The organism is Aldersonia kunmingensis (assembly GCF_001646865.1).
Lineage (GTDB): Bacteria > Actinomycetota > Actinomycetes > Mycobacteriales > Mycobacteriaceae > Aldersonia > Aldersonia kunmingensis.
The window spans coordinates 1-57,671 of sequence record NZ_LRRB01000179.1 but is presented as its reverse complement, the minus strand read 5'-3'; the positions used below and the strand labels follow the sequence as shown (position 1 = coordinate 57,671).

General features: G+C 67.2%; 50 protein-coding genes and 1 pseudogene (1 of these 51 running past the window's edge). 19 read left to right on the top strand and 32 right to left on the bottom strand.

Annotation, left to right across the window (positions count from 1 at the left end):
- Window positions 1-116, top strand: partial view of an NTF2-like N-terminal transpeptidase domain-containing protein gene (locus A8G08_RS13525; protein WP_187344466.1) — the end only. The gene continues 1,561 nt to the left of window position 1, outside the view; 116 of the gene's 1,677 nt are visible here — the last part of the coding sequence; the start codon falls outside the window, past its left edge; its stop codon occupies window positions 114-116.
- 84 nt (window positions 117-200) lie between these two features.
- Here the strand turns inward: A8G08_RS13525 and A8G08_RS13520 are convergent, their stop codons facing one another.
- The 6 genes from A8G08_RS13520 to A8G08_RS13495 form a co-directional block, all read right to left on the bottom strand.
- Entirely contained in the window at window positions 201-1,673 is a 1,473-nt protein-coding gene (locus tag A8G08_RS13520) for a peptide MFS transporter (protein WP_068274685.1), read from the bottom strand.
- A 25-nt stretch (window positions 1,674-1,698) separates the two neighbouring features.
- Window positions 1,699-2,079, bottom strand: coding sequence for a DUF3054 domain-containing protein (locus A8G08_RS13515; protein ID WP_068274725.1), 381 nt, complete (start codon window positions 2,077-2,079; stop codon window positions 1,699-1,701).
- A gap of 124 nt (window positions 2,080-2,203) precedes the next feature.
- A complete protein-coding gene (locus tag A8G08_RS13510) occupies window positions 2,204-2,755 on the bottom strand; it encodes a YceI family protein (protein WP_068274682.1) in 552 nt (183 codons plus the stop codon).
- A gap of 121 nt (window positions 2,756-2,876) precedes the next feature.
- Entirely contained in the window at window positions 2,877-4,034 is a 1,158-nt protein-coding gene (locus A8G08_RS13505; RefSeq protein ID WP_068274679.1) for a DUF3089 domain-containing protein, read from the bottom strand.
- A gap of 73 nt (window positions 4,035-4,107) precedes the next feature.
- Complete coding sequence (locus tag A8G08_RS13500) at window positions 4,108-5,211, bottom strand: lysylphosphatidylglycerol synthase transmembrane domain-containing protein (RefSeq protein ID WP_068274677.1); 1,104 nt, start codon at window positions 5,209-5,211, stop codon at window positions 4,108-4,110.
- A gap of 28 nt (window positions 5,212-5,239) precedes the next feature.
- Window positions 5,240-6,697, bottom strand: coding sequence for an adenylate/guanylate cyclase domain-containing protein (locus A8G08_RS13495; RefSeq protein WP_068274673.1), 1,458 nt, complete (start codon window positions 6,695-6,697; stop codon window positions 5,240-5,242).
- Window positions 6,698-6,824: 127 nt separating this feature from the next.
- Between A8G08_RS13495 and A8G08_RS13490 the strand changes: the two genes are divergently transcribed.
- The 3 genes from A8G08_RS13490 to A8G08_RS13480 all read left to right on the top strand — a co-directional run bounded on the left by A8G08_RS13490 (window position 6,825) and on the right by A8G08_RS13480 (window position 9,087).
- Window positions 6,825-8,015, top strand: coding sequence for an AI-2E family transporter (locus A8G08_RS13490; protein ID WP_068274722.1), 1,191 nt, complete (start codon window positions 6,825-6,827; stop codon window positions 8,013-8,015).
- Between the two features lie 4 nt (window positions 8,016-8,019).
- Window positions 8,020-8,679: a DUF1707 SHOCT-like domain-containing protein gene (locus A8G08_RS13485; RefSeq protein ID WP_068274670.1), complete on the top strand. Its 660-nt coding sequence runs from the start codon at window positions 8,020-8,022 to the stop codon at window positions 8,677-8,679.
- Window positions 8,680-8,769: 90 nt separating this feature from the next.
- Window positions 8,770-9,087, top strand: coding sequence for a hypothetical protein (locus tag A8G08_RS13480; protein WP_068274719.1), 318 nt, complete (start codon window positions 8,770-8,772; stop codon window positions 9,085-9,087).
- Between the two features lie 8 nt (window positions 9,088-9,095).
- On the opposite strand, the gene A8G08_RS13475 is transcribed toward A8G08_RS13480, so the two are convergent.
- The 4 genes from A8G08_RS13475 to A8G08_RS13460 are packed head-to-tail and all read right to left on the bottom strand — an operon-like array spanning window position 9,096 to window position 14,560.
- On the bottom strand, window positions 9,096-12,089 hold the full coding sequence (locus tag A8G08_RS13475; protein WP_068274667.1) for an MMPL family transporter: 2,994 nt from the start codon (window positions 12,087-12,089) through the stop codon (window positions 9,096-9,098).
- Complete coding sequence (locus tag A8G08_RS13470) at window positions 12,089-12,799, bottom strand: NYN domain-containing protein (RefSeq protein ID WP_068274664.1); 711 nt, start codon at window positions 12,797-12,799, stop codon at window positions 12,089-12,091. Before A8G08_RS13470 ends, A8G08_RS13475 begins: the two co-directional genes overlap by 1 nt.
- The gene (gene trmB, locus A8G08_RS13465; protein ID WP_068274661.1) at window positions 12,796-13,533 is read right to left on the bottom strand and encodes a tRNA (guanosine(46)-N7)-methyltransferase TrmB; all 738 of its coding nucleotides are present in this window, start codon (window positions 13,531-13,533) and stop codon (window positions 12,796-12,798) included. Before trmB ends, A8G08_RS13470 begins: the two co-directional genes overlap by 4 nt.
- 52 nt (window positions 13,534-13,585) lie before the next feature.
- Window positions 13,586-14,560, bottom strand: a complete 975-nt coding sequence (locus A8G08_RS13460) for a zinc-binding dehydrogenase (RefSeq protein ID WP_068274658.1) — start codon at window positions 14,558-14,560, stop codon at window positions 13,586-13,588.
- Window positions 14,561-14,658: 98 nt separating this feature from the next.
- On the opposite strand from A8G08_RS13460, the gene A8G08_RS13455 reads away from it, so the two are divergent.
- From A8G08_RS13455 to A8G08_RS13430, 6 genes are all read left to right on the top strand, one after another.
- Window positions 14,659-15,498, top strand: coding sequence for a hypothetical protein (locus A8G08_RS13455; protein ID WP_068274655.1), 840 nt, complete (start codon window positions 14,659-14,661; stop codon window positions 15,496-15,498).
- Window positions 15,495-17,018 (top strand): hypothetical protein, encoded by a 1,524-nt coding sequence (locus tag A8G08_RS13450; protein ID WP_068274652.1) that lies wholly within the window; start codon window positions 15,495-15,497, stop codon window positions 17,016-17,018. Before A8G08_RS13455 ends, A8G08_RS13450 begins: the two co-directional genes overlap by 4 nt.
- Window positions 17,019-17,106: 88 nt before the next feature.
- On the top strand, window positions 17,107-17,415 hold the full coding sequence (locus A8G08_RS13445) for a DUF6802 family protein (RefSeq protein WP_068274650.1): 309 nt from the start codon (window positions 17,107-17,109) through the stop codon (window positions 17,413-17,415).
- A gap of 248 nt (window positions 17,416-17,663) precedes the next feature.
- Window positions 17,664-19,496: a phosphoenolpyruvate carboxykinase (GTP) gene (locus A8G08_RS13440; RefSeq protein WP_068274647.1), complete on the top strand. Its 1,833-nt coding sequence runs from the start codon at window positions 17,664-17,666 to the stop codon at window positions 19,494-19,496.
- Window positions 19,497-19,706: 210 nt separating this feature from the next.
- On the top strand, window positions 19,707-20,372 hold the full coding sequence (locus tag A8G08_RS13435) for an Rv1352/Rv1906c domain-containing protein (RefSeq protein ID WP_068274644.1): 666 nt from the start codon (window positions 19,707-19,709) through the stop codon (window positions 20,370-20,372).
- A gap of 100 nt (window positions 20,373-20,472) precedes the next feature.
- A complete protein-coding gene (locus tag A8G08_RS13430) occupies window positions 20,473-20,976 on the top strand; it encodes an Rv1352/Rv1906c domain-containing protein (RefSeq protein WP_157108558.1) in 504 nt (167 codons plus the stop codon).
- Window positions 20,977-21,037: 61 nt separating this feature from the next.
- Here the strand turns inward: A8G08_RS13430 and helR are convergent, their stop codons facing one another.
- The 7 genes from helR to A8G08_RS13395 form a co-directional block, all read right to left on the bottom strand.
- Window positions 21,038-23,239, bottom strand: a complete 2,202-nt coding sequence (helR, locus tag A8G08_RS13425; protein ID WP_187344465.1) for an RNA polymerase recycling motor ATPase HelR — start codon at window positions 23,237-23,239, stop codon at window positions 21,038-21,040.
- Between the two features lie 272 nt (window positions 23,240-23,511).
- Window positions 23,512-23,742 carry an FmdB family zinc ribbon protein gene (locus A8G08_RS13420; RefSeq protein WP_068274637.1) on the bottom strand — a complete coding sequence of 77 codons (231 nt, stop codon included), beginning with the start codon at window positions 23,740-23,742 and terminating at the stop codon, window positions 23,512-23,514.
- 71 nt (window positions 23,743-23,813) lie between these two features.
- On the bottom strand, window positions 23,814-24,254 hold the full coding sequence (locus A8G08_RS13415; protein ID WP_222844267.1) for a DUF6325 family protein: 441 nt from the start codon (window positions 24,252-24,254) through the stop codon (window positions 23,814-23,816).
- A gap of 101 nt (window positions 24,255-24,355) precedes the next feature.
- Window positions 24,356-25,282, bottom strand: a complete 927-nt coding sequence (locus A8G08_RS13410; RefSeq protein WP_068274634.1) for a cation diffusion facilitator family transporter — start codon at window positions 25,280-25,282, stop codon at window positions 24,356-24,358.
- 70 nt (window positions 25,283-25,352) lie between these two features.
- Window positions 25,353-26,801: an aldehyde dehydrogenase gene (locus A8G08_RS13405; RefSeq protein ID WP_068274631.1), complete on the bottom strand. Its 1,449-nt coding sequence runs from the start codon at window positions 26,799-26,801 to the stop codon at window positions 25,353-25,355.
- A 134-nt stretch (window positions 26,802-26,935) separates the two neighbouring features.
- Window positions 26,936-27,832, bottom strand: coding sequence for an ROK family protein (locus tag A8G08_RS13400; protein ID WP_068274629.1), 897 nt, complete (start codon window positions 27,830-27,832; stop codon window positions 26,936-26,938).
- Window positions 27,833-27,974: 142 nt separating this feature from the next.
- The gene (locus A8G08_RS13395; RefSeq protein ID WP_068274626.1) at window positions 27,975-28,790 is read right to left on the bottom strand and encodes a class I SAM-dependent methyltransferase; all 816 of its coding nucleotides are present in this window, start codon (window positions 28,788-28,790) and stop codon (window positions 27,975-27,977) included.
- A 113-nt stretch (window positions 28,791-28,903) separates the two neighbouring features.
- On the opposite strand from A8G08_RS13395, the gene A8G08_RS13390 reads away from it, so the two are divergent.
- Window positions 28,904-30,115 (top strand): glycosyltransferase family 4 protein, encoded by a 1,212-nt coding sequence (locus tag A8G08_RS13390; protein ID WP_068274623.1) that lies wholly within the window; start codon window positions 28,904-28,906, stop codon window positions 30,113-30,115.
- On the opposite strand, the gene A8G08_RS13385 is transcribed toward A8G08_RS13390, so the two are convergent.
- Window positions 30,044-31,792: an MmpA family trehalose lipid delivery protein gene (locus A8G08_RS13385; protein ID WP_068274620.1), complete on the bottom strand. Its 1,749-nt coding sequence runs from the start codon at window positions 31,790-31,792 to the stop codon at window positions 30,044-30,046. The genes A8G08_RS13390 and A8G08_RS13385 overlap by 72 nt on opposite strands.
- A gap of 80 nt (window positions 31,793-31,872) precedes the next feature.
- On the opposite strand from A8G08_RS13385, the gene A8G08_RS13380 reads away from it, so the two are divergent.
- Complete coding sequence (locus A8G08_RS13380) at window positions 31,873-33,084, top strand: polysaccharide biosynthesis protein (RefSeq protein WP_068274617.1); 1,212 nt, start codon at window positions 31,873-31,875, stop codon at window positions 33,082-33,084.
- Window positions 33,081-33,434, top strand: coding sequence for a VOC family protein (locus A8G08_RS13375; protein WP_068274614.1), 354 nt, complete (start codon window positions 33,081-33,083; stop codon window positions 33,432-33,434). Before A8G08_RS13380 ends, A8G08_RS13375 begins: the two co-directional genes overlap by 4 nt.
- Before the next feature lie 37 nt (window positions 33,435-33,471).
- Here A8G08_RS13375 and pgfA read toward each other — a convergent pair whose 3' ends face one another.
- On the bottom strand, window positions 33,472-34,611 hold the full coding sequence (pgfA, locus tag A8G08_RS13370; protein WP_068274611.1) for a cell envelope lipid trafficking protein PgfA: 1,140 nt from the start codon (window positions 34,609-34,611) through the stop codon (window positions 33,472-33,474).
- Window positions 34,612-34,787: 176 nt separating this feature from the next.
- Between pgfA and A8G08_RS26695 the strand changes: the two are divergent.
- Window positions 34,788-35,852: pseudogene (locus tag A8G08_RS26695) on the top strand (acyltransferase family protein); the annotation flags it as partial.
- 26 nt (window positions 35,853-35,878) lie between these two features.
- Here the strand turns inward: A8G08_RS26695 and A8G08_RS28355 are convergent.
- Genes A8G08_RS28355 through A8G08_RS13350 form a run of 4 tightly spaced genes read right to left on the bottom strand, consistent with a single transcriptional unit; the run spans window position 35,879 to window position 41,991 of the window.
- On the bottom strand, window positions 35,879-40,135 hold the full coding sequence (locus tag A8G08_RS28355) for an alpha-(1->3)-arabinofuranosyltransferase domain-containing protein (RefSeq protein WP_068274709.1): 4,257 nt from the start codon (window positions 40,133-40,135) through the stop codon (window positions 35,879-35,881).
- Between the two features lie 52 nt (window positions 40,136-40,187).
- A complete protein-coding gene (locus tag A8G08_RS13360; protein ID WP_084436184.1) occupies window positions 40,188-40,358 on the bottom strand; it encodes a DUF2613 domain-containing protein in 171 nt (56 codons plus the stop codon).
- Between the two features lie 34 nt (window positions 40,359-40,392).
- Window positions 40,393-41,484 (bottom strand): isochorismate synthase, encoded by a 1,092-nt coding sequence (locus tag A8G08_RS13355; RefSeq protein WP_068274605.1) that lies wholly within the window; start codon window positions 41,482-41,484, stop codon window positions 40,393-40,395.
- Window positions 41,485-41,502: 18 nt separating this feature from the next.
- Complete coding sequence (locus A8G08_RS13350) at window positions 41,503-41,991, bottom strand: universal stress protein (protein WP_068274602.1); 489 nt, start codon at window positions 41,989-41,991, stop codon at window positions 41,503-41,505.
- A 72-nt stretch (window positions 41,992-42,063) separates the two neighbouring features.
- On the opposite strand from A8G08_RS13350, the gene A8G08_RS13345 reads away from it, so the two are divergent.
- Both A8G08_RS13345 and A8G08_RS13340 read left to right on the top strand, forming a co-directional pair.
- Complete coding sequence (locus tag A8G08_RS13345; protein ID WP_068274599.1) at window positions 42,064-43,230, top strand: glycoside hydrolase family 3 N-terminal domain-containing protein; 1,167 nt, start codon at window positions 42,064-42,066, stop codon at window positions 43,228-43,230.
- A gap of 90 nt (window positions 43,231-43,320) precedes the next feature.
- Window positions 43,321-43,932, top strand: a complete 612-nt coding sequence (locus A8G08_RS13340; RefSeq protein ID WP_068274596.1) for a TetR/AcrR family transcriptional regulator — start codon at window positions 43,321-43,323, stop codon at window positions 43,930-43,932.
- 93 nt (window positions 43,933-44,025) lie between these two features.
- Here A8G08_RS13340 and A8G08_RS13335 read toward each other — a convergent pair whose 3' ends face one another.
- Window positions 44,026-44,892 (bottom strand): MaoC family dehydratase, encoded by an 867-nt coding sequence (locus tag A8G08_RS13335; protein WP_068274593.1) that lies wholly within the window; start codon window positions 44,890-44,892, stop codon window positions 44,026-44,028.
- A complete protein-coding gene (locus A8G08_RS13330; protein WP_068274590.1) occupies window positions 44,892-46,235 on the bottom strand; it encodes a 3-oxoacyl-ACP reductase in 1,344 nt (447 codons plus the stop codon). Before A8G08_RS13330 ends, A8G08_RS13335 begins: the two co-directional genes overlap by 1 nt.
- Before the next feature lie 118 nt (window positions 46,236-46,353).
- Between A8G08_RS13330 and A8G08_RS13325 the strand changes: the two genes are divergently transcribed.
- Window positions 46,354-47,688, top strand: a complete 1,335-nt coding sequence (locus A8G08_RS13325; protein ID WP_068274587.1) for an acetyl-CoA C-acetyltransferase — start codon at window positions 46,354-46,356, stop codon at window positions 47,686-47,688.
- 116 nt (window positions 47,689-47,804) lie between these two features.
- A complete protein-coding gene (locus A8G08_RS13320; protein ID WP_068274585.1) occupies window positions 47,805-48,800 on the top strand; it encodes an aldo/keto reductase in 996 nt (331 codons plus the stop codon).
- Between the two features lie 126 nt (window positions 48,801-48,926).
- On the opposite strand, the gene A8G08_RS13315 is transcribed toward A8G08_RS13320, so the two are convergent.
- Complete coding sequence (locus A8G08_RS13315; RefSeq protein WP_068274582.1) at window positions 48,927-49,373, bottom strand: hypothetical protein; 447 nt, start codon at window positions 49,371-49,373, stop codon at window positions 48,927-48,929.
- A gap of 370 nt (window positions 49,374-49,743) precedes the next feature.
- On the opposite strand from A8G08_RS13315, the gene A8G08_RS13310 reads away from it, so the two are divergent.
- Window positions 49,744-50,262, top strand: a complete 519-nt coding sequence (locus tag A8G08_RS13310) for a hypothetical protein (protein WP_157108557.1) — start codon at window positions 49,744-49,746, stop codon at window positions 50,260-50,262.
- Between the two features lie 114 nt (window positions 50,263-50,376).
- Here A8G08_RS13310 and gnd read toward each other — a convergent pair whose 3' ends face one another.
- The 6 genes from gnd to A8G08_RS13280 form a co-directional block, all read right to left on the bottom strand.
- Complete coding sequence (gene gnd / locus A8G08_RS13305; protein WP_068274575.1) at window positions 50,377-51,399, bottom strand: phosphogluconate dehydrogenase (NAD(+)-dependent, decarboxylating); 1,023 nt, start codon at window positions 51,397-51,399, stop codon at window positions 50,377-50,379.
- A gap of 165 nt (window positions 51,400-51,564) precedes the next feature.
- Window positions 51,565-52,353: a thioesterase family protein gene (locus A8G08_RS13300; RefSeq protein ID WP_068274572.1), complete on the bottom strand. Its 789-nt coding sequence runs from the start codon at window positions 52,351-52,353 to the stop codon at window positions 51,565-51,567.
- A 22-nt stretch (window positions 52,354-52,375) separates the two neighbouring features.
- Window positions 52,376-53,968, bottom strand: coding sequence for a long-chain-fatty-acid--CoA ligase (locus tag A8G08_RS13295; RefSeq protein WP_245672813.1), 1,593 nt, complete (start codon window positions 53,966-53,968; stop codon window positions 52,376-52,378).
- A gap of 35 nt (window positions 53,969-54,003) precedes the next feature.
- A complete protein-coding gene (locus A8G08_RS13290) occupies window positions 54,004-54,684 on the bottom strand; it encodes a TetR/AcrR family transcriptional regulator (RefSeq protein ID WP_068274565.1) in 681 nt (226 codons plus the stop codon).
- On the bottom strand, window positions 54,684-56,960 hold the full coding sequence (locus A8G08_RS13285) for an MMPL family transporter (protein ID WP_068274560.1): 2,277 nt from the start codon (window positions 56,958-56,960) through the stop codon (window positions 54,684-54,686). The genes A8G08_RS13290 and A8G08_RS13285 overlap by 1 nt, the downstream gene beginning before the upstream one ends.
- Before the next feature lie 215 nt (window positions 56,961-57,175).
- Window positions 57,176-57,469 carry a hypothetical protein gene (locus A8G08_RS13280; protein WP_068274558.1) on the bottom strand — a complete coding sequence of 98 codons (294 nt, stop codon included), beginning with the start codon at window positions 57,467-57,469 and terminating at the stop codon, window positions 57,176-57,178.
- Between the last annotated feature and the right edge of the window lie 202 nt (window positions 57,470-57,671).

Sequence of the window (57,671 nt, the reverse complement as noted above, 5' to 3'; positions counted from 1 at the left end):
GGCAGCGCGGCGACATGGCGTTCGCGGTCTATGTCGAGGATGTCGACGGCAGTGACATGGCGGTCAAGGTGGCCGCGCGGATGTTGCGCGCATTCGACCACCCCGCTGCCCAGTAACCCGCCACAAACGCAGTAGCCGTCCGAGTGCGAATCGGCCTCGGACGGCTACGGCTCTGTTGGGCTGCTGATCGTAGGTTCCGGCTAGTGCACGCCCACCATCATCTTCCGGATCCACGGGGTCATCAGCACCATGATGACCGAGGTGGCGATCGAGGCGAGGCCGACCGCGAGGAAGTAGGGCACCTCGTCCTCGGTGTTGTAGTAGCCACCGAGCGTGCCTGCCATCGAGCTGCCGAGCGCCACCGAGAGGAAGAACAGCGCAACCATCTGCGTGTGGAACTTCTCCGGGGCCAGCTTGGTCGCGAGCGAAAGCCCGACCGGGGAGAGGAACAGTTCGGCGAACGTGAACAGCAGCAAGATTCCGGCGAGTGCGATCAGCGGTGTGCTGTTGGGTCCGCCGCCGGAGAACGGGATGAAGCACAGGAACGCCACACCCATGATCCCGGTGCCGCAGGCGAACTTGATCGGCGAACTCGGCTGCCGGTCTCCGAGTTCCTGCCAGATGTAGGCGAACACGCCTGCAAAAATAATGATGAAGACCGGGTTGATCGACTGGACCCACGACGCCGGGAACTCCCAACCGAACAGGTTGCGGTCGAGCTGCTTGTCCGAGTACTCGGCAACGGTGGTGAACTGCTGCTGAAACAGAGACCAGAACACCGCGCTGGCAACGAACATCGGGATGAAGGCAATGACCCGGCTGCGTTCGACGCGGGTGATATTGCGGCTGGTCAGAATGAGCACGAAGTAGCCGACGGCCGCGGCCGCTGTCACGCCGGTGACCCACTCGGACAGGTTTCCTGCTGTGATGATGCCGAGCACGGCGAGTATGACGATGATCGCGACCGTGGCGACGGCGATCCAGATCCAGCGCGACAGCTCGTTGCGTGGCAGCGGGTTCGACGGATGGGCGCCGACATCCTTGAGTTGGCTGCGGAAGATGGTGTACTGCGTGAGGCCGATCCCCATACCGATTGCCGCGAGGGCGAAGCCGGCATGGAAGCCGATGTTGTCCTGTACCAGACCGGTGAGCAGCGGGCCGACGAACGCGCCGATATTGATGCCCATGTAGAACAACGAGAATCCGGCGTCACGGCGCTCGTCGTCTGCGTCGTACAGCTCGCCCACCATCGAGGTCGCGTTGGCTTTCAGGCCACCGCTGCCGAATGCGACCAGGACCAAGCCAACGCCGACTCCGGCAAGCCCGGGCAAGATCGCGAGCGCGATATGCCCGGCCATGATGACGATCGCGCTGTAGAACAGCGTGCGTTCCGAGCCGATTAATCGGTCGGCGATCCACGCCCCGACGATCGTGGAGAGGTAGACCGTTCCGCCGTATGCGCCGACGATGCTCGTCGCGGAGGCCTCGGAGATGCCAAGGCCGCCATCGGCGGCGGAGTAGTAGAGGTAGTAGATGAGGATGCCCTGCATCCCGTAGAACGAGAAGCGTTCCCACATCTCGACGCCGAAAAGATTCGCGAGCGGCAGCGGCTGTCCGAAGAAGCGCGTGTCACGTTCGCGATGCGGCGTCGTCGTATCGGCAGACTCGGCCATACGCCAACTCTGCCACCACCTGTGGCTACGCCGCGCCCTTTCCAGCCATCCGCCGGCGCAAGACCAACGCCGCGATGGCGCGCCAGCCGAGCAGGAAGATCGCGAGCACGATCGAGGCGACGATGATGAAGCTGAAGGCGGTCCCCTGCCCGCCGATCACCCGCAGCACCATCCCGCCGGCCACCGCGCCGAACCAGACGGACACGCCGAAGGGGTACAGGCCGACGGGATCTGCGTGCAGTCGCAGCGCGGCGACCCACCCCGCGATAAGCCCGCCAAGGAACGGCCACGCGGTGCTGGCGAGTCCGGCGATCGCGTTGGCTTCCTCGTGACTGCGCCGGCCGATGGCGCAGAACACCATGACCAGGATGACGTCGACGACCGCAGGAACGACGAACTTCTTCACGTCGACCGACACTACGGTGCCCAGACAAAACGGCACCCGCGCGGTCCGGGTCGCCGGTCCGCTGCGGGTGCCGAATCGGGTGCGGTGGCCGACGTTGTGCCACCGTCCCGGGTCTGTCGGGAGATCAGGCCTGCTGGCCGACCTCGACCTCGAGGGTGAGGGTGATCTTGTCGCCGATCACCGCGCCGCCGCCCTCGAGCGGCATGTCGATGCTGAGGCCGAAGTCCTTGCGGTTGATGACCGTCTTGGCCTCGAAGCCGGCGACCGGGCCGTGGCCCATGCCCGGGTTGGTGCCGAGGTACTCGACCTCGAGCGACACCGGGCGGGTGACGCCGCGAATGGTGAACTCGCCGTCGACGACGAAGTCGCCATTGACGACGCGGAAGCCGGTGGACTTGAAGGTGGCCTTCGGGAAGTCGGCGGCGTGGAAGAAGTCTGCGGTCTTGAGGTGGCCGTCGCGCTGCTCGTTGTCGGTGGTGACCGACTCGACGCTGATCTCGGCCTCGGCGCTCGCGGTGCCGTCCTCGTTGATGACGATCTTGCCGCCGAACTCGGTAAAGCGGCCACGAACCTTGCTGACCATCAGGTGGCGAACGGAGAAGCCAACGCTGGAGTGGCTGGCATCGATGGTCCAGGTGCCTGCGGCGAGGGCGGGGATGGTGGTGGTGCTGGTCATGCGAGCCTCCAAGAATTTAGTTGCAAGTTCAACTAGCTATCGCAACGATCTGCCTGGAGGTGTCATTCCCGTTCGTTGGCGTGACGCCGATCACTGTGCGGAGCGGAGCCTGCGGAGCGCCCTACCTCGCAGCGAGCCAGCTCCTTGTCTGCTGGCCCGCGATGTTCACGAGGCGGTCGTAGCCGAGGTTCACGTCGACCAGATGCGCCCCCATGAGCGGCAGCTCGTTCACCGCGTGCGGTCCGATGATGTGGAACTCGTACATGCGGAAACCGTTCGTATCGACGCAACTGCCAGTGGCCCGCTGGGCGCTGGTGGTCCACGTCGACGCGGATCGCGGCGGGCCCGACGGGAACGAGGTGTAGTCGAGCAGCACGGAGATGATGCCGAAGTTGTATGGCGCGCTCGGCACGGTCAGGCCGACCGGGCGGGGGTCGCCACTGATCATCACCGGGTCGGTGCATGCGATCTGGAACGCCGGGCCCGAGGGCAATCCCATGAGGCGAGAGAGCAGATCGAGTTGAGAGTTGCCGAATACGCCCGGCAGCAGGCCGGTCTGCGTGGTCGAGTACGCCACGACACACCCCGCCTGGCCCGGGCGAGTGCACACCGGGATGTTCGCGAAGTCGCCGCCGACGTCGCTGCCCCTGGCTGTCGCCACGTTGCCCCCCATCAGGAACGCGCCGACCATGCGGCTGCGCACCTCGGGGCTGGGATCGACCTGCTCGCGGATCAGCTTGCGCAGCATCATCGTTCCCTGAGAATGGCCGATGAAGATGACGCCGCGGCCATTGTTGTCGTGCGCGAGGTAGTCGTTCCACGCGGCGAGGACATCGGAATAGGCGGTCGGTGCGACCGCGGGATCGATGATGGCCGCTGCCAGTCCCGGGGTAAGCGTCATCTGCCGATATACCGGCGCGAACACGCGGCATTGGTTGTTGAACCGTGCGGCCTGATAGCTCGCAATGGACTGCACCTCAGGCTGGGCGGTGCGGTCGGCATTCAGCGCGATCTGATCGGTGACCGTCGGATAGACGTAGAAGCAGTCCACCGGCTTGTCCGCCTCGGCGATTGGGGGCGGCGTGGAGACGAGGCCGGTGTTCAGGTCGGTCGTGTCCTGCGGCAGATCGCATGGGTCCGCGGCGATGCCGGGGTGGCACAGCCAAGTCGTCGTCGTCGGCGGCGCCGCGGTCGCTACTGGGGCGGAAAGAATCGCCGCTCCGAGTCCGAATGTGAACGCCGCGGCTGCGATTCGCGCGATAGCGACCCGACTCGGCATGACCCTCCCGGTGTGATTCACCCCACAACGACCGGGATATGTATATCAGAGGGTCACAGATAGCTGCGGGCGTTCAGCTTTCGGACTGCCGGCGCAGCTCGCGCGCCTCGGCTTGTTCCATCTCGAGGTCGTACTCGAGATCCTCGTGCTGCTTGCGGCGGTACAGGATGAGGAACACGATCCAGCCCACGATCGCGACGAGGATGAAGCTCACCCCGCGGTAGACGAATGCCGACGCGATGGCCTGTGGCGCGGTGAGCCCGGCGGTCGAGGTGAGTGTGGCGATCAGCGTTGCGTCGACCAGCACCAGACCGCCCGGGGCGAACGGAATCGTGCCGACCGCCTTGCCCACGGCGTAGGTAATGAGCAGGCCGGAAAGGCGCGGGTCGGCACCGACCGCATAGCAAGCGGCGGCAAGGCAGGCGATATCGCCGAAGCGATGGCCGAACGCCCAGAGCGCCGTCAGCAAGCCGTCCTTCGTGCCTAGATCGACGGACTCGACCTGCGCGATGACCTCGCGCACCTTGTCCATGCCCTCGTTTGCGGCCTTCTTGCGCATCCGGTTGTACCGGGCGACCGCCCATCGGGCCGCTGATTCCAGCGACCGGGGGTTGTTCGACGCGTAGTGACCCGCCCAGACGAGCGCGATGACCGCGCCGACCGAGGCGATCAGCATCGCGGGATTCACCGAGCTGCCGACGAGCAGAGCGCCGCACATGCCGATCAGGGCGAGACCGGCGGCGGCGATCACACCGGAGATGGCCAGTTCCCACGAGGCGACGACCGGGCTGGCACCCCAGCGGCGGAACGCGCGGTAGCTGAAGGCGGTGGAGAACACCTGGCCCGCAGGCAGGGTTACCGACATCGCGGTGCTGGCGTAGATCACCGAGTCGGAGGTGCGCTGGGTGACCTCGACGCCGCCGGCGTGCAGCAGCTGTTTCTGCATCCGGCCGTAGGAGCTCAGTGAGACCGCCTGTGCGAATACGCAAAGCGCGAGCCAGCCCCAGTGGATCTCGGTCAGTGCCCGCCAGGACTCGTGCAGCCGGGGCCAGAGGTAGACGCCCTCACCAGCAAGAAGTGCGAGCAGCGCAAACCCGGCGGCCCACTTGGCCCACCAGAAGCGACTTCGCTGCCGAATACGGACCGTCGGCGACGATTCCGTTTCGCGCTGTCCCACGCTGTCAGACTAACTAACGAAGCTTTTGTCATTCACTACCGGCGACGGGCCACGCGAGTTGCGTGTTGCGTCGACGGCCCCGCAGCTGCACCTCTTCGCCGAGTTCCCACAGGTTTTGCTCGGATTCGTCGGCGAAATAGAGGGCGCTGCTCGACGCGAGGACCCGGCTCGGCCGCAACTTGGCGAGCTCGGTCAGGCGTGATGCCTCGTTCACCGGATCGCCGATGACGGTGTACTCGAGGCGATTGGCGGCACCGATATTGCCTGCGACGACGAGGCCCGCGGAAACGCCGATGCCCATATCCAATTCGGTTACTTGCGCTAGGCGTTCGCGCAGATCGCGAGCGGCGGAAAGCGCGGCGGTCGGTGCGTCCGGGCGGTCCAGTGGCGCACCGAAGATCGCGAGCGCTGCGTCTCCCATGAACTTGTTGATGAACCCGTGGTGCTCGTCGATTACCTCGACCACGACCCGGAAGAACTCGTTGAGCAGGCTGACGACCTCGGCCGGGGGACGTTCGGCGGCGGTAGCGGTAGATCCGACCAGGTCGACGAACAGCACGGCGACGAACCGCGTCTCACCGCCAAGTTCCGTGCCGTACTGCAGCGCGCGCCGGGCGACGTCCTCACCGACATGCCGGCCGAATAGTTCCTGCAGAGCGCGGCGCTCGGACGCCTCCTCCATCATGCGGTTGAAGCCGACCTGCAGCCGGCCGATCTCGGAGCCGTCGAACACCTCGACCTGCACGTCGTCCTCGCCGCCCTGGACCGCCTCGATCGCCGTGGACAGCTGCTGGATCGGGTCCGAGATGCTGGAGGCAGTGAGCATCGACAGCGCGAGCGCCTGCATGACAACAAGGCCGCACAGCAGCAGGATCGCGACCGCCAGCGAGTTCGCCGAGAACTGCAGATCGGTAGAAAGCTGCGTGGCGCACAGCAACACGATGCCGGTGGTCGGTGCGAGCGTGCCCAGGCCCCACGTCAGTGCCATCCGGGTGCCCACGCCAGGGGTGAGGGTGCGGTCGAAGTCACCTGAGGCGAGCGCGTCCGCGGCGACCGGGCGCAGGATGCGTTCGCCGAGCATGTAGGAGAAGCCGAACACAATGGTCGCGGCCATCGCCACTGTGATGACCACGGCCAGGCCGAGTTCCGGCTCGATCGCGATGATCTGCCCGGAGATGATCGCGCCGCCGACCACCCAGAGGATGAGGTGGACGATCGACTGCCGCAGCGGCGCGTGCAGTGCCGCCATCTGTTCCTGCTTGGTCGGTGCACCGCCGCGCAACTGCCAGCGGACGACCGGTTTGAGCATCCAGGCCGAGACAGCGAGGCTGATGAGCCCACCCGCTGCGAGCACCAGGATGAACACGACCATGTTGGTGCCGCGGTATTCGATGTACTCCGACGTGCGCGGAATCGGCAGGCCGTAGCGGATGAAGGCGTAGGAAAGCACCGCGCCGAAGCCGTTCGCCAACAGCATCGAAGCCATATAGATAGGCCAGCGCGTTTGGATGGTCTGTTTGACCGCTTCTAGTGGCGCCGACACGCAGACCAATTTAGCGGTCGGCACAGTCAATCCACGTACGGAGCGTGCGGTTGCGGATACGCTCGCGCGGGTGAGCGTTGACGCGACCGGCAGCGGCGCAGAACGCCGCTCGCCTGCGGATTCGGTACATCCGCTGGTACGAGTCGGGGCCGAGTGGGCCTGGCGATTGCTCGTGATCTTCGCATTGGTGATTTGTCTCGCACTTGCCCTGGAGCGGCTGTCCACCGTCATCATCCCTGTCGCGATCGCGCTGATGATCTCCGCGCTGCTCGTTCCTTCCGTCGATTGGATGAATCGGCGGCGGGTGCCGCGCTCGATCGCGGTGCTCATCGCGATCGTCGTCACGATGGGGATCGTCGCGGGCGTCCTGACCTTCGTCGTCGATCAGTTCATCCGGGGGTTGCCCGAGCTCAGCGAGAAGTTCACCGACAGCATCAGCGAGATTCAGGACTGGCTCACCGGACCGCCGCTGAATCTGTCCGAGGACCAGATCCACCGCGCGGGCGATTCGATCGTGAAGGCGATCAATTCGAATCAGGAGGAGTTGACCAGCGGCGCGCTCACCACGGCCACCGTGATCGGTGAGGTCGCGACCGGCGCTCTGCTCACGCTGTTCACGCTGATCTTCTTCCTCTACGGCGGCGCCCAGATCTGGGAGTTCGTCACGAGGATCGTTCCGATGCAGACCCGGGCCAAGGTTCGGACCGCAGGCGTTCTCGGCTTCGGCACGCTGGTCGGATTCGTGCGGGCGACCGTTGCCGTTGCCGCAGTGGATGCCATCTGTATCGGTGCGGGACTTGCGATCCTCGGTGTTCCGCTCGCGCTACCGCTCGCGTCCCTCATCTTCATCGGTGCGTTCATTCCGATCATCGGTGCCTTCTTAACCGGGTTCATCGCGGTTTTCATTGCGCTGGTCACCAAGGGTTTCGTGACGGCGCTGATCGTGCTGGGCATCATCGTCGGCGTCATGCAGCTGGAAGGGCATGTGCTGCAGCCGCTCATGCTCGGCCGGGCGGTGCGGATTCACCCGCTCGCCGTCGTGCTGTCCATCACCGTCGGTCTCGTGCTGGCCGGCATCCCGGGCGCACTGGTCGCTGTCCCGTTGGTCGCAATGCTCAACACCGCGATTCGCTCGCTGATGGCGCGGGATCCCGACGAGGAACTCGAGGCCGAAAGTGCCGCGGAAGGCTCGTCCGCGGTGAAGCCAGGTGAGCCCGAGGATCGAGGCCGGGCGTCACCACCGGCAGCGCCCCTATCCTGAAGTCATGGACGCGAGGGAATTTCGGGTGTCCGACGCTGAACGCGAGCATGTCGGCCAGTTGCTGCAGCGGGCGGTCGGGCAAGGGATGCTGTCGCTCGGCGAGTTCACCGAACGGATGGACACCGCGCTCGCGGCGAAGACGCGCGGCGAGTTGAACGCCGTGCTGCTCGACCTGCCCGGCCTGCGCTACGCCGGCGACGAGCGCCGTGTCGGTGAGGACGCGCCGGCCGAACCCGCGCAGGCCCGTTATGGATCGCAGCCGCCGCAGACCACCAACTCCGGTGACCTCATTCGGGGGCGCATGTCCACCGTCACCCGCAAGGGGCCGTGGCATGTGGCGCCGCGGCTCCACCTGAGCAGCCGGCTGTCCAGCGTGACCCTCGACTTCACCGAAGCCGTCATGCGGACGCAGGTGGTGGAGATGGTCGTCGACGATTTCTGCAGCAGCGTGACGCTCATCGTTCCGAGTGAGGCAACCGTCGACGTCAACGGCCTCGACCTCGTCGGTGCGAGTGCGACAAACAAGGTACGCACCGGCCCGCCGATCGGTCCGTTGCACATCATCGTGCGCGGCCGGGTGCGGTTCGGCTCGCTCACCGCCAAGCATCCGTTCGGCACCGCGCTGCGCGGAATGATGGGTGGTTGGGGCCGGGCAATGCACTGATCCGCCTACCTGTTAGCCAATTGAAATTAGCTGAATGTTTGCCACCTCGAGAGAAATGATGGTAGAAAACAGTCAAGGGGGGTGGACTGGATGAGCGAAACATCGAGACTGCACATCAAGCAGCGCGCGATTGTCACGAACGAAGACGGCGTGTGGAAGGGCCGGTATACCGGCGAGGACTGGTCGGTGGCTGCCGAGTCGATCGAGGCGGTGATGGCACTGCTCACCGCGAAGCACGCGGAGATGCACCGCGATCCCGAAGTTCAGGCGCGCCTCGTCGGCCTCGCCGAGCGCGCCATTGCCGGTGAGCACATCGAGGACGGCTTCGAGGCCGAGTACCTCAATGAGCGGTCCTACGACGACATGATCATCGAGCGTATGGAGAAGCAGTTCGCCGACGTCGAGTGAGCCTTCGGCTAACGCCCCTTGCGTCGCATTAGATCCGAGACGCTAAGGCTCTTATCCGTCCGCTGATGCCGACCGTGCGGTTCGTCGTCGCTGTCGCCGTTGCGCTTCTCTTCCGGCGCCGGCGCAGCGATCCAGTTTTCGACGTCCTCGTCGGCGGGCTTGATGCCGCGGAAGGCGTATACCCGTTGCTCTGTCGCAGGCGCCTGGGTTAGCGGCTTCTGCTCGGACCGCGGCTGTTCGGCGCGCGACTGCTCGGCTTGTGGTGCTTGGTCTGCGGGCGGCTCAGGCTCGACACGCGGCGCTTGCACAGTTGGCGTGTCGTCCATGGCGGGCTGATGCGGCCGGGTCAGCGGCTCTGGCTTCTCGAACAGCGACTGCTGCCGCTTCGCCGGCTGCTGCTGTTGCTGCACGGGCGGCTGAGGGTCCACGTCCGGCGTTTCTTCGGCGGACGGCCTCTGCTCGGCGCTCGGCGTCGGCTCGGCACCCGGCGTCTGCGGGGTCGGAATGTTTTCCGCAGCGCGGTGCCGTTGCTGCGGCTGCGCAGGGCCCTGCGGTTTCTCGAACAGCGAGAACCGTTTCGGCGCCGGCGATTCCGGCTCGACTGTGGGTTCCGGCTCAATCCGCGCATGTTTCTCGGTGGGAGCGTCGTCCGCATTGTCGGACTGCTGCTCGGCAGGCGGCTGTTCCGCTGCGGGACGTTCCTCGGTGAGCGTCGCGACCGCCGCGAACGCCACTGTCGATGTGTCGTCGGCGGGGATCTCCGGCTCGTTGCGGCGACGGCGGCGGGGCGGCGGCTTCGGCTTTGCGGCAACGGCAGTGCGGGTGAGGTCGACGACATCGTCCGGGAGGTAGCCGGTCACCAGGACCGGCTCCGCGAGCCCGATCCGCGCCTGGATTCGCTTCATCCAGGCGGGTGCCCACCAGCAGTCGTCGCCGAGCAGTTTCATCACCGAGGGCACGAGGAACATGCGGATGAGCGTCGCGTCGATGATCAGGGCCGCGATCATGCCGTACGCGATGTACTGCATCATCACCAGTTCGGAGAAGCCGAACGCGCCGGTCACAACGATCAGGATCACCGCTGCCGCACTGATGATCCGGCCGGTGTGCGCGGTGCCGATCCGAATCGCCTCGGTGGTGCTCGCGCCCATGGTTCTCGCCTCGACCATGCGAGAGAGCAGGAACACCTCGTAGTCGGTGGATAGGCCGTAGATGATCGCGATGATCAACACCAACACCGGTGCCATGATCGGTTCCGGCGTGAAGTTGAGAATCCCCGCGCCATGACCGTCCACAAATATCCACGTCAAAATGCCAAGCGTCGCACCGAGACCCAGTGCGCTCATCAAAGCGGCTTTGATCGGCAAAACCAGCGATCCGAACGTCAGGAACATCAGCAGCGTTGTCACCAACAACACGAGCAAGACCATCCACGGCATTTTGTCGAGCAGCGCGTCGATACTGTCGCGTTCGATCGCCGGTGTGCCGCCGACGAGCATCGTGGCGTCGGCCGGTACTGCCATCGATCGCAGATAGTCGATCGTTGGCTGCGCGTTGTTCCGTTCCTCCAGCGTCCCCGACAGAATCCAGACGTTGTCCTTCGTCTGTGATGTCGGTAGCACGAAGTCCGACGCAAGCCCGGGGGCCTGGTTGGCCTGCTGCCGGATCTGCCCAACAGAGCGTGAGTTTTCTGTGGTGACAACCAGTTTGATCGGCTCGGTGGGACGCAGCGGGAAGAGTTGGTCGAACTCCTCCTGCGCAAGTCGGGTCGAGTTGTCCGGTGGTAGGTAGCGCTCGTTGATGCCACCGAAGGTGATGTTCTTGACCGGGATGATCAGGAGCAACAGGCCGACAACGATCGGAATCGCGTATCGCAACGGGTGCTTCATCACCTGACGGGTGATGCGGCCCCAGAAACCGCTCTCGACTTCCTCGGCGGTCTTGGTCTTGCGCAGCCACTTGAAGCCGAGCATGTCGATGCGCGGGCCGAGGATGCCGAGAATCGCGGGCAGCACGGTCACAGCGGTGAGGGCGGCGAGGCTGACCGTCGCGATCGCGCCGTAGGCCACCGACTTCAGGAAGCCCTGCGGGAAGATCAACAGACCGCCGAGGCTGGCGACAATCATCGTCGCCGAGAACACGACGGTGCGGCCTGCTGTCATTACCGAGCGGCGCACGGCGTCACCGGTCGTGTGGCCCTCCGCAATCTCTTCGCGGAAGCGACTCACGATGAACAGTCCGTAGTCGATCGCCAAGCCGAGGCCGATCAGCGACACCACGGGTGAGACGAATGCGTTGACCTCGGTGAATTCGGTAATGAAGCGGACGATGCCCCAGGCGCCGACCACGGTGAGCCCGCCGACGATGAGCGGCAGTGCAGCGGCAACCAAGCCGCCGAAGATGAAGAACAGCAACACCGCGACCGCGGGGATGGCGAGCAACTCCATGCGCCGGACGTCCTGCGCCATGGTGTCGTTCAGCGTGCCTGCCACTGGTTGCAGACCGGCGAGCTGCACATCGATGCCGTCGATATAGAAGGCGTCGCGGACCTCGCGAAAGTTTTCGGTCTGTTCCGTGTCGTTGTCGCCCTTGATGCCGACCGTCGCGAACGCATGTTGCTTCGTCTTGTCCGCAAGCGGGGCCTGCTGGCCCGTCTCGGTCTTCCAGTACGACACGTTGACGCCGATGATCTGGTCCGGGTGCTCCCGCGGCAGGCTGTTCAGATTGTTGACGATCGCGGCGCTGAACTGCGGATCGTCGACAGTCTTACCGGGCGGTGCGGTATAGAGCACGACGACATCGGAGCCATGGTCGCGCCCATACGTCTCGTCGGCCAGGCGGGCGGCCTGCGCCGATTCGGAGCCGGGGTCGTCCCAGCCGCTCTGGCTCAGGTGCTTCTCGAGCCCGAGCCCGTAGGCGCCGAGCGCGAGCAGCCCGGCAACCATCAGGCCGATTACACCGAATCGGAAGCGGTAGACGATGTTTCCCCAACTATCGAACACTAGCCGACTCCCTGCCCCGAACGCCCTGCAAGTAAGGCGGAGAGGGGGCGGAACGGTTGCAGCCAGGCACCTTCGTCGGGCAGCGAGTCGAGGCTGACTCGCGGTAGCGGTTCTCGGAACACGCCCGGAATCTCTTCGAGGTCGATGAACTCGAGAGACTGGGACGTCACCGCCCAGCTGGCGTGCTCGCGGAACCCGATCACCTGGACGCTGACGCCCGTGGCGGCGATCTCTTCCAGCGGCTCCCGGAAGGCCTGACCGTCGGCGGACGCGACGACGAGACCGCTCAGTCCCTGCTCCGCGCGCAGCGCGATATGCGCCAGCATATCGGAGTCGACGTCGCTGTCCTCGTCGATTTTGGGCTTGGCGAACACCGCGAAACCGACGTTGCGCAGCGCCTCGACCCATGGCCGGACGACGTCGGCGCTGCCAGTTGCGATGTTGGTGAAGACGGTCGCCTCGGGCTCGACCGGGCGTGCGCTGCCGACGGACAGTTCCGCGGTGCGGCCGAGCAGCCAGCGTCCGAGCGCGTCGAAACGGGGCCGGTAGGCGGCGGTGGGGCGACCACCGAGGATCGCGCCGAGGCCCATGTCGAGGTTGGGGGCGTCCCAGACCAGCAGCACTCGGCCGGTTCCACCGGGGTTGCTGCCCAGATCCACGCTGCCGTCGTTATCGACGCCGGAATCGGGCAGAGCAACGGTTCCGCTCATGGTTTGATCTTCCCCCAAATCAGCTCGGTGACAACGCTGCCTGCGCGATGCGCCTTGCCCTCGAACTTGGTGACCGGGCGCTCATGGTTGATCGGGGAGTCCCAATCGAGCGCGGTCAGATGCGGGTCGGCATTGCCGACTTCGGCTATGAACTCGGCGTATTCGGCGTGGTCGGTGGCAACATGCAGCACACCCCCCGGCATGAGACGGCTCGCGATCAGCGCGACGGTCCGCGGCTGGAGCAGGCGGCGCTTGTGGTGCCGAGCCTTGGGCCACGGGTCCGGAAAGAACACCCGGACGCCGGTCAGCGACTCGGGAGCAATCATATTTTCGAGCACGTCCACGGCATCGCCGCGAACGAGCCGAATGTTTCCGATTTCGTCGCGCTCGATGCGCTGAACGAGCTGCGCGAGACCGGGGCGGTACACCTCGACCCCGATGAGGTTGATCTCAGGCTCGGCGACAGCCATGTCCGCAGTGGCCGTGCCAGTTCCGCAGCCGATCTCGATTACGAGTGGAGCGGTGCGCCCGAACCAGGTGTCGGCGTCGAGCAAATCGTCGCCGACGTCTGTGCCTACCTGCGGCCATGTGCGGTCCCAAGCCTGCTGCTGGGTAGGCGTCAAAGCGCCACGACGGGAACGGAAACTCGTCACCCTCGGGTAAAGCCGGGCATTGTGCTCCCGAGCTTGGGGGGAGGCCTGTTCCGCGTCGTTCACCCGTCCATTGTCACGCATGCCAGCGGATGCGTAACGGAAGGGACGAAAGTGACGGATCGGGAGCGTGGTGTCATGCGACGTCCAGCACAACCTTGCCGACCGTCTCCCGGTTCTCCATCCGGATATGTGCGGCCGCGGCGTCGGCCAGCGCAAACCGGGTCGTCGACGCGGTGAGTTCGCCATTCGCGGCCAGTGCGAGTGCCTCCGCCGCCCAGCGCCAGATGTTGTCGGGTGTGAATCCTCCGGCCGGTCCCAGGCCGGTGCCGCGGGCGATACCGCGGGCCGCGAGCTCGGCATCGGTCGCGGCGGCATTGCCTGCGACATTCCCGTACGACACCACCCTCGCCGGAGTCGCGAGTAGGTCGATCGCGGTGTCGGCGATGGCCCCGCCGACGGCATCGAACAACACCGTCGGGGCCGCGCCCGCATCGCGCACGATCGACGGCCACCCGGGATCGAGGTAATCCACAGCGAGATCGGCCCCGTTCTCCCGGGCAAGTGCGACCTTCGCGGGTCCGCCGGCCAGGGCGACGACGCGGGCACCGGCCCGGCGCGCGCCCTGCACCAGCATCGAACCGACCCCGCCGGCCGCAGCGGTGATCAGCACCGTCTCACCAGGGCGCAGGGCCGCGCCCTCGAGTAGGCCGACGGCGGTGCGCCCGGTGCCGACCATGGTGATCGCGGTTGCGGGGTCCAGACCGCTGTCGATCACGTGCAGATCGGTCGCGGGTGCGATGGCCAGACCGGCGTACCCGCCGTTGGCGTTGCCCAGCGATACCGCGACGTGGGCGCCGATCAGGTGTTCATCAGCCTGCGACCCCACCGCCTCGACCGTGCCAACCACCTCTCGCCCCGGGATATACGGCAGGTCGGGCAGCGGAAACGGTCCGAGCCGCATGCCCGCGCGGATACGGGTGTCGATGACGTGCACCCCGCTCGCGGCGACCGCGATCCGGACCGCGTCGGGCCCGGGTACGGGATCGGGCACCGACTCGAGGTGCAGGTTCTGCGCGGGACCGAATTCGCGGATCACGATGGCGTCCATTGCAACAGGTTCCAACCTGAACCATGGTCGAGGTCAAGCACTCTCGCGCCAGTTGTCGGCCGAGTTTGCAAGAATCGCCGGTCGAAGGGGGTGACGCCGTGCCGGAGTCGGCCGAGTTGGAGCGTGTGGTGGACGCGGTGCGCCGATCGGGGGCACCGCGGGTCGCCGACGCCCTCGACCTTGCGCTCGCGTTCTGGCGATCGCCGGTGCAGGTCGGCGTCGCCGGACGCTACGGCGTCGGGAAATCCAGGGTGCGCGCAGCGCTCGGACTTCCCGCCGCAAGCAGCGAGGACAGCACCCTCGCCGCAGATGTCGTGGTCCATGTCGAGGTCTGGCCTGTGCAGCCGGACGCGGAATCCACGATTGCCACCCTCGACCGAGCCTCGGTCGTTGTGCTGAACAAGGCCGACACGATCGATGCGGATCCGCAGGAGATCTGTGCACAGCTGGCGGCGGCAACCGGCCACCGCGTCGTGCCGATGATTGCCTCGCTCGCAGTTGCCGTACAGCGCAATGACATCCAGTCGGCCGAGCTCGAAACCCTGCAGGCGCTCGCGGTGGCGACCGACCCCACGCTGATGCTCTCGGCCGAACTGTTCGTAGCCGCGCAGGTGCCGGTGCCGGCCGCGGACCGCCGCGAACTGCTCGCACGCTGGCCAATGGCAGGAATCCGCCTCGCTGTCGCCGGTCTTGCGGCCAACCCGAGCCTCGATGCGGAAGGTCTGCGGGACCTGCTTCTTGTCGCCTCGGGCGTCGACGGTGTCGCCGCGGCACTGAGCGCTCGTGTGTCCGAAGTGCGGACATCGCGAGGCGCACTACTGATCGACGAACTCCAACGCATAGCGGCCCGCGCGATACCCGATCACCCCGCTGCCGCCGCCGAAGTGGAGACCTTCCTCGACGGTCCTGTCGCGGGCCGGCTCGGTGGTTGCCGGTGAGCGCCCTCGAATGCGGTGTTCCCCAGGCCACGGATCCGCCGTCGGAGTTCGCCGATGTGCTCTCGCGCTGGCAGCCGGACGGCTGGCGGCGACTCGCCGCGGTCACCGACGGCCGCTGGGATCCACGTCGGATCGCCGTGGTCGGAGAAGTGGGAGCCGGCAAGTCCGAGCTCATCGCCGAGCTGGTCGCGTACTCGCCCGAACTCGATCTATCCGGCAGTCCGGATGATTCCGGCGTGCTGCTCGTCGTGCTCGATGCCGCAGCGCCGGCGAAGGCCCCGTTGGACGTCCCTCGCACGCCTGGTCGCCGAGTGGTGTTCGCGCTCAACAAGATCGATGTCCACGAGGACTGGGCAGTCGTCCGCGGTGCGAACATGCAAGCGCTCGGTGCGCAGTTCGGCGGGCCGCAGGTCATCGTGCCGGTGTCGGCTCGGCTTGCGGCCACCGCGCGAATCGCACTCGCCGACACGGACTCCGGCGTGCGGATGCGCGTGCTCGCCGCGTCGGGCGTCCCGGGACTGGCCAGGCAGCTGGCGGCGGCGCTGCCCTCCGATGCGCAGCGAGCGCGGTCGGACCACCACCGGGACCTGACCAGAACGGTCGCCGACCAGGCCGCCGACAGTATTCGGGCGATGGTCCGGTCGCTCGGCGATGGCGACGACATCACACAGCCGCGGGCGGAGCGCGCACGACTGCTCGCGAGTCGGGATGGCGGCCGGACCGAGGCCGTCGCCGCACTGCGCAGCCAGGTACAACTAGCCCGCGTCGACGTGGTGCACGAGGTCGGTGCCCAGGTCCGCGCGCTGAACGGCGTTGTGCGTGCCCGGGTGGATGACGCCGCTCCTCGCGAATTGGCCGACCTCGCGAGCTATCTCGACAGTGCGGTCGCCGAGCTCACCGAACGTCTCGACGCCTGGACAACGGCGCGGATCGCGCAACTCGCACGCCGGGTCGCAAACGCTGCTGCGGATGGGCTGTGGGGTCCTGCCGGTGGCTCGCCGCGCGTCGGTCCGCCACCACCGCGAGCGCGGCACACGGTGGAGAGTCGGCTCACGATTGCTCTGGGTGCGTCCGCGGGTGTGGGCCTCGGCCGTCTCGCAGTCGCTCCGCTGACCATGATCCCGGCGCTCGATGCGCTCACCATCCCGCTCACGCTCGTGCTCGGCGCGGGTGCGGCGTGGTGGTTCACCCGCTCCCGCGCGCAGGTGGCCGAGCGGGCGCAGCTGCGGCAGTGGGCCGCTGAGGCGCTCGTCGAGGTGAAGGCGCAGCTCGAGCAGCGGATGGTGAGTGCGCTCGTCGAGGCCGAGGCGCTGGTCGCGGAGGACATCGTGCGCCGGGCCGGTGAGCGCGCCGCACTCGTCGACGTGGAGGTCGGGGCGATCGACGCGGAGATCCGGCGGCTTGGCAGCGCGCGGTCCGGGCGGATGGCGTCCTGCCGGCGTGACCTGGCCGCGGTCGAGGAGGGGCTTCGTGCGATTTCGGCAGGGAAGGAACCCGAGCGCGACGCCGTGCGTCTATAGACATCAAGGCGAACCATGTCCGCAGGGCTGGCGGTACCGCGTCCTGCAATCCGAGCAAACAGCAATCCAGCGCACTCGAGGAGCCACGGTGGTCACGTCAGATGCGTTCTCGCTGACCGAGTTGTCCGGCATCGACGCCACCTCGGAGCTCGGTGACCTAGGTGCAGTGGATCTGCAACACCCCACGATCGACCTCGACGGTGATGGCGTGCTCGATACCGCCACGCTGTCGGACGGCGACTCGCTCTTGGTGGTCACCGACACCGATCTCGACGGGTTGGCGGACGAGCTCACCGCAGTGGACGACGACGGCGTTTTTGCATCCTGGCGATACGAGGTCGGTGCCGACGGAGTGGATGGCTGGACCGAGATCAACCACGGTAGGGTCGGCGAGTAGTGGCGACCGGCACAATTGGGTCCCCTTGCTGCGGGTATGTGAGAAATCGCGCACTACCCCCGGCGGCGTGCGAGCCGCCACCGGGTTAGTCTGTGGAAAAGCAAAGAAGGCACTCTGCCCGTGATGCATCGCTATGCTCCGATGCACCCGAACGAGTAGCCAACGAGACCTTGGGGAACACTCGTCGGGAGCGCTCGCATACGTGAGCTGCAACTTCTATCGGGCCAACCCACATCCAGGAGAGTTCGATGACCTCAGCGACCATTCCGGGTATCAGCGGAACCGACGGTAAGCCGCCGACCCAGCACAGCGAGTTGCTCGCTTGGGTGCGCGAGGTAGCCGAGCTGACACAGCCGGAGCGCGTCGTGTGGGCCGATGGCTCCGACGAGGAATGGGACCGTCTGACCACCAAGCTGGTCGAGGCGGGCACCTTCCGCAAGCTGGACGAGAAGAAGAAGCCGAACTCGTTCCTCGCGCTGTCCGACCCGAGCGACGTTGCGCGTGTCGAGTCCCGCACCTACATCTGCTCGCGCGAGCAGGAGGATGCCGGCCCCACGAACAACTGGGTCGACCCGGCCGAGATGCGCGCGACCATGACGGAGCTCTACCGCGGCTGCATGCGCGGCCGGACGATGTACGTCGTTCCGTTCTGCATGGGCCCGCTCGGCGCCGAGGACCCGAAGCTCGGTGTCGAGCTCACCGACTCCGAATATGTCGTCGTCTCCATGCGCGTCATGACCCGCATGGGCCAGAAGGCGCTCGACGTGCTCGGCACCGACCGCCCCTTTGTGAAGGCGCTGCACTCGCTGGGTGCGCCGCTGGCCGAGGGCGAGGCGGATGTGCCGTGGCCGTGCAACGACACGAAGTACATCACCCACTTCCCGGAGGACCGGGAGATCTGGAGCTATGGCTCCGGTTACGGCGGCAACGCGCTGCTCGGTAAGAAGTGCTACTCGCTGCGTATCGCCTCGGCGATGGCGCACGACGAGGGCTGGCTCGCCGAGCACATGCTGATCCTCAAGCTGATCTCGCCGGAGAACAAGAACTACTACGTCGCTGCGGCATTCCCGTCGGCCTGTGGCAAGACCAACCTCGCGATGATCCAGCCGACCATCCCGGGCTGGCGCGCCGAGACCCTCGGTGACGACATCGCCTGGATGCGCTTCGGCAAGGACGGCCAGCTTTACGCCGTCAACCCGGAGAACGGCTTCTTCGGTGTCGCGCCCGGCACCAACTGGTCGTCGAACCCGAATGCCATGAAGACGGTCGAGGCCGGCAACACGGTCTACACCAACGTCGCGCTGACCGACGACAACGACGTCTGGTGGGAGGGTCTCGAGGGCGAGCCCGACCACCTGATCGACTGGAAGGGTCGCGACTGGGACCTGCGCGAGTCGGACGAAAAGGCCGCGCACCCGAACTCGCGTTACTGCACCCCGATGGAGCAGTGCCCGATCCTCGCTCCCGAGTGGGACGACCCGCAGGGTGTGCCGATCTCGGCGATTCTGTTCGGTGCCCGTCGCAAGACCACCGTCCCGCTGGTGACCGAGTCCTTCAACTGGGACCACGGCGTGTTCATGGGTGCGACCATGGCCTCCGAGCAGACCGCCGCCGCCGAGGGCAAGGTCGGCAGCGTCCGCCGCGACCCGATGGCCATGCTTCCGTTCTTGGGCTACAACGTGGGCGACTACATCGGCCACTGGAGCAACATCGGCAAGAACGCCGATGCGACGAAGCTTCCGAAGATCTTCTACGTCAACTGGTTCCGTCGCGGAGAGGACGGTCGCTTCCTGTGGCCGGGCTTCGGTGAGAACTCGCGCGTGCTGGAGTGGGTCGTCAACCGCATCGAGGGCAAGGGTGAGGCCGAGTCCACGGCTGTCGGCTACGTCCCGACTGCGGCCAACCTCGACCTCGAAGGCCTCGATGTCGCCATCGCCGACGTCAACGAGGCGCTCGCGGTGAACGTCGATGAGTGGAAGGAAGAGATTCCGCTCATCGAGGAGTGGTTCGAGTTCATCGGTGACAAGCTCCCGACGAGCGTCCGCGACGAGTTCGAGGCACTCAAGGAGCGTCTGGCGTAGTTCGCCGCAGAGACTGTCGAAGGGCCCCCGATCCAGTTGGATCGGGGGCCCTTTCAGCTGCGCGCCCCGTAATCGATAACGGTTGCGCCGCTGTACTGTAACGATTTCGTAGGATGGTTCGAAGTGCGCATGAGCGGCTTCGTTGGTGCTGTGGTTCACGGGATCGCTGGACCCGGATTGGGCCGGCAGAAGTGTGTCGAAAGGGAACAAATGATGCACCGCGCGCGCATCGGCGTCGTGACAGTTGCGGCGACGTTGGCCGGGTTGATGGGCGCGGGTGCGGCCAATGCGGTGCCGCTGTCGAATGTGGCCGGAGAGGGTACATACGCGGTCGGAAGTATCGACTCAGCCCAGATGCTCCCGGGGCTTTACAGCACGAAGGGCCCGGTAGACGGGGAGTTTCCGTGCGAGTGGGAGATCCGCACTTCGGACGGCCGCATCCGTACCGAAGGAAAGTCGATCGAGAGCGCCCGTATCGCCATTGCCGACGGCGAGCGTCTCGATACGCGGAACTGCGCGTCCTGGGTGCTTGACACCGGTCCGAACGAGGCCACGATGTCGATGATCCTCGCGAGCTTGGGTTTCGCCGGGACCGGTAGTGCCCTAGTCGGTTCCAGCCTCGCCTCGATTATCGCCGCCTCCTTGTGGACCGGAAACGGTTTCGCCCTCGAGACCGGTTCCAGTACCGGTTCCACTGCCGCTTTGAGTGTGGCATCGGCGATGGCTTTGATGTTCGGTTCGGGTTCTGCTGGCGGAGGCGACGATTTCGGTACGGGTTCTGGTGTCTTTGGCGGCGGCGGTGCGGCTGCCACCGCCGATCTCGGAACCGGTTCCGCTGGCTCGATTATCGGCCGCGTAATTCCCGGCACTCCCTAGCTGTCGGCGTAGCCGGGAGCGCATGGCGCATCGCTGGACGCGGTGTGGGTTTATGGAACCTGGAAGGGAACATATGAGGAACTGTGCGCGGATCGGCGTCGTGATCGTTGCGACGACACTTGCAGGGTTGATCGGCGTGGGCGCGGCCAATGCGACGCCGCAGGCCTCAGCGGGTGGCAACGGTTCCTATGCGGCTGGAAGCGCCGAGTCCGCGCAGCTCCTCCCAGGCACCTACCGCACCGAAGGCTCCCTGGACCACGAAACCCCCTGCCGATGGTCGATCCATCGGGCGGGCGGTTTCACCCGCGTCATGGGCAGCAATAGTCGCGGTGGCCGCATAGAGATTGTCGAGGGAGAGACCCTCGAAACCCGGAATTGCCAGGACTGGGTGCTGCAGCAAGCTCCCATCGCTCTGGAGCCAGTTCAAGCCTCCCTGGAGGACGGCACCCTGGAAGCTCCCGTAACCATGGACCAAGCTGCCTTTGACGACGGGATGCTCATCGCGGGGGCCAGCCTCGCCCAGACTGCAGCCCAACTTCTGCGCCTCGGCCTCGCCGCGCTCACGACTTTTCAGCTTATGAACCCGGACGGGCTCTACGAGTAGCAGCAGTCGTGTACGACAGGCCCCCGATCGGTTCCGATCGGGGGCCTGTCTCACGCCGTGTTCAGCTGCTGGCCGTCGCCATTTCACTGAGCCCGGCGAGCGCCTGCGGCAACGGTCCCAGATGCAGGACGCCGAGCCGCTGAGTCGCTCGGGTAAGGGCGACGTACAGTTCGGCCGCACCGCGTGGACCGTCCGCGAGAATGCGTTCCGGTTCCACCACCAGAACGGCGTCGAACTCGAGCCCCTTGGTCTCGGATGCGGGCACCGTGCCCGGCACACCGGGTGGACCGATCACAACGCTGGTGCCTTCACGATTCGCCTCGTCCTCGACGAATTCTGCTATGGCAGAGTCTAATTCGTCGCCCACGACGTGGCGCGACCATGGTGCGACGCCGCACGAGCGCACCGAGTCCGGCGGCACGACGCCCGGTGCGAACTCGGCGAGCACCGCGGCTGCGACACCCATGATCTCCGCCGGCGTTCGGTAGTTCACCGAGAGTGACCGGAAGACCCACCGTTCTGAGGCGTAAGGGTCGAGCATCGTGGTCCACGATGTCGCGCCCGCGGCGGAACGGCGTTGGGCGAGGTCGCCGACCACCGTGAAGGAGCGCCCGGGACAACGCCGCATCAGCACCCGCCAATCCATTTCGGATAGTTCCTGGGCCTCGTCGACGACGATGTGCCGATAGGTCCAATCGCGGTCCGCGGCTGCGCGTTCGGCGAGTTCGCGGGTGTCGCGTTCGACGAAGCGCTCGGCCAGGTCCTCGCCATAGAGCATGTCGGTGGCGAACAGGTGGTCCTCATCGTCCATGTGGTCCGACCGGTCGACAAGGAGATCCAGCACGCCCGTCGCGTACTCGGCCTCGGCTTTCCGCTCCCGTTCGGCGGCTTGATCGGCGGCCTCCTCCTTGGCCTTGTCTCGGCCGAGCAGGTCGACCAGTTCATCGAGCAATGCGACATCCGAGACAGTCCAGGCGTCGCCGTCTGCACGGAAAAGCACCGGGTCGGCGCACACGGCAGCCAGACGCTCGCGCGACGAGTAGAGCTGTGCCAGTAGCATTTCCGGCCTCAGTATCGGCCACAGATCGTCCATCGCCGATGCGAACTGCTCGTTCTCCGCGAGCTCCGCGACAAGATTCTTCCGCAGGTCCTCCCACGCGTCACGGTCCTTACGCGTCAACCAGCCCTTGCCAATTCGGCCGATCGCGCGCTCGGTCAGGACATAGGTGACGATCTCCTGGAACACCGCACGCGCCTCGTTGTGCGGCAGTTTGCTGTCGCGCGCCTCTTGGATGGCCCACTCGGCGGTCTCCGAATCGATCCGCACCTGCACATCCGCGAGGTCGATTGATATCGGGGCGCTCGGTCGGCGCTGCCGGTCCGCGATGGCCGCCGCGAGGACCTCGAGCATGCGCAGGGAGCCCTTGATCCGCGCTGCCTCCGGTGTGTCCTCGGCCGTAACCTGCAGGCCTGGCACGAAATCGCCAGTGGTCATGAACACCACGTTCGATTCGCCGAGCGACGGCAGCACGCGCGAGATGTGCTGCAGAAAAGCAGGATTCGGCCCGACGACGAGGACCCCATGCCGCTCGATCCGCTCCCGCTGCGTGTAAAGCAGGTAGGCGACGCGGTGCAACGCCACCACCGTCTTTCCGGTGCCCGGGCCGCCCTCGATGACGAGCACACCCGGATGATCGTGCCGGATAATCGCGTCCTGCTCGGCCTGGATGGTCGCGACGATATCGCGCATTCCGTCGCCGCGCGGCGCATTGACCGCCGCGAGGAGTGCCGAATCGCCGCGGCCTTCTGTCTCGTCTGCGTCCGGGCGACCGAGGATCTCGTCGGTGAAATCGACCAGGCGGCGCCCCCGGGCGTGGAACTGCCGGCGTCGGTGCATGTCCTCCGGATTGACGGCGGTGGCGGTGTAGAACGCGCGCGCCGCTGGGGCGCGCCAGTCCAACAACAGCGGCTCGAACTCGTTCCTCTCGTCGAACAGGCCGATGCGACCGATATACGAGGGCTCGCCCGAGCTGTTATCCAACCGGCCGAAGCACAGCCCGTTATCGGCCACGTCCAGCCGCTTCACCTCGCGCGCGAGCGCCCGCACCTCGACATCTCGATCGACGAGCCTGTCGCGGTTGCCCATTAGTGCCGACTTGTAGCGGCCCTTCGCCTGCGCCCGCTCGTCATCGAGCCGCGCGTACAGTCCTGCCACGTATTCGCGCTCGGACGCCAGGTCTTCTTCGTAGTCCCGACTGGTCACATGCCCCTCACTTTCCTGGGCTCGACGACCACCTCACGACCTTCGGTCGTGGACCATGCGGGGCCACCGCACCCAATTTCGGGCACAGTGGACAGCCCTATTCCCGCTGGTCAATGGCTTAGGTCGACGATTGTGCACCATGAAAGGGGCCTTGCCGCAAGGCCCCGGGTCGGGTATAGATTGAAGGTGGAAGGGAGCGATTGCTCGCCTTCCTTTTTTGTTTGTCCGGGTGGAATGCGGCGCGTTCGATTACGAACTGCCGAGCGCGACGCTCAGCAGCACCCGCCCCCACCGCAGCAACCCCCACCGGCCATCGGCGGCGCCTGCACAACGTTCGGCGTCGCACCCGAGTTGCTCGATCCGCCCACGCTGAACGTGGTCAGCAGCTTGACGGTGTCGTCGTGCCCGCTCGGGCAAGTGGCTGGGTCGGAGGACTCGGCCATCGGGCGGGTGAGGTCGAACGTATCGCCGCAGGAGCGGCAGCGGTACTCGTAGCGAGGCATTTCAGCAGGATAGCTGGGCCCCGCACCGGGTTGGAATGACCGGATGCGGGGCCCGAGCGACCCGGGACGGATTAGGCGTTGTTCAGCGCGGCGACCGCCGCCTCAACCACCTCGCGCGGGATCCGCTCCTGGAACAGCACCTCGCCGTTCGCGCCGCGGATGGCCTTGGCGAGCCTGGTGACCCAGAGGTTCGCCCACACGATCACCAGTGCGGACGAGTTCGGGTCGAGGCCTTCGCCGATCTCGGCGAGGTCGTCGGCGCTGAGCAGGTCGAGGCTGTCATCGGCGAGGCCGGCGAACGCACTGCTCACCGGTGAGTCCTCGATCTCGATACCCACCACCGAACCGTCTTCGCCCTTCGAGACGAAGGCCAGGTCGATGTAGTGCACGATCCCGGATTGCTGCAGGTCCAACAGGGCGGGCGCTACCTCGCCCGTGAAATTGTTTCCCTCGAAAAGAATTACGGCCACATCCACGGGGCCGATGTCGTCAACTTGCAGCGTTCGGGGCATATCGCACTCCGTTTTCGAGCGGTCGACTCGGACGCCGCAAGTCTATGGAGAAACCCCCGCGCGGTCTCGATTTCGAGAAGTCGGATCGGAAATGCCCGGGGCTATTCGGTGATGGTGACGTCCTCCTGGGTGGACAGGCCGAGGACGGCCAGGACGACGTGCTGGTTCTCCTGCACACGCAGCTTCACCGCACGCAGCGCCTCGGCGACGGACGACTCTGCGGCGTCACCGACGAGATCGACATTCGCTGTCAGATACACCCGGCGCGGCCCGAGGTACTCGAGCCGCAGGAACGTCACGCGCTCTACCTCCGGTTGATTGAGCAGCAGCTCCAGCATTCCCGCCCGCAGCGCTGGCGCGTCCTCGCCGATGAGGAAGCGGCGGTTGCGGTCGACCAGGATAATTGCGATGACGCCGAGCAGAATGCCCACCGCGATTGAGCCGAGCGCGTCGGGAATCGGTGATCCGGTGAGTTGGTGCAGCAGGACGCCGACGAAGGCGATCGCCAGTCCAACGAGCGCGCCGAAGTCTTCGGCGAACACTGCGCGCGTTGTGGGATCCGAGGTATGGAATGTGTGTTCGAGCAGCGTCCGGTCGATTGCCGACGCCTCTTTGCGCAATTGCCCGCTGGCCTGCCGAAATGAGATCGCTTCCAGCACAGCCGAAATCGCGAGCACCGCGTAGGCAACCCCGAAATCACTCGCCGGCTCGGGATCGAGCAGTTCCTGAACGCCGTGCGTGATGGACACGCCCGCACCGACCGCGAAGAGGCCGAGCGCGGCGAACATCGACCAGATGTAGGCCTCGCGCCCGAACCCGAGCGGGTGCTCGGAGCTGGGCTCGATGCGCGATCTCCGGTCGGCGATCAGCAACAGCACCTCGTTGCCGGTATCAGCCCATGAGTGCGCCGCCTCGGCGACCATCGATGCCGAACCGGTGATGGCCGCTGCTGCGCTTTTCGCCAACGCGATCGCCGCATTCGCGGCGAAAGCCAGCACCACCGTGATCGTGCTTTCCTCGGCAGCCATGCGCAGACGGTAACGCCGCGGCACCCTATTGCGTGGGTACCGCGGCGTTACCGGGTGAGGGGGAAAGAAGTCAGCTGGTGTAACCGAGCGGCATCAGCACCGACTTTGTCTCGCAGAACGACTCGACGCCTTCGGGTCCGTTCTCACGGCCGACACCGGACTGCTTGTAGCCGCCGAAGGGCGAGCCGGGGTCGAAGGCGTACCAGTTGATCGCGTACGTACCGGTGCGGATCTGCTTGGCGATCTCGATGCCCTTGGGGATGTCGGTGGTGTACACCGAGCCCGCGAGGCCGTAGTCGGAGTCGTTGGCGATCTTGATCGCCTCGTCCACCGAGTCGTAAGGAATCACGCAGATGACCGGGCCGAAGATTTCCTCCCGCGCGATGGTCATCGAGTTGTCCACATCGGCGAAGATCGTCGGCTCGACGAACCAGCCGGTATCCAGGCCCTCGGGGCGGCCGCCGCCGACAACCAGGCGCGCACCTTCCTCGATGCCCTTGGCGATGTAGCCCTCGACACGATCGCGCTGCTTCTCGGTGATCAGCGGGCCGAGCTGCGCATTCGGGTCGTCCGGCATGCCCACGGGCATGAAACCGAGGGTGGCGACCATGGCCTCGAGGATCTCGTCGTAGCGCGAACGCGGCGCGAGGACACGGGTCTGGCCGACGCAGGCCTGACCGGTGTTCATGATCCCGGACATCACCAGCATCGGCATGGTGGAGGCGATGTCCATGTCCTCGAGGAGGATCGCGGCGGACTTGCCGCCGAGCTCGAGCGAGCAGCGCTTGAACTGGCTCGCGGCGATCTCGCCGATCTTGCGGCCGACCGGGGTGCTGCCGGTGAAGGTCACCTTGTCGACATCGGGGTGCGACACGAGGTACTCGCCGGTCTCGGCGCCACCGGGGAGGACCGAGAGCACGCCCTCGGGCAGGCCGGCCTCGGCGAAGAGGTCGGCAACGACGTTGCAGGTAAGCGGGGTTTCCGGGGCGGGCTTGATCACGACGGTACAACCGGCGAGCAGCGCAGGACCGAGCTTGTTCGCCATCAGGAACAGCGGCACGTTCCACGCGATGACCGCGCCGACGACGCCGACCGGCTCACGCAGGACCACCGACTCGCCAAAGGCGCCGATGCGCTTCTCTTCCCACGGGAACGAATCCGCAAGTCCGGCAAAGTAGTTCAGCGCTGCCAGCGTCGGGGTGTGCTGCATCATGGCGGCGGCCGGCGCCGGTGCGCCCATTTCGGCGCTCAGCGTCGAAACGATCTCCTCCGCGCGCTCCTCGATGAGCTTCGCTGCCTTGCCGATGATCTCGGCGCGCTGCTGCGGGGTGGTCTGCGACCACGGGCCGGACTCGAACGCAGTGCGGGCGGCGGCCACCGCGGCGTCGATGTCGGCGGGGCCGGCGACCGGCACTCGGCCGACGCGCTCACCCGTTGCCGGGGAGTACACGTCGAGCGTCTCGTCGGTCGATGGTGCGACCCACTGACCGCCGATGTAGAGCTTGTCGAAATCCTTCATATCTCCTCTTTCGTGAACGGCGTCGGTGGCGTGGTCACAATGTAGAACACGTTACAGAAAACGCCGGAGCTGAGGAAGGGTGTACGCAAGCCCAGCTTGCACGAGTCGGCCCGGAGGGCGCATGCGAACGCGTTTCAATTCGGCCAGGGCCGGTAACCGTCGTCGACCAGCGCCACCGCGCCCGCGAGGCTCGCCCGGGCACCCAGTTGCCCGGGCAGGACGGCCACGCCGGACAGATATCGCAGGCCGCTGTGCCGGGCGAGCGCGGCCTGCAGCGGTTCCCATAGCGGCGGTCCGGATTGGGCGAAGCCGCCGCCGATCGTCACGAGGTCGACGTCGAGTAGCGCTGCCGCCCCGGCCAGAACGGTGCCCAACGCCGTTCCGGCCCGGTCCAGGGCGGCGATCGCGTACTCGTCGCCCGCTTGTGCGGCGCCGGCGAGTTCCGCTCCGGACGTACCGGGCCAGCCCTGGGCCTGGGCCCACCGCACTGCCGCCGGACCGCTCGCCACGGTCTCCAGACAGCCGATGCCACCGCAGGCGCAGGCTTCGGTACCGCCCGGGACCGGGATGTGGCCGATGTGGCCGGCATTGCCGGTGCGGCCAAGCACCACCCGGCCATGGCGAACTATCCCGCCGCCGACGCCGGAGGACACGACGACCCCGAGCAGGTCGGTGGTCCCACGCGCCGAACCGAACGCGTACTCGCCGAGCGCCGCGCACTGGCCGTCCATCGCCAGTTCGATCCGGGCCGCCGGGAACTGGTCGCGAGCTGCCTTGTCGACAGCGAAGCCGTCCGCCCACTCCGGGATGTTGATCGGCGCCGCGATGCCGTCATCAAGCGGGCCTGGAACGGATATGCCGAGCGCCTCGGTCTGTTCACCGCGCCCCAGCGACTCCAGGAGCGTGACGCAGGCCTGCCATACGCCCGAGGTCGGCGTTCGAACGGATCGCGCTTCGCCTGTCGTGCCGTCCGGACCGACGTGGCACGCGACGATCTTGCTGGCACCGATATCGATCGCAAGCGCCGTCATGCCCCTGATTTTGCTACGCGACCGGCTCGGCCGCCTCACGCGCCGCGCGAGCCGACGAGCGAACCGCGCCAATGGAGCGCCGCGGGTGTCAATCCCCCGCTACGGAGAAGCGAGGCCATCGTTCGAGTCTGTCGGTCACGGCTCAGGCTGTGCGGCGGAGCACCAACACCAGATTGCTGACCCCAACCTCGCGCAGGCCCGGGATGGCCGTGATCCACCACGCCCAGCGCGGGTGGTAGCGAGGGAAGGAGGCGAGCAGTTCGGCCGTAACCCCGGGATCCTTCGAAACGGCGCGCGCCCAGAGCAGGCCGTCACCGGCCCGGATCGGGAACAGTGACTCCCCGAATCGATTCTTCGGCTCACGTCCGTGCTTGCGCCGGTAGCGCCGGGCAGCACGCTCACCGCCCAGGTAGTGCCACGGGCCTGTCTCGTGCCCGCCGAACGGCCCGAGCCACACGGTGTAGGACAGCACCATCAACCCACCAGGGCGGGTCACGCGAAGCATCTCCGAGGCCATATCCCAGGGATCGGCGACGTGTTCGGCGACATTGGAGGAGAAGCACACGTCAACCGCGTCGTTTCGGAAGGGCAGCGCGGTGCCTGAACCGCGGATCGAACCGGGCACGGCGAGTCCGGCGGCATGCATTTCGCCGGCATCCGGCTCGACCGGCACATACCGGGCGCCGCGCGCGGCGAACTCGTCCGCAAAGTAGCCGGGCCCGCCGCCGACATCCAGCACAGTGGTACCGGTCAGGTCGCGCCCGGTCGCGGCGGCGTACAGGTCGCCGATCATGGCTGCCGTGTCGGTGGCCAGCGAGCCGTAGAACAGTGCCGGATCGGTCTGCTCGTGCGGGAAGGTACGCAGCAGCCGCACCGAGCGTCCCAGCGTCGCGCGGCGCCGGAATCGAGCAGTGACGCTTGTCGCAGGCGCGGAGCCTGCGGAGCGACCAAATCGCAAAGGCACGGCATGACACCCTAGCGATCGGCAGAAAAGGGCATGTCCTTGCCGCGTACCTGCGAGTAGTAGCTACCCTGGGCCGAACGTTTCATCAGATCCGAAAGAGGCCCGTCGTGCGCGAAGTGCTGCTCTTGTGCTGGCGCGACACCGGGCATCCTCAGGGCGGCGGCAGCGAGCGGTACCTGCAACAAGTTGGTGCGCATCTGGCCGCGGCAGGGGTTCGGGTCACGCTGCGTACCGCCGGATATCCGGGGGCGCCGCGCCGCGAGATCGTCGACGGCGTGCGAATCAGCCGCGGCGGGGGCCGGTTCTCCGTCTACCCAGCCGCGCTCGCAGCGATCACGCTCGGCCGGATCGGGCTTGGCCCGCTTCGTGGTGTGCGCCCCGACGCCGTCATCGACACCCAGAACGGCATCCCCTTCTTCGCGACGGTCGCCGCGGGCGCGCCGGTCACCGTGCTGGTGCACCACGGCCACCGCGAACAGTGGCCGGTTGCCGGGCGGCTCGTCGGCAAGCTCGGTTGGTGGCTGGAGTCGGTGCTGTCCCCGCGCGTGCACCGGCGCAATCAGTACCTCACCGTGTCGCTGCCCTCGGCCGAGGATCTTGCCGCGCTCGGTGTCGACCGGGACCGGATCGCGGTCGTGCGCAACGGGGCCGAGCCTGTGCCTGCCTATGTCACCGCCGGTGTGCCCGAGGCGCGCACATCGCACCCGAGCATCGTCGTGCTCTCACGGCTGGTGCCGCACAAGCAGATTGAAGACGCGCTCGACGCGGTCGCGCGGCTGCGCGCCGACCATCCGGGCCTGCACCTCGACGTTGTTGGCGGCGGATGGTGGGCCGACAACCTCGCCGAGCGCGCCCGCGAACTCGGTATCGAACGTGACGTCACCTTCCACGGGCACGTGTCCGAGGACCGCAAGCACGAACTGCTATCCCGCGCCTGGGTGCACGCATTGCCCTCGCGCAAGGAGGGCTGGGGACTCGCGGTGATCGAGGCCGCCCAGCACGGCGTGCCGACGGTCGGCTACCGCAGTTCGCGCGGGCTCACCGATTCCGTCATCGACGGGGTGACCGGTCTGCTCGTCGACGATTCGGCGGGGCTGACCGAGGCGGTCGGCGAACTGCTCGCCGATCCGAAATTGCGCGTGCAGCTCGGCGAGAAGGCGCGGGTGCGCTCGCATGAGTTCTCGTGGGAGCAGTGCGGGGACGGCGTGCGCGAGGTGCTCACGGCTTCGGTGAGCGGCCGGTTCATCTCAGGCCTTATCGGTACGGCGGACCACGCCGAGCACGACACCGAGCGCGCCACCGAGCGCGCCGCAGGCTAGCGCCGCGACGCCACCGGCTAGCGTCGCCACCCACAGCAGGTGGGCCAGCGCCGCGACCCAGCGGTTGTCCGCGGGTTCGCCGCTCGCGTCCGGTACTCGGTACAGCGCAAGTTCATCGTCGATGTGCACGCGCTCGAGTTGTGCCAGGGTGCGCGCGGAATCCCCCAGCGGGCCGGGAGAGGTCCGCTCGACGAGCACCCAGCCAACTCCTAGCTCGCCCAGCCGTTCCGGTGCAGCTCCGTCCAGCAACGCCGCCTCCGCCTCGGCGGCCCGATTGCCTTCGCCGGCCACCGCTACCCCGCGAACCGGCAGAACACCGGTCTGCAACACATCGCGGGGCAGCATTCGCGGCGCAGGGTCGAGCACCGGCGCGTCACCGGCCCACGGGAAGATCCGGAACATACCCCCCGGCAGCACAGCCACATCGGTGTCGTCATCGGCGGAGTTCACTGCCGCGGCCACGGTTTGCCACGAGGCAGGGTAGTGCACCGGGCGCATCGCCCCGCTTACTCCCCAGGCCAGGTCCGGCAGCACCGCAATCAACAGCAGGATCGACACCAGCGCGGGCACGACCGCATTGCCGGCGCGACGGGTCAGCCACGCGCATCCGGCCGCGGCTGCGAGGACATAGCCGGGCATCGCCAGCGCGATCCACTTCTGTGTGTCGCGGGCCAGCCCCCAGCCGGGCACATGGTCGACGCCCCAACGCATGGTGTCGAGCCCGGCGGGCGTTGCGGCCACCGCGGCGAACGCCACCGCACCGACGGCGAGTACGGCGAGGGCGGCAATCACCGGATTCGTACGGCGACGCCACAACGCGGGCGCGCCGAGTGCGACGAGCACGAGCAGCACGATGGTCCCGGCAAGCGCGAAGTAGCCGGTGCGACTGCCGGGAACGGCGTCCGCATTCCAGATGCCGCCAAGGCCCGCGACGCTGCCGATGGTGCCAAGGCCCGGCTCGGCGCGGGCGGCGAAGGCTGTCACACCCGCTGGATCCGATTCGGTACCGGCGCCGGAGAGCGCGGTGGCGACCAGCCACGGTGCCGAAACGAGCACGGTAAGCGTCAGCGCCGCGGGAATCCGGCGCACCCCGACCGTGACGACAGCGACCAGCCCGGCGAGCAGAGCGCCTGTCGGGGTCAGTGCGGCGGCGGCCAGACACACCGCGAGTGCGGACCACGCGGGCCATCCCGAGCCCTGCCGCAGGCGCACCGCGGCAGAAACCGTCCACGGCAGCGCGGCGTAGCCGACCAGCAGGCTCCAATGCCCTTGCAGGAGGCGTTCGGCGACATACGGATTCCAGCTTGCCGCAGTCGCGGCCACGAGCGCGGCACCGACACCGAGCGACGGCAGCACGATGCGGACCATCCGCGCTGCGCCCCAACCGGCCAGCCACAGCGCAGCGAGCAGGATCACCTTCACCACGAGGCAGCCGCCGAAGACGGGAGACAGCACGGCCAGTAGCGCGTCCTGCGGCACTGCGCGAGGCGCGGCATCGCCGAGGCCGAGTGCCGAATCCGTCAGGAAGGACCGCGGCGTGCTCACCGCATCCCGGAGCAGGAGGCAGCCCGGGCCGAAGAGCGGGCCGAACACCACCGCGGCGAGCGCCAGGCTGTAGAGAGCGAACAGCGGTTGCGCGGAACCGGACTCGGTTCGGACTCGCGCAGTGCTGCTCATGGCGGATCACCCTAGTTGTGCGGGGGCGGTGCCATAGTGGTCCCGTGAGTTCACGCGGCGCGGGGGCGACTGTCACCGGCATGGGCCTGGTCACCGCGGGCACCATGGTCGCCAACGTCGCGGCCTACGTGTTGCACGTGCCCGCAAGCCGTTGGCTCGGTCTCGACGGCTACAGCGAGTTCGCCAGCCTGCTCGGGTTGCAGTTGCTGCTCGCCGTTCCCGGCCTCGCGCTGCAGACGGTAGTGGCGCGCGATGTGGTGCGCGGCGAGTCGTCCGGACGCGTGCGCGCGTTGCAGATCCGCTGCGCAGCGATCGTCGCCGTAGTCGCAATCGTCCTCGTGCCCGTCGTCGTCGAGGTGTTGCACGTTGGTGTCGGTGCGGCGGCGGCTGCGCTGGTCACCGCACCTGTTGTGGTCCTGCTGTCCGGTGAACAGGGGCTCCTGCAAGGCGAACAGCGATTCACCGCACTAGCGTTCGTCATTGCGCTCGCCGGGGTCGCGCGAGTAGTGCCCGCCGTCGCGGTGCTCGCCGCCGGCGGCGGCTCGGCGGCCGCACTCGTGGGTGTCGCCTGTGGATTCACGGTGGCGGCCTTTATCGCCCACTTCGTCGCCGGCACCCAGTCCGCCGCGGTACCCGGCAAGGAAGTCTCCGACACGGGTGTGGCGGCGGTATTGCGTGCCTCGCAGGTGCAGTTGGTGCTGATCGCGCTGATCTCCGTCGATCTGCTGCTCTCCCGAGTCGTGCTCAGTCCCGATGACGCAAGTATCTATGCGCTGGGTGCGGTGGCAACCAAGGCGGCGTTCTGGCTACCGGCGGCGGTCGGGGTGGTGCTGTACCCGCGGATGGCCAATCCGCAGCAGTCCGCCGCCGCATCCCGGTTGACGCTGATGGTGCTGGCTGGACTCGCTGTGCTGACGGTCGGTGGGGCGGCGCTGGTCGCCCAACTGGTGCCGGTGATCGTCGGCGAGGCCTATGCGCCGGTCGAGGGCATTCTTTGGGCGTTCGCGGCGGACGGTGCGTTCCTGGCGATCCTGCAGGGTGCCCTGCTTGCCGCGATCGCCGGCGAACGCACGTGGTTGTCCGTTGTCGCCTGGGCCGCCCTGGCGGCCGAGGCCGCGCTCATACTCGCCCTCGCGGACACGATCACCGAAGTGCTGACGATCGTGGTCATCGGCTCGGCCATGGCGTGCATCGCTGCGTGGTCCGCCGAACTGTGGCGGGCGCGATCGGCGCCCCCATGGCCGAAAGAACCGTTGGCACAGCCTCAGGGCGGGCCTACCGTCAGTTCATGATCACCGCGATGCATGCGTTGCTCTACGCCGAGGATTCCGAGGCGGCCCGCGACTTCCTGCGTGACGTGGTCGGGTGGCCGCACATCGACGCCGGTGGTGGCTGGCTGATCTTCAAGTCCGGTCCGAGCGAGGTGGCGATTCACCCCGCCGCGGACACCGGATCACACCACGAGATCTCGCTGATGTGCGACGACCTCGATGCCACGATCGCCGAACTGGAAGCAAAGGGGGCGACGTTCACCGGCGGGATCGGCGAGCAACAGTGGGGCCGCACGACCTACCTCCAGGTGCCGGGTGCCGGCGCGATCCTGCTCTACGAACCAAAACACCCGCCCGCGCACTCGCTGTAAGCGAGCACCGGGCGGGTGTAAGTCGGAGTCGGTTGGACTACTGCTTGCGCAGATCGTCCTGATTGACGTTGATCTCCTCGGTCTGGTCCCAAGCCTGCCCGCTCGGCGGCGCGTTACCCGCAGAACCCGACGGCGAGCTCGGGCCGTTGGTGTAGGCAGGCTCGTCGTCGCCACGTCCGCGGCGGACACCGATCACGATGCCGACCACCAGGGCGATGATGCCGAGGATGCCGAACACGATCGGCAGGATCCGCCCGAACAGCGAGAGCAGATCCTTGCCGTCATTGGCCTTCTGCAGCTGCGACTCGACCGTGTTCTCGTCGAACGTCAGGTCCGCCTGCAGCACGGTGACCTCGGGCTTGTCGCCGCTACGTGCGTAGAACTGGTACGGCTTCTCCTCGCCCTTGACGATTACGCCGGTGACGGGCTCCACCCACACGTCGCGCTCGTTGGAGTACCAACGGGTCATGGTGACCGGCGCCTCGCCGCCCGGAACGCCCCACTTGGCGGCAGGCAGGGTGAGCTTGTTCGTGGCCGACGGCACGACCTTCGACAGGTCGACCGGGTCCAGCTTCTGGCGGAAGTGGTACACCGTCGTGCCGTTGATCTCCGTCTCCTCGACGAAGTCGATGTCGTGCGTCTCGCGCGAGTTGATGTCGAAGTACGGGTAGCTCTTCTGCTCGGTGTCGAACGGGAAGCGGTACTGCAGGCCGGTGTGCGAAACCTCGTCCGCCGGGCGGGTGCCGTCCACCTGGATCGAACCGATCGGGTCGTCCACCGGCATGCCGGTCTTGCGATCCACGGTCACGCGGTCGACCGAGGCCGTGAGCAGGCCGGTGTCGCCCTGCTTGTCGGTCCGGCGCAGCGTGGTACCGGCCTGGATGGTCATCTTGTCGGCGTCGGAGGGCTCCTCGACGGTGAGGAAGCGCTGCGACACCATAGGGACGCCCTTGTCGACGGTCGCGGATCCCGTGGCCGATGTGAGGGAACTCGCAACGAGCACCTCACCACCCTCGTCGGGCGTGGTGGCCACGGTGGTGATCTCCAGGTCAAGCGGCGTCTTGCCCAGCTTGTTCACCGAATAGGTGGGCAAAAGCAGCGCGGCTACGATCAAGAATGCGCCGAGCCCGACGAGTATGTAGGCCAGCGTCCGTCCCGACCTCGACCGCTCTGCCATCGAATCTCCTCAACATCGCGTTGTCTGCCATGCCGGACGGAGCCCGGCCCGGCAGTCAGCTGCCCAAAATGGACAGGTGATCGACCGAGACACTAACAGTCGATGCAACAGGTTTGGACCGCTGAGGTCCGAACTCGGCGCGTCGCACGCTCAAACGGCAGGCACACTGGATTGAAATGACTGTTACTCACACCGCCGTCCCTGGCTGGATGACCACTGCGGAGACGCCGCCGTGGACCCAGCGCGCCTTCGTCCCCGCCTTGGAGGGTATGCGGGGGTACGCGGCGCTCGGTGTGCTTCTCACCCATGTCGCGTTCCAGACCCTGGCGACGGGAACGCCGGTGATCGGGCGGGTGTGGAGCCGGTTCGATCTCGCCGTGGCGGTGTTCTTCGCGCTGTCCGGCTTCCTGCTGTGGCGCCCGCACGCGGCGGCGGCGCACGGTGGGCCTTCTGCGCCGACCACCGCGCGATATCTGCGACACCGTGCGGCGCGCATCCTGCCGGCCTATTGGGTGGCGGTCATCGTGGTGCTGTTGTTCCTGCCGCAGGCCGGCTCGGGCATGCAGTTGTGGCTGGCAAATCTCGGTCTGGTGCAGGTGTTCGTTCCGCTCACCCTCACCGAAGGACTCACCCAAATGTGGAGTCTCTCGGTCGAATTCGCGTTCTATCTCATTCTGCCGATCATTGCGTTGGCGATGCGACCGCTGCGTGGCCGGCGCGCGCGGCTGCGTTTGCGGGTGCTGCTCGCCGTCGCCGTGGCGTCGCTTGCCTGGGCGTTCCTGCCGATCCCGACCCCGAACGCGATCTACTCCGACAACTGGCTGCCCGGCTACTTCCCGTGGTTCGCCGCGGGTATGGTGCTCGCCGAACTCGCGGTGACACCCGCGCCGCGGATGCGTCGCCTGGCGTCGCGCCGGTGGCTGATGCTGGGGCTGGCGCTGGTGGCGTTCCTGCTCACGGCGACGGACCTGGCCGGGCCGGAGGGCCTCACCCGGGCGCATCCGTGGCAGTACGCGACGAAGATCGCGCTCGGTTCTATCGTCGCCTTCGGGTTGCTCGCCACGCCCGTGCTCGTCGAGCGCCGGTACCGCGTGCTCACCCACCCGGTGTCGCTGATGCTCGGCCGCTGGTCCTACGGCATCTTCATCTGGCACCTGTTCGTGCTGGCGATCATCTTCCCGACGTTCGGGCTCCCGATGTTCAACGGGCATTTCGCCTTCGTGCTGATCGTGACGGTGCTGCTGACCCTGCCGGTAGCGGCCGCGAGCTACGCGATGGTGGAGGAGCCGGTGCGTCGTTGGGTCCGGTCCTGGGAGCGGCGGCGCAGCCAACGCGGGAATGGCACGACGGCGACGCCGACGGCGATGACCGCGAGCAGCGCGGGGAGCTGAACCCACAGGGAATGCCCGAGGTAGCCCTCGGGTGAACGCCAGGGCGCCCGAGACAGCCAGGCGGTAGCGGCAATCGTGCCGCCGCCCGCGACGATCGTCAGGGTCCACGCGGTGACCCGCGCTCCCCAGCGCCGGACTGCCAGCGCGGATCCGGCGAGGCCGGCGGCCGCGAGTGCGGTTCCAACCGGCCCGGAAATCACCGTGGCGACCGCCAGCACACCAGCCGCGGCAACGACTGTGCTGCGCCACGGACGCGGAGCCGGAGATGCTGCGCCCAGGCTGCCGCGCCGCCACAGCGCAAGGCCGAGCAGGACGAGCAGCAGTGCGAGCCCACCGAAGATCGCAGTCCGGTACCAACGGTCGAGCGGGAAATCGAGCGTGATCGGTCCGGCGGTGCCGGCGGGCACGATCCAGCCCTGCTGCCACCCGTTCACCACGACGGTCGCGAGCTCCGTGCCGTCGTTGGTACGGGCGCGCCAGCCTGGGTTTGTGCTTTCCGGGACCACAAGCAGTCGGTCGCGATCGGTTGCGGCGACATCGATTTCCCGCTCGTCCGCGGTCCAGGTGGTGATCGCGGATCCGAGCGGCGTGGTCGCCGGAACCTGTGCGGGTGCGGCCGCGATGTCCTTGAGTCGCATCGAGTCGACGAAGAACGCTGGTCCCGGCAGAACCTCGATGTCCGGCCGTCCGGCCGGAAGGGCAGCGGCGGTGTCTGCCGCGCACGGCCGCGCCGACACGGGTGCGCCGGAACGCAATTGGTCTGCTGTCGCGGTAATCGACAGCTGCATCGTCTGCCCGGCGATCGTGACCTTCGGTCCGTCCTCGCACGGCACGGTGATCATCCGGTCCAGATCGGCGGGCGGCCCGATGGGTTTGCCGTCCGCGCCGAGCACCTCGATCTCCGCGAAACCGGGCGCCATCGGTTGGGTGAAGCCGATCCCAGCCAGATCGTGTAGCTCGTCCCAGCTCTGAATGCTGAGCTCGATCCGATCGGTGACGTACGGGAACAACTCGATTGGGCCGACTCCGACCTCGCGCACCTGCGGTCCCGCACCGAGATCCACCGCGACCGAGGTGGGCCTGGCAGGAGCGCGGCCGAGACTCGATTCGAGCGTGAGCCCGGTGACCAGTTGCTTTTCGGGCAGTTCGATGGTCAGCGTCGGCTTCGGTCCAGCAGGTCTGCGGACGGTGTTCGCCGGGGCCGTCCAGGTGGTCCGCGGGTCGCCATCGGTTGCCGCGATCGCCGAACCCCGTGGGTCCGGGGTGTCGGCCGCGCCCGTGGCAAGCGGCCGGCCAGGCTGTGCGAGCAGCGCGTCGAGTTCCAGGCTTGGCCGCGATCGCAGCGTCACCTCGGGGGCGACGGCAACCGCCGCTGGCACGTCGAGTGTCCGCTGGAAGGCGTTGAGTTCCTCCGGCGCGAGCTGCAGCGCGGTCGAGCACCGCACCCGCTCGGTTGTCTCCACGCAGCTGGTCCGGCCGACGAGCTCCTGCCCGAGGTCCCAACCCCGCACGTCCGCCCCTGCCGGCGGCGGGGGAAGCACTGTGCGGTGCCGGATTTCGACTGGGACCGGGTTGTCCGGGTCGGTGTAATCGTCGATCGACACTTCGCTGAGGCTGAACTGGAAACCGACCGAACCGTCCGTGGTCTGGGTCGCGAGGATCCGCACCCACGATGTTTCGCCGGGCGGGAGCGCGATGGTGAGTGGCTTCCCCTTCTCACCGACTCGCGCCGCAGTGCTGCCGCGCTGCGTCTGGATCTCGAGCCATTTCACCGGGCTGCCAATGGTGGCCGGATTGACGGTGACGTGCAGCAGCCCGCCCTTGATCGGGTTGTCCAGATCCAGCCGGAGCCATTGGCCCACGGCACTTTCCAGTCCGTTGCTGAACCACGATGTCGACTCGTCACCATCGATCACCGCCGTCGGGCCGGCTCCCGGGGCGACACCGCCGAGCTGTGTGGCGTCCGCCGCCGCGCTCGACGTCGTGATGGTCGCCCCCGACCATTCGCCGCGCACCAGCGGTGCCCCGTCGACCGGATAGTCCGGCACGCGATTGAAGGTGCGGCGCGATTCGTCGACCGCCCGAATCGCGGAGCTGTGGTAATCGACCTGGCCGAAGTCGGTCTCGCGATCGACCGGGGTGTCGGTCACGGTGACGGTGTCGATGCGCAGTCCCGCTCGCTCGGCATCGGCGGCGAGCAGAGCAGAGCCCGTCTCCCCGGACTGATGCATCCGAAGCAGCGCCTCGGGGCCGCCGGCCACGATCGGCAGATCCGCGGCGTCGACCAGGTAGGGCTCATTCGCGAGGCCGGTAGCTCCGGCATCCACTCGGAAGATCTCGATCGCCGGGTAGCCGACCCGCAGGTCGCCGTCGACCACCAGATGCTCCACCTTGCGCGGCGCGATCTCCTCGCCGAATTCGGCGACCTTGGTCAATCCAGGGGAGCCCTCGATCGCCTGGTGTGCCAGCACCGGTCGCGCCGAGCGGGACGTGTCCGGATCGAGGTCGTTGCGCAGCACGAGGAACCCGATGCCCTGGGCTCGCAGGGTCTCGGCGAGGCTGCTCGACGGGCGACCGTCGGCGATCAACCGCTGCACCGAGTCCAGCGCACGGATCGCGCCGGGCGGGGTGAGTGGAACGGCGTCCCGCACGGCCCACGGCGTTTGCGCGAGAGCCTGCAACGGCTCGTCGCGGGTCAGGCCCCAGACCTGCGCCGCGAATGGCGCGCCCGGAACCACCAGCGCGCGCTCGTCGGGTGCTGCGCCGCCACTGTCGGCATTCGCGGCCAGCCAATTTGCGGCCTGATGCCAGTACTCGGGGACTTCGTCGTAGGCGCCACGCGGGGCGAGCCGCCCTGTCCAGGCGACAGCGGTGGCGAGCGTGAGTGCGACGAGGAGCAGGCCGGTCAGCGCGATCATCGGGTTGTGCTCGGGATGCGCGAACGCGTAGCGCCACGTCCGGAACGGCACCGAGCCGGGCAGCGGCACCCGGGTCAGCAGGTGCGCGAGTCCCAGCACAAGCGGCAACCGGATCAGCGGTTCCAGCTTGTGCACATTGCGCAGCGGTGCGCCGCCCGAATCGAGGAAGATCCGGACCGACTCCGCGATGGGTGAGGACAGTTCGCCGAGATAGCCGGCGGTGATTCCGGCGATGCCGATGAGCAGGATCAAGGCCAGGCGCCCACGGATCGGGTTGGATCGCATCGCGAGGCCGGCCATGCCTGCGGCCGCGACGACACCGGTCGCGATTACCGCGCTGGACTGCGTCACCAGAATCGTGCCTGCGACGCGCTCCGGGGAGACGAACGGTGTCCAGCTGGTCGTGCCGCGCAGGACTTCCGCGAGCGAGGCCCATTGCGTGGTGATCCCGGACGATTCGATGTAATCCAGGAACGGGGGACTGAACCGGCCGAGCAGCAGCAGCGGCACGATCCACCACAGAGTCGCGAGCAACAGTGCGGGCACCCACCACACGGTGAAACGCCACCAGCGACGGTTCGGGCGGGATGAGAGCCACCACAACACGGCCGGGGCGACCGCGGCGACGGTCGCGACGGCGTTCACCGCACCCATCAGGGCGACCGCGCCTGCCGACGAGGCGGCGTGCACCCGCAGACGGCCCGGCTCCCGGCCGAACGCGCGCACCACCGGCAGCAGCACCCACGGGGCCAGCATCATCGGCAGCGACTCCGACGAGATCGAACCCAGTGTGGTGAGCACCCGCGGACAGAGCACGAATGCGAGCGCCGCGATTACCCGTGAGCCACGGTTTCCGATGCCCAGTGCCTCGGCCAGCCGGATGATGCCCCAGAAACCGACGAGCAGCAGCAGCGCCCACCAGATCCGCTGGGTGATCCACGGCGGTATGGAAAGGAGCTGACCGAGCCCGAAGAAGGAACCGTGCGGGAAGAAGTAGCCGTAGGCCTGGTTCTGCACCTGGCCGAGCGGTGCCTCGCTGTTCCACAGGTGGGACGCGCGGGCCAGGAAGCCCAACGGGTCCTGCGTGAGGTCGTACTTGGTGTCGGCGACGGTCTTGCCGGGCGACTGCAGGAACGCCAGTAGGAGCGCGATGAGGGCAGCGCCGATAAACCACCGCCGGTCGAGTGGCTCGACCGACGGTGTTGGAGAAGTTATTTGCGAAGAGTCCGACCCGTGCCCGTGACGAGCAGAGTCACGACCGGTGGAATCAGCGGCTGCCGTACTCAACCTGGTTGAGCAGCGACGAGCCTGCGTTCCCGCTGCGATCGACGTCGGGGCGGGAGTTCTGCTCCGCCGCGGCCGTCACTCCGAGCACGACGCCGACACCGAGGACGGCACCGACAAGGGCGCTGACCAGTCCGGGGACCAGAAAGTTCATCGAGAGCACTCCTTCGAGATGCGATACGTCCGGGTCAAGGTATCACCAGCGCCTCGGCACCCAGTGCACCGAGCAGCGTCCGGAGTTTCGATGTCGTCTCATCGAGTTCGGATTGAGGGTCCGAACCAGCCACAATCCCGCCTCCGGCCCAGGCGGTAGCGGACAACCCGTCACCGGCCAACTGGGCGCAACGAATCGCGACTATCCAGTCGCCGTCGCCATGTTCGTCGCACCAGCCGACCGTCCCGCCGTAGAACTCGCGATCCTCCTCGAGTTCGACAATCGTGGCCAGTGCCGCTGGTGTCGGCGTCCCGCACACCGCCGGTGTGGGGTGCAGCAGCAGCGCGAGATCGAGCGAGGTCGTCGCCGGGTCGCGCAGCACACCGTGGATCGGGGTAACCAGGTGCCAAACCTCCGGCGTGCCAACGAGTTCGGGGTCCTTGGGTACGGTCAGCTCGTCGCACGCCGTCGCGAGGCGTTCACGAATCCAGTCGATGACGAAGGCGTGCTCGGCAAGGTTCTTCGCCGAACCGAGTAGCTCTTGGGCGATGGCTTTGTCGGTTGCCGGATCGGCGTGCCGCGGCGCGGTCCCTGCCATCGGTCGCAGCGAGACCTGCGGGCCGCGGCGGGAGATGAGCACTTCGGGGCTCGCGCCGACCAGGGTCGCTCTGCGGCCGAGCGCGGATGTCACATCGACCGCGAAACCGTTCGCTGACGGATGCCGCGTCACCATATGGGCGAGCAGCAGTTCGGGGTCGATCGCCGCATCCGCTACGAGCTGCACCGAGCGGGCGGCGACCACCTTGCGCAGCTCGGTGGCTTCGAGCAGCTCGAGCAGTTTGCGCACCCGGGCAATGTGTTCGGCGCGGCTCGGTGTCTCGTGCACTACGCGGGCCGTAGGCAGGGACGGCGGTGCATCGGTGACGAGCGGGCCGCTGCGGTGGATCCAGGTCTCCGGGACGAAAAGAGCGGCCGGGCGAGTGGGATCGAACGGCAGTGCGCCTACCAGTCGAGGTGCGGTGCCTGCGCGAAATGCCGCCGCCGCGGCCTGCGCGTCGGCGAAGAGTTCGGTGGTGCCGCTCGCGCGCAGCACCGAGCCCGCACGAGCGAGGAGGAATCCGTCCATCTCGACCGACGATAACCGTCAGCGGGATTGCGGGGCTTTCTCTGTGACAGGCGGCACCAGGAACACCGGACGATGGCAGTGCTTGATCACTGCGTCGGCAACGCTGCTGTGCAGCAGCGCACGGATCCCGGTGGACCCTCGGGTGCCTGCGACGATCACGTCCACATCGAGTTCGTCGGCGGCATCGACGATGGTGTTCCAGATCGTGCTCGAGCATTCGGCGGTGCGGGGTTCCGCATTCAGGCCGGCAGCCTTGGCGAGCTGCAGACCTTCCTCGTTGATGTTGCGGGCATCGGTATAGGCGATGTCGTCGATGTCCTCGTCGGGGACCCAATCGGGTTGCATAACACCGGAGAGACCGGACATCCGTGCGGCCTGCCGCACCATCGGCTCCCACGCGGTCAGCACGACCGCCCGGTTCGCGGCGAGGAAGCGGCCCGCGTACTCGATGGCCCGCTTCGCGTGATCGGATCCGTCATAGGCAATGAGCATGACGTCGCAGGGCATAGCCAACCTCCCGGGCTCGGCCGCCTCTTCGGGTGCCACGAGCGTACCCCCGGACGGGTAGCGTCGTCGGCTATGCGATGGGTGGGTGTCGGAGTACTCGTAGCGGTGGCAACGGTGGCAACAGCGTGTTCGGGATCGACGTCGGAAATCGTCTCGACGACAGCCTCGTCGGAACCCGCGGCCGCGCCGTCCACCAGCACGGAATCGACCTCGGTCACGCCCGTGGCGCTGAGTTGCGAGCAGGCGTTCCTCGCGAAGCTGAACCCCCGGCAGAAGCTCGGGCAGCTGCTCACGGTCGGCGTGACCGGTACCGCCGACGCGGTGAACGTGGTGCGCGAAAGCCAGGTCGGCGGCATCTTCATCGGCGGCTGGACCGACCAGTCGCTGCTCACAGCGGGCGGTGTCGCCCAGGTGCAGGGCGCGGCGAACGTGCCCGTCATGGTCACCATCGATGAGGAAGGCGGCCGCGTCTCGCGCGTCGCGAACCTGATCGGCGTGGCGCCGTCCGCGCGCGAGGCCGCGGCCACGATGACGCCCGAGCAGGTCTACGGCCTGACGCTCGAGCGCGCCAAGGCCATGAAGGGACTCGGCATCACCGTCGACTTCGCGCCCGACGTGGATGTGAGCAGTCAGCCGGACGACTCGGTGATCGGCGACCGGTCCTACTCCAATGATCCGGACACCGTGACGCAGTACGGCGACGCGGTGATCCGCGGCCTGAATGATGGCGGCCTCGGCGCGGTCATCAAGCACTTTCCCGGTCACGGCTCCGGGTCGGGCGATTCGCACACCGGCGCGGTCTCCACGCCGCCGCTGTCGGAACTGCAGGCCACCGACCTGGTGCCGTTCCGCAGCCTGGTGACCTCCGGGGCGGCCGTGATGGTGGGCCATCTGGACGTGCCCGGCCTGACCGCGCCCGGTATCCCGGCCAGCATCAGCCCGGCCGCGATGAACCTCCTGCGCACCGGCACCGGGTACGGCGCTGCGCCTTTCGACGGGGTGATCTTCACCGACGATCTGGGCGGCATGGCCGCAATTACCAGCAGGCTTTCCATTCCGCAGGCGGTCGAGGCGGCGCTGGTCGCGGGTGCCGACGACGCGCTCTGGATCACCACCACCGAGGTGCCTGCGGTGCTGGATCAGCTCGAGCGTGCGGTCGCCGAAGGCAGGCTGCCGGCCGATCGGGTGGATGCGTCGGTGCTGCGCGTCGCGCGGTACAAGGGTGCGTTGTCGTGTTGACGTCTCATTGCGTGTGATACCGATTCTCCGAACGAAGAAATTTGAACTTACTCAAGAGTAAGATTTCGGTACCCGCAATTTGGAGGACGCATGGCTGGTGGAACGAAACGGTTGCCACGTGCCGTGCGCGAGCAACAGATGCTCGATGCTGCGGTAGTTGTATTCTCGCGCAACGGTTTCCATGACGCATCGATGGACGCGATTGCGGCTGAGGCGGAAATCTCAAAGCCGATGCTCTACCTGTACTACGGCTCCAAGGACGAACTCTTCGCCGCCTGCATCAGCCGCGAGGGCGTGCGATTCCTCGAGGCGATCACGCCGGCAGGCGATCCGAAACTGGCTCCACGTGAGCAGCTACGCATGGCACTGGTGTCGTTCCTGAACTTCGTCGACGAGCATCGGGATTCGTGGCAGGTGCTGTACCGGCAGGCGATCGCGCAGCAGAAGTTCGTCGCGCAGGTCGCCGGAGCCCGCGAGCGAATGATCGAGATGACCGCCAAGCTCCTCGAATCGAGCACGAAGAATCCCGAAGTCGGCTCGAACTTCACCATCATGGCCGTAGCCCTGATCGGCGCGGGCGAGGCCGTGGCGGACCGGCTGGTCGAGGGCGAGATCAGCGCCGAGGAGGCCGCAGACCTCCTGGAGAACCTGGCCTGGCGTGGCCTCGCGGGCAAGAAGAAGGAATCTGCCGGCGCGGAGTGAGAGTTCCACATGGCCCCCGCCTTGCGCCGAGCACGAACAAATGGCCCCCGAATCAGGCGATTCCGGGGCCATTTGCTCGTGATCACGGAGGAACTAGGTCAGCGTTGCTGTCAGGTGCGGGTAGCCCTTTTTCGGGTGCTTGAGCGACAGATCCCAGCCGTCAGCGGAGCGGTCCGCGTAGGCGTTCACCGTCGAGGGCAGCATCACCGGCTTGCCGAACTTCACCTGGTAGGTGGCCGAGTCCGGGATCCGGCCCTCGACGAGCCCCAGCACCGCGGCCGCGCTCCACATGCCGTGCGCGATCGGCCTGGGGAACCCGAAGGCCTTGGCGCCCAACGTGGAAATGTGGATCGGGTTCCGGTCGCCGGACACCGCGGCGTACTTGCCGATCGTCTTCTGATCGACCCGCATCGTGCGCGTCGGGGGCGGCGGCACCTCGTCCGGCTTAGGCTCGGGCTTCGGACCGCCCGACAGCGACGTCTTCTGCTGGTGCAGGAACGTCGTCACCTGCCGCCACACCAGTTCGCGCCCGACGCTGACCTCGCTGACCGCGTCGACCAGCAGGCCCTTCGGGTGCTCACGCAGGTTCTCCACGTGCGCAGCGATATCGAGCGGCTCGGTCACCGAGATCGGTCGGTGCTGGGTGATGAGGTTCTCCGCGTGCACCGCGCCGACCGCCGCGAACGGGAAGTCCCGCGCGACGACGAGCCGCATGACGGCGGGGAAGGTCAGCGTGAACGGGTACGTGATCGGCAGGGCGTCACCGAAGCGCAGCCCGCACGTCCGCGCGTAGGCGGCGAGGTTGTCGGGATCCACGCGGATGTCCGAAATCTCCACGCGGCGGTCCGGAATGGTCTCGCTACGGCTGGACAGCCCCGGCACGGGCACCGCGCCGAGCACGGCACGCAGATAGAGGTCGCGGGTACGGGGAGTGCCCTCGAGTTCGAGAACCTCGGTCATCAGGCCCCCAGCAGACTTTGGCCGCACACCCGCAGCACCTGGCCGGTGACCGCATTCGAGGCCGGGCTCGCGAAGTAGGCGACGGTCTCGGCGACATCCACGGTCTGGCCGCCCTGCAGCAGCGAGCTCATCCGGCGGCCGACCTCGCGGGTGGCGAACGGGATGGCCGCCGTCATCGCGGTCTCGATGAAGCCGGGCGCCACCGCATTCACGGTGATCTGCTTGTCGGCGTACGCCGCGGAGCTGGCCTGTACGAGCCCGATGACACCGGCCTTCGAGGCGCCGTAGTTGGTCTGGCCACGGTTGCCGGCGATGCCCGCGATCGAGGACACGTCGATCACGCGGCCACCGTCCTTGAGCGCGCCCTTGGCGACGAGCGCCTCGACAATCTTCTGCGGCGCAATGAGATTGACGTTCATCACCGCGTTCCAGCGCGCATCGTCCATGTTGGCGAGAAGCTTGTCGCGGGTGATGCCGGCGTTGTTGACGATGATGTCCGCGCCGCTGTGCCGCTCGAGCAGGTGCGCGGCGAGCTTGTCGGCGGCGTCGGGCGCGGTCACGTCGAGCGCGAGCGCAGTGCCACCGACCTTGTTGGCCGTCTCCGACAGTGCATCACCGGCGGCAGGGATGTCGGCGCAGATCACGTGCGCGCCATCGCGAGAGAGCACCTCAGCGATGGTCGCGCCGATGCCGCGCGCAGCGCCGGTGACAACCGCGACCTTGCCGTCGAGCGGGCGATCCCAGTTGGCTGGGGCGGTGGAATCCCCGGCGCCGACCCGGATGACCTGCCCGGAGACGAATGCGGACTTGGCGGAAAGGAGGAACCGCAGAGTGGATTCGACGCCGGAGGCGGCTGTCGTCGCGTTCGGCGAGACGTAGACCAGCTGCGCGGTGGCGCCGTGCTTGAGTTCCTTGCCGACACTGCGGGTGAAGCCCTCGAGTGCGCGCTGCGCGATATGCGCGTCCACGCTGCCGGTTTCCTCCGGCGTGGTGCCGAGCACCACGAGCCGGGCGCAGCTGGCGAGGTTGCGCATCGCAGGCTGGAAGAACTCGAACAGCGCGGAAAGCTCCTCGGCGCTGGACAGTGCTGTCGCGTCGAACACCAGCGCGCCGAACTTGGCGTCATTGGTGTCGGCGAACGTGTAGTCCGCGAGCAGTTCCCGGATCGGCTCGACGAGCCTGCCGTTGCCGCCGAGCAGCACCGGGCCCGCCAGCGCGGGCTCGCCGGGCTGGTATCGGCGCAGGTCCTCGGGCTGCGGCAGGCCGGCCTTGTTCGCAATGAACGCGCCGGCCGCGGTGTTCAGGAATGACGCGTAGACGTCCGAAGCTCCCTTGCTGGCCACTTTCCTACCTTCTCGGGTTGTGTGGGTATGGAGGATCGCCCGCCCCCCGGGGGCGAGTTCGACAATCAACTTACTCTGGAGTAAGTTCTCTGTCGAGCAGTCCACCTGAGCTAGGGAGATGCGCGTGACCAGCACAGCGACCAGCACCAAGTCAGCCGACTCGAGGGGTGTCGGCCGACAGTTGCGCCCAGTGGCAGTACTTGGCGGTAACCGGATCCCATTCGCCCGGTCCGACAAGGCCTACGCGCACGCTTCCAACCAGGACATGTTCACCGCCGCGCTCGATGGCCTGGTCAGTCGCTTCAACCTGCAGGGTGAGCGGTTGGGTCAGGTTGTCGGGGGTGCGGTTCTCAAGCACAGCCGCGATTTCAACCTCATGCGCGAGTGTGTCCTCGGTAGCGCGCTGAGCCCGTACACGCCGGCCTACGACCTGCAGCAGGCGTGCGGCACCGGCCTGCAGTCGATCATCGCCGTTGGCGACGCGATCGCGGCGGGCCGCATCGACGCGGGTATCGGCGGCGGCGTGGACACCACGTCCGATGCACCGATCGGCGTCAACAACGAGATGCGCGAGTTCCTGCTTTCGCTCAACCGCGCCAAGACCACGGGCGCACGGGTGAAGCTGCTCGGCAATGTCCGGCCCGGGATGATCGGCCTGGAGATTCCGCGCAATGGTGAGCCCCGCACCGGGCTGTCGATGGGTGACCACGCGGCAATCACCGCCAAGGAGTTCGGCGTTCGCCGCGAGGATCAGGACGAACTCGCCGTCGCCAGCCACCGCAATATGGCTGCAGCGTACGACCGCGGCTTCTTCGACGATCTGATCACGCCGTTCCTCGGCCTGACCCGCGACGACAACCTGCGTCCGGATTCGTCGTACGAGAAGCTGTCCACGCTGAAGCCGGTGTTCGGCACCAAGCTCGGCGACGCGACCATGACCGCCGGCAACTCGACGCCCCTCACCGACGGCGCGTCCGCCGCACTGCTCTCGACCGACGAATGGGCGGCCGAGCGCAAGCTTCCGGTGCTGGCACACCTGGTGGACTCGGAGACCGCGGCGGTGGACTACGTGCACGGCGCGGACGGCCTGCTCATGGCGCCGACGTACGCAGTGCCGCGGCTGCTCGCGCGCAACGGTCTTACATTGCAGGACTTCGACTTCTACGAGATCCACGAGGCGTTCGCCTCCGTGGTGCTCGCGACCCTGCAGGCATGGGAGAGCGACGAATACTGCAAGGAGCGCCTCGGCCTCGACGGCGCGCTCGGCAGCATCGACCGCAGCAAGCTCAACGTCAACGGCTCCTCGCTCGCGGCCGGGCACCCGTTTGCCGCAACCGGCGCGCGGATCGTCGCGTCGACCGCGAAGATGTTGGCGGAGAAGGGCTCCGGCCGCGCGCTGATCTCGATCTGCGCCGCCGGTGGCCAAGGCGTCACTGCGATCCTCGAGCGCTGATTCGTAGGCGCGGAGCCTGCGGAGCGCCCGTCTGCCCCGCCGACGGGCGCACGGCCTGCGATCACGGTGATCGCAAGACGTGCGCCCTTCGTGCATGCGAGGGCAGGATTGCAGGCATGACTGTCCCGACCACTGCACTCGCCCCCGATCTCGTCGTCAGCGCCCAGGGGTACGGCGCGATGTCGGTCGCGCCCGCCTACGGGCCCGCCGACCCGGCCGAGGCCCTCGCGACGCTGCACCATTCGATCGATATCGGCGTCACCTTCATCGACACCGCCAACGTGTACGGCGAGGGCTCGAGCGAGTTCGCCGTCGGCGAGGTGCTGCGCACCCGGCGCGATGAGGTGCAACTGGCCACCAAGTTCGGCCTCGTCGGCAATATCGCAGCGGGGCAGCGCGGGATCGACGGCCGCCCCGAGCACGTCGCCGGGTTCCTGGACGCCTCCCTGGAGCGGCTCGGTGTCGACCACGTCGACCTGTACTACCTGCACCGAGTGGACCCGAACGTTCCGATCGAGGAGACCGTCGCAGCCATCGCCGAGCAGGTGACCGCAGGCAAGGTGCGGCACATCGGGCTCTCCGAGGCCACCGGCGACGAACTGCGGCGCGCGCACGCGGTCCACCCGATCGCTGCGATCCAGAGCGAATGGAGCGTGTGGAGCCGCGACGTCGAGCGCTTCGTCGTCCCGACCGCCGCGGAACTCGGCATCGGATTCGTGCCGTACTCGCCCGTCGGTCGAGGGTTCCTCACCGGCACGTTCGACCCGAGCCAGATCGGCGAAAACGATCTGCGCCGCCGGTTCCCCCGCTTCGCACCCGATGCACTGCCGGGCAATGCGAAGGTGCTGGCGGTGATCGAGGATATTGCCGCCGAGACAGAAGGGACGCCGGCGCAGGTCGCGCTCGCCTGGCTCTACGCCAAGGGCCGGGAGTTCTCGCTGCCGGTCGTTCCCATCCCCGGCACTCGGTACGCGGCACGGGTCACCGAGAACGCGGGCGGGGTGAACCTCGACCTGACCGCGGACCAGGTGGGCCGTCTCGACGAACTCGCGTCGATCACGGTCGGTGCACGGACGGCAGATCCGACGTGGGTCTCGCTCGGCCGAGAGTGACGCGGGGGCAGTCGCTCCAAACCTGAGCAAAGCTTGTTCCCGCGGGCGAAACGCGCTCGTGGGAACCAAGTACACCGCGCCAATTCTCTGGTGGCGCAGCGTGTGTGTCCCGCGATGCAGGATCAGTCAGGACACGGCCTGTTTCACCAGCGCGCGCAGCCTCTTCTCCACCGCGTCCGTCACGGCGACGACGGCGAACGACGTCGGCCACATGTCGCCGTCGTCGAGGTTGGCGTGCTCGTCGAAGTTGACGGTCGGATACCTCGTGTCGAACTTGGATTTGGGCTGCATGAACATGACGACCTTGCCGTCGGCGTTCGCGTAGGAGGGGAACCCGTACATAGTCTTCGGTCGCAGATCTGGTGCCTCCTCGGCGACGAGCCGGTGGAAAGTCGTTGCGACCTCGCTGTCGATTCCCTCGAGCGCGTCGATCGCGTCGATGCACGCCTCGAGTTCGCGGGCCTGTTTCGCCGCACCCTTGAGGCCCTTGGTCGTACGCAACTCCTCGGCGCGCTGCTTCATCGCGGCCTTCTCGTCGGCGGAGAAACCCGTTCCGTCACTGGTGGCGTTCATGGTTGTCACGCTACGTCGCGCCGGACGTCGAAAGCTTCTCGATTCCTGATCGGTTTGTGGGGCAGAAGTGGCGGGGAGAGCGAGTAGCGTCAACCGGGCCGACGATGCCGCAGAACCCGGCGTATGCCGGTGTCACTTCGTGTTTCACGCCCGATGACCTCTGGCTGCAACCGAATTGGCTACGGTGCTGCGCGAATCGGCCTACGACAACACCCGCCACGGGGCGCGGGCCGGCGACGTTCGTTCTCGTAGTTCTTCGGCATTGCTCGGAACCTCCGCGCGGCAGACGCGATGAAACTAGCCTCGAACATCAGGGGTAATAACCGACCTGATTGAGGTGCGCACGATGCGTCGGAAATTCTTCGTTCGATTGACAGCAACACTGGCCGCGACCACCGCGATCGCGTTCGCGGCCCCGGCGATCGGCACTGCCGCTCCGCAACCGCTGGTTCCGCCCGCTGTTCCGCTCGTCGGTATCGCGGACGGCATGGGTTACTCGGTAAAGGTCGCCGGGAACGCGGTGACCTACACCGCGACGAACGTGCCGCCCAGCGGATACATCCCCGTCGTCAACCTGCCGATTCCAGGTGCGTGCTCGACTGGGGTGATCGATGCAATCAAGGCCGCGCCGATCCTCGCACCGCCGCTGATAAGCCTGATTCTGAGCGGCAAAGTCCCCATGGCGCAACTCGCCCTCATGCTCAAGAATCTCAACGACTCGGGAGCGGTGGTCGCGGGCGAGCTGGTGCGGTGGGCGGACGCGGCGAACGTTGCGACCCATACGTTCAACAACATCCCGAATGGAATCTATGTAGTTATGACGCTGTGCAACGTGACGGGCGAAAAGCCCGCCTACGGCATGACCGGCGCCTTCGTTCTCAGCCGGTGATGAGGTTGGGTTTTAGCGAGGACGGCGGCTCGTCGATCAGCCCACGATAGGCACGTCCGTACGAGCAAGTTCCCGGGGGCGAAACATCGCCCCCGGAAACAGCTTTGCCTACGACTACTTCGGTTTGGGCAATTCGTGGTGCCCGCCGAAGGCCATCCGCATCGCGGAGAGCACCTTGTCGGCGTAGAGCGCATTGCCGCGCGAAGAGAAGCGCTGATACAGCGCGGTCGATAGCACCGGCACCGGAACGCCCTCGTCCAGCGCCGCGTCCACCGTCCAGCGGCCCTCACCGGAGTCGGAGACCCGTCCGCCCATCTGCTCGAGGGTGGGATCGGCGTACAGCGAGGCCGCGGTGAGATCGAGTAGCCAGGACGCGACCACCGAGCCGCGCCGCCACACCTCGGTGACCTCGGGGATGTCGATGTCGTACTGGTAGAGCTCCGGCTGTTCCAGCGGGGTCTCTTCCGCCGAGTACTCACCCGTCGACCGGGCGCCGATATCGGCCTGGTTGAGGATGTTCAGGCCCTCGGCCAGGGCGGCCATCGCGCCGTACTCGATGCCGTTGTGCACCATCTTCACGAAGTGCCCTGCGCCGGCTGGGCCGCAGTGCAGATAGCCCTGTTCGGCAGGCGACGGCTCGCCCTCACGCCCGGGGGTTCGCGGTGCGGACTCGACGCCGGGAGCGATCGATTTCAGCAGCGGCTCGATGTGGTGCACGGGTTCGGTCTCCCCGCCGACCATGAGGCAGAAGCCGCGCTCGAGGCCGAAGATGCCGCCCGATGTGCCGATGTCGATGTAGTGCAAGCCTTTCGGGGACAGCGCCTTCGCGCGCTTGATGTCCTCGTGGTAGCGGCTGTTGCCACCGTCAATGACGATGTCGCCGGGCTCGAGGAGTTCGGCTAGTTGCTCGATGACCTTGGTCGTGATGCCGGCGGGGATCATTACCCACGCGACCCTCGGCTTTTCGAGTGCAGCGACGAAATCCGGCAATGTCGTTGTGCCGGTCGCGCCGATGGCTTCGAGTTCCTTCACGGCGTCGGGATTGGTGTCGTAGACGACCGCCGAGTGGCCGTCCTCGAGGATTCGCCGGATTATATTTGCGCCCATCCGGCCCAGGCCAACCATCCCTAGTTGCATGGCAGTCACCCTGTCGAGTCTGTACCCCAGACGATGGCCCAGCAACCGATTCGAAAATAGTTTTGCTCGGTATGTAACGCCGATCGCGTCCGCGCCGACAACGAGAATGGTTTCGTGTTGCCGCCAGACCCCCGACCCGGCGGCAATACGAAACCGCCTTTTGTCTCAGCGGCGGCCGAGCAGCAACGTCTGCGTCGCGCGCCCCACCGGCCCGATTTCGTCGTACATCGCGGTCTCTGTAAGCCCTATCCCATGCGGCTGCGGCGACGTCACCGCATCCAGGCATACCCACTCGCCCTCTGGCATCCGATGCAGCGACACCGTGAGATCCGTGTTGATGAACAGGTATTCGCGCCAGTCCAGCGTCGAACTCACGCCATTGCCCGAATCGGCCGCGGCCACAGCACGCTCGAGCGGACTCGGCGTCGTATCGGCCACGATCGGATAGCGCAGCCGGATCCAGCACGTCGCGGGACCCGGCTCGAGAAATGTTCCGCTAACGAACCTGTAGTCGATGCCGGTGTGGAAGCCCACGGGCTGCAGCGAGGGGAACGGCGACTCGACGCCCTCTGCCGGTCCGGGCACCGCGCCGCTGGGCAGCATCGCCTCTGGGATGTCGAGCGGCGGGTCGGATCGGCGGAAACGCCAGGCATTCGCACGCAGCACCGGACCCTTTGCGGTGCGTACCTCGGCCTCGATCAGCTCCACGCTGCGGCCAGGCCGTGCGACGCGGGCGGTGACGGTGAGCGGCTCCAGTGGCACCGGGCCGAGGATCTCGACTGCGACCCGGCCGACCTGGAAGCCCTCTCGCGGCTCGCAACGCTCGATCACGTGCGCGATCAGCGCAGATGGTGGCCCGGCGTGTTGTGCGTCGGGGGACCACGGACCCCTGGTCAGGTCGGTCGATTCGTAGCGGTCCGGATGTGCGGGATCGCGGACGTAGAACGACTCCATGAACGCAGGCTAGTCCGGGGCCTCAGCCACGAACGAGCACCCGCAGGTCCGTCTTGCGCACCTTGCCGCTCGCATTTCTGGGCAGCTCGGTGAGCACAGTCAGCTTCCGTGGGCATTTGAAACCGGCCAGCCGGTCCCGGCACCACTGCTCGATCTCGTCGGCGGTCGGCGGATCGGCGGCGTGGATCGGCACCACGATCGCGTGCGGCACCTCGCCCCAGCGCTCGTCCGGCACCCCGACGATGGCCACCTCGGACACCTTGGGATGCCCGGCCACGATGTCCTCCACCTCGGCGCAGTACACGTTCTCCCCGCCGGAGATGATCATGTCCTTGAGCCGGTCCACGACGTAGAGGTAACCGTCGTCGTCCTGACGCACCAGGTCGCCGGAATGGAACCAGCCACCCGCAAAGGCTTTGGCGGTCTCCTCCGGGTTGTTCCAGTAGCCGGTCATCACTGATGGGCCGCGGTAGACGATTTCGCCGACCTCGCCGGGCGGAACGTCGTTCATGTCCAGGTCTACGACCCGTACCTCGACGTTGAGCAGGGGCGTGCCAATCGAGCCGATTTTTCGGGCCGCGTCCTCGCCGCGCAGCACGCAGGTGATTGGGCTGCATTCGGTCTGGCCGAAGGAGGTGCTCAGCTGCGCCTGGGGGAACGCTTCGAGCAGCTTGCGCAGCAGGGTGGTCGATGCCGGCGCCGCGCCCCACGCGATCATCTTCAGTGCAGACAGGTCGCGGTCGGCGATATCGGGCACCGAGCAGATTGCCTGCCACTGCGACGGGACCAGGAAACACGACGAGATTCGTTCCCGGGCAAGCAGATCCAGCATCTGTTCAGGGTCGAACGCACCCGACTTGGTCACCACAGCACGACCGCCGGTGAGAAACGCGGGAAGGATCGCGGACATCGCGGCGATATGGAACAGCGGGGTGCCTACGAGCCACGTACGGCATTCGGTGGGCAGGCCCACGTGTGCGATCCGGCTCGTCGTCTGCACGTACAGGTTGTAGTGCGACAGCACCGCGCCCTTGGGCCGCCCGGTCGTGCCGGAGGTGTACATGATGAACGCGGGAGCGCGCTCGTCCACGGCTACCGCGATCGGGTCCGCAGAGGACGTGGCAAGTGCCGTCTCGTACGCGTCGAACCCGGTCGGCGCGGTTGCTGCAGGGCCACCGATGACCAGCCCAGCCAGCACCGCGGGTGCCTCCGTGACGGCTTCGAGTGCGACATCGAGGAGCCCGGCGTCGACCACGAGCACCCGAGCGCCACAGTTGCCGAGCATGTAGCCGACCTCGGCAGCGACCGAACGGAAGTTCAGCGGGGAGCAGATGGCACCGAGGCGCGCGCAGGCGAGGAAGGTCTCGATTGGTTCGAGGCCGTTGAGCGCCAGCACTGCCACCCGGTCCCCGTTGTTGACGCCGCGGTCGCGCAGGGCGTGCGCGAGCCGGTTCACCCGGCCGTCGAGTTCGAGGTAGGTGAGCTGTGCGCCTTCGTGCCGCAGCGCAACCGCATCCGGGATGCTGCGAGCGTGCCGGGCAACCTGGTCGCTCATCGTCATGCCGCTGCCGGGCGCCAGCGAGCCGCCCATGTCATGCCTGGTGTCGTGACTCACACGTACTTTCTACGCGGCCTGTCCAGAGGGCCCGTTCACTTGGTCACCCGGCGCTGCTCGACCAGCCAGCCCATCAGGTCGTCGGGGTCGGCGTCGTCGCCGAGCAGATCGCCGAGGATGCGGCCGGCGCACACCGACTTCAGCACCCGATCCGCGGCCACTTCGGGATCGCCCCAGGGCAGGTACGGCTTGGCGATCAGCAGGGAGGCGATGCCGTGCGCGGCCGCCCACATTTCCATGGCCACCGGCAGGGGATCCTGTTCGGCGAAGAGACCGGCAGCGATGCACTCGGTGACGGTGTCGAGGAAATGCGAGAAGGCCGCACTGCCGAGCACCTGGTCCACCTCGCCGACGCCCTCGCCGCATTCCATGGTCGCCAGGCGGTAGTGCTCGGGGTGCTCGCGGGCGAACCGAACGTAGGCCAGGCCCTGGGCGCGGAGCCGATGCAGCGGACCGACTTCGTCGATGACGGCCGCCTGCATGACCGCATCGAGATCGGAAATCACGTCCGCGACCGCGGCGTCGATCAGCGCGTCCTTATCGGCGAAGTGGCGGTAGATCGACGGCGCGGTCACCCCGACCAGGTCGCTGACCGCGCGGATCGACACGTCGTGCGCGTCGCCGGTGCGGGCCAGTAAATCCTTTGTCGCGTCCAGGATCTCGCCGCGGAGACGACTGCCCGACCCGCGCGGCGCCCGTTGACGTGCAGTGCTCATCAGGAGGTTCCTTGGCCCACTGGCACACGCTCGTCGGCCACGGGCTGCTCGTCCTCGGGTGCGTCGTGCTCGCGCAGGCCGAAGCGCTCGTGCAGCCGTGCCAGCGGCTTCGGTGCCCACCAGTTCGCCCGGCCCATGAGGTGCATCATCGCCGGCGCGAGGCAGCCGCGGATGAGAGTCGCATCGACGAGGACGGTGATGCCGAGGCCGAGCCCGAACATCTTCATGAAGGAGACCTGCGCGGTGATCATGGCGATGAAGACGATAGCCATCAACACCGCTGCGGCAGTGAAGATTCGGCCGGTCCGCGCGATGCCCATTGCGATGGCATGCGTGTTGTCCTCTGTGGTTCGGCCGGAGTGCAGCCACTCCTCCCGGATTCGGGACAGCAGGAACACCTCGTAGTCCATCGACATGCCGAAGGCCAGGCAGAACATCAGCAGCGGCATGGTCGGCGATAGGTAACCGGTGGGGGTGAAGCCGAGCGGGTCGGAGAAGTGGCCCTCCTGGAAGATCCAGACCATCGCGCCGAACGCCGCCGACAACGACAGCGTGTTGAGCAGGACCGCCTTGATGGGCAGGACAACGCTGCCGGTGAACAGGAACAGCACGATGAGTGTCGATGCCACGATCAGGCCAAGTGCGAGCGGCAGCCTGCTGCCGAGCGCGCTGAGCGAATCATGGTTGGCCGCAGCGGGTCCGGTGAACAGCACCTCGCCCGGTGCCGGGACGGCGCGCGCCGCCTCGAGCTGGCTTGCGGCGGCTTTGCCGAACGGGTCCGAGTCGCTGACGATCCGTAGGTAGGTCCCGGACTCGTTCGCCATTTCCGGCAGTGGGGACGCGACTCGCGCCCCTGCCATGTACGTGCCTGCACTCGATGTGACCGCGGAGATTCCGGGCACCTCGGACAGTTCAGCGGCATAGTCGGCGAGCGGCCCGGACCCGGCGGAATAGCCGGGCAGCACCGCGATGGTGGCGCCGCCGGTGTTCAAATCGAAGTTCTGCCGCAGCGAATCGCCGACCGCGCGGCTTTCCGAGACCGCCGCGGGAACGACCCGCTCATCGGGGTAGCTGAACTTGGCGCCGAGGAAGGGCGCACCGAGGAACAGCAGGAAGACGATTGCCGCGATGGCGACCGGCGCCGCACGCCGCATCACCGCGTTGACGCCGACGTACCAACGGCTCTCCTCCGGCGGCACCTCCCGGCGCGGTTGCAGCCGGAACAGGCGGCGCAGCGGCTCACGGAGGTCGAGCGAGTTCACGCGGTGGCCGAGCGCCATCAGCGCGGCCGGGACCACAACGAGCGCGGCGACCGCGGCCGCAGCGACGACCGCGAGGCCCGAGTAGGCGAACGACTTCAGGAAGTAGATGGGGAAGACCATCAGCGCCGACATCGACAGCGCGACAACGAGAGCGGAGTACAGCACGGTCCGCCCCGCGGTCTGGACAGTCCGGACCACGGCGGGCCCGACATCGCGGCCCGCGGCGAGTTCCTCGCGGAACCTGCTGACCATGAACAGGCTGTAGTCGATCGCGAGCGCGAGGCCGAGCGCGGTCGTCATGTTCAGCGCGAACACCGAGACGTCGGTGATCAGCGTGAACAGGCGCAGGATCGCGAGGGTGGTGAGGATGGCGAAGATCCCGATTACCAGTGGCAGCAGGGAGGCGATCAGGCTGCCGAAGACGAGGATCAGCACGATCGCCGAAATCGGGATCGCGATGGCCTCGGCAATCGCGAGGTCCTTGGCGACCTGATCGTTGATCTCGTGGTAGGCCATCGTCATGCCGCCCGCGCGGACCGTGATGCCGTCGGTGGTACCGGTCAGGTCCTCGGACAGTTCGGTCGCCCGCGCGGGTGCGGTGGTGTCGTCGCCGTCGACGTGCGCCGTGATCAGGGCGGTGTGCGCGGTGCGACTGCGGAACGCGCTGGCCAAGTCGGACGGTGAGGTCCAGTACGACTGCACCGACGCGGGGTCGACGTACTCGGCGGACTTCAGGGTGTCGACGATGTGCGCACCCGCCGCCTCAGCAGCCGGGCTGTCCACGCCGTCAGGTGCATCGACCAGGAAGACCAGGTTGGGTTCCGCGCCGCCGAAGTTGTCGACGAGCATCTCGCTCGCGCGCGCCGACTCGGCGTCCTCGGTGCCGTAACCGCCTGCCTTCATGTGGCTGATCGCACTGAAGCCGAACAGTCCGCTTGCCACGGCGATCAACAACGCGGCGACCAGCACGGCGCGCGGCCGCCCGATCACGAAATAGGCAATGCGATCCAGCATCGCAGGTCCCCCTGACCATCAGTTAGTGGCGTTATCGTAACGCCGTTAACCCAACCGTGAAACCACCTACCTCGGCCGGGTCTGGCGTGCCTGGACTGACGGTACAAAGCGAGGTACAGGTGGCGCGTCCTGCCGGGGGCGGCATTCGATCTCCTACCGAGGGTGGAGTCGGCGACCGGCCAGGGGATGAGATAAGTGAGGAGGAATTCTCTCAGCTACGTGAGATCGGGCGGCGACATGAACAGATCGTTCAGTGCCGTGTCCCCGCCGCCGCGGGAGAAGTCGCGGTCCGCGGCGGCCTCGATGGCAGCCAGTTCCTTGAACGGCACGCCGACCTGCCGGGCCATCTGCATCAACTCGAACGAGCCGATTTCCTCGCTCGAGCGATTTCCCTCACGCTCACGCATCACCGCAGCGTGATACGCCCGAGCGAACCGAATCATTTGGTAGGCATCGAACAATGCAGGAGCCTTGGCCGGACGTGGATCGGGTTGGGCGGCCGTCGCCATCGCGCCATCACTCCTTCCCTGTCAGTCGCTCATCGGGGCAAGCGGATTCGAACATTACCGCCGCGAGGAAACGCGCGCCTACCTGGGCCGAATGTGCCGAATCATTCAGTGCGGCAAGCCATTGAGTAGCTCCACCGCCAGGTCGTGCGCGAGGTCCAACTCCCCGTCGTCGCCGAGCAGCCGCGCCCGCACGACTCCAGCG

Excerpts from the sequence above, each read along its gene's own strand:
- A8G08_RS13520 (WP_068274685.1), bottom strand. The coding sequence starts at position 1,673 with ATGGCCGAGTCTGCCGATACGACGACGCCGCATCGCGAACGTGACACG.
- A8G08_RS13510 (WP_068274682.1), bottom strand. The coding sequence starts at position 2,755 with ATGACCAGCACCACCACCATCCCCGCCCTCGCCGCAGGCACCTGGACC.
- A8G08_RS13505 (WP_068274679.1), bottom strand. The coding sequence starts at position 4,034 with ATGCCGAGTCGGGTCGCTATCGCGCGAATCGCAGCCGCGGCGTTCACA.
- A8G08_RS13495 (WP_068274673.1), bottom strand. The coding sequence starts at position 6,697 with ATGGCTTCGATGCTGTTGGCGAACGGCTTCGGCGCGGTGCTTTCCTAC.
- A8G08_RS13485 (WP_068274670.1), top strand. The coding sequence starts at position 8,020 with ATGGACGCGAGGGAATTTCGGGTGTCCGACGCTGAACGCGAGCATGTC.
- A8G08_RS13480 (WP_068274719.1), top strand. The coding sequence starts at position 8,770 with ATGAGCGAAACATCGAGACTGCACATCAAGCAGCGCGCGATTGTCACG.
- A8G08_RS13470 (WP_068274664.1), bottom strand. The coding sequence starts at position 12,799 with ATGAGCGGAACCGTTGCTCTGCCCGATTCCGGCGTCGATAACGACGGC.
- trmB (WP_068274661.1), bottom strand. The coding sequence starts at position 13,533 with ATGCGTGACAATGGACGGGTGAACGACGCGGAACAGGCCTCCCCCCAA.
- A8G08_RS13460 (WP_068274658.1), bottom strand. The coding sequence starts at position 14,560 with ATGGACGCCATCGTGATCCGCGAATTCGGTCCCGCGCAGAACCTGCAC.
- A8G08_RS13440 (WP_068274647.1), top strand. The coding sequence starts at position 17,664 with ATGACCTCAGCGACCATTCCGGGTATCAGCGGAACCGACGGTAAGCCG.
- A8G08_RS13435 (WP_068274644.1), top strand. The coding sequence starts at position 19,707 with ATGATGCACCGCGCGCGCATCGGCGTCGTGACAGTTGCGGCGACGTTG.
- A8G08_RS13420 (WP_068274637.1), bottom strand. The coding sequence starts at position 23,742 with ATGCCTCGCTACGAGTACCGCTGCCGCTCCTGCGGCGATACGTTCGAC.
- A8G08_RS13415 (WP_222844267.1), bottom strand. The coding sequence starts at position 24,254 with ATGCCCCGAACGCTGCAAGTTGACGACATCGGCCCCGTGGATGTGGCC.
- A8G08_RS13410 (WP_068274634.1), bottom strand. The coding sequence starts at position 25,282 with ATGGCTGCCGAGGAAAGCACGATCACGGTGGTGCTGGCTTTCGCCGCG.
- A8G08_RS13405 (WP_068274631.1), bottom strand. The coding sequence starts at position 26,801 with ATGAAGGATTTCGACAAGCTCTACATCGGCGGTCAGTGGGTCGCACCA.
- A8G08_RS13400 (WP_068274629.1), bottom strand. The coding sequence starts at position 27,832 with ATGACGGCGCTTGCGATCGATATCGGTGCCAGCAAGATCGTCGCGTGC.
- A8G08_RS13385 (WP_068274620.1), bottom strand. The coding sequence starts at position 31,792 with ATGAGCAGCACTGCGCGAGTCCGAACCGAGTCCGGTTCCGCGCAACCG.
- A8G08_RS13380 (WP_068274617.1), top strand. The coding sequence starts at position 31,873 with ATGGGCCTGGTCACCGCGGGCACCATGGTCGCCAACGTCGCGGCCTAC.
- A8G08_RS13375 (WP_068274614.1), top strand. The coding sequence starts at position 33,081 with ATGATCACCGCGATGCATGCGTTGCTCTACGCCGAGGATTCCGAGGCG.
- pgfA (WP_068274611.1), bottom strand. The coding sequence starts at position 34,611 with ATGGCAGAGCGGTCGAGGTCGGGACGGACGCTGGCCTACATACTCGTC.
- A8G08_RS13360 (WP_084436184.1), bottom strand. The coding sequence starts at position 40,358 with ATGAACTTTCTGGTCCCCGGACTGGTCAGCGCCCTTGTCGGTGCCGTC.
- A8G08_RS13355 (WP_068274605.1), bottom strand. The coding sequence starts at position 41,484 with ATGGACGGATTCCTCCTCGCTCGTGCGGGCTCGGTGCTGCGCGCGAGC.
- A8G08_RS13350 (WP_068274602.1), bottom strand. The coding sequence starts at position 41,991 with ATGCCCTGCGACGTCATGCTCATTGCCTATGACGGATCCGATCACGCG.
- A8G08_RS13345 (WP_068274599.1), top strand. The coding sequence starts at position 42,064 with ATGCGATGGGTGGGTGTCGGAGTACTCGTAGCGGTGGCAACGGTGGCA.
- A8G08_RS13340 (WP_068274596.1), top strand. The coding sequence starts at position 43,321 with ATGGCTGGTGGAACGAAACGGTTGCCACGTGCCGTGCGCGAGCAACAG.
- A8G08_RS13335 (WP_068274593.1), bottom strand. The coding sequence starts at position 44,892 with ATGACCGAGGTTCTCGAACTCGAGGGCACTCCCCGTACCCGCGACCTC.
- A8G08_RS13325 (WP_068274587.1), top strand. The coding sequence starts at position 46,354 with ATGCGCGTGACCAGCACAGCGACCAGCACCAAGTCAGCCGACTCGAGG.
- A8G08_RS13320 (WP_068274585.1), top strand. The coding sequence starts at position 47,805 with ATGACTGTCCCGACCACTGCACTCGCCCCCGATCTCGTCGTCAGCGCC.
- A8G08_RS13315 (WP_068274582.1), bottom strand. The coding sequence starts at position 49,373 with ATGAACGCCACCAGTGACGGAACGGGTTTCTCCGCCGACGAGAAGGCC.
- gnd (WP_068274575.1), bottom strand. The coding sequence starts at position 51,399 with ATGCAACTAGGGATGGTTGGCCTGGGCCGGATGGGCGCAAATATAATC.
- A8G08_RS13300 (WP_068274572.1), bottom strand. The coding sequence starts at position 52,353 with ATGGAGTCGTTCTACGTCCGCGATCCCGCACATCCGGACCGCTACGAA.
- A8G08_RS13290 (WP_068274565.1), bottom strand. The coding sequence starts at position 54,684 with ATGAGCACTGCACGTCAACGGGCGCCGCGCGGGTCGGGCAGTCGTCTC.
- A8G08_RS13285 (WP_068274560.1), bottom strand. The coding sequence starts at position 56,960 with ATGCTGGATCGCATTGCCTATTTCGTGATCGGGCGGCCGCGCGCCGTG.
- A8G08_RS13280 (WP_068274558.1), bottom strand. The coding sequence starts at position 57,469 with ATGGCGACGGCCGCCCAACCCGATCCACGTCCGGCCAAGGCTCCTGCA.